Source organism: Cerasicoccus arenae, assembly GCF_014651635.1.
Taxonomy (GTDB): domain Bacteria; phylum Verrucomicrobiota; class Verrucomicrobiia; order Opitutales; family Cerasicoccaceae; genus Cerasicoccus; species Cerasicoccus arenae.
In genome coordinates this window covers 1-57,671 of record NZ_BMXG01000026.1, presented here as the reverse complement: position 1 = coordinate 57,671, position 57,671 = coordinate 1, and the positions used below count along the sequence as shown (strand labels likewise).

The window sequence follows — 57,671 nt, the reverse complement described above, 5'->3', positions numbered from 1 at the left end:
CTTCAGTGGTGGAACCCGACCCTCAACCAGTCGCAGCCCCCCCCCCTGTTGAAGACGCATCCAATGATTTGGCGGAGGCCGAAGACGTGGTTTTCGACGAAGACATGGCAGAATATGACGAATGGGATGAGTGGGAAGACTATGAAGAGTATGAGCTCACGCCTATGCAGAAGGCCATTGAGCTGGCGATCTCGGTTATCATTCAATTCGTCCTCACGCTATTCATCCTCAAGGTTGCCTTTGAAAATAAAGGCTTTCCAGTGCTATGGAAGCAACTATTGCCCCTGAGCCTGTCGATGGCGCTTGTGGCGCTTGGCGTCGATTTCTTAATGGCGGCGGTAGGCATTGATATGTGGGAGGTCAACCAGGCGATTAATTACCTGGCTTTGTCGGGCCTCATCGTCCTGTTTACCGATGTTCAACGGGCTACTACGGCAATGACGATTGCGCTGATCGCACGCTCGGTAACTTATGTCGTGAACTGGGTTCTGTTATTACTGCTGCTCAACTATGGCTTCGGCTATTAATGTTTTTCGTTTTGCCAGCGGGGTAACGCTTAGTTGTAGTGCATGAGTCCATGAAACCTTTCACCTTCATTTGCGGCGACGATGACTTCCTGGTGACCCGTGAGGGTCAGGCGGTTTTTGCCGAAAAAACCAAAGACCTTGCTGACGATTTCTCCAAGGAGACGATCGACGGGGCGGCCCAGAACATGGGCGAAGTCGAGTCTGCGTTGAACCAGTTTCGATCGGCAACGCAGACGATGTCGATGTTTGGCGACAAGAAGGTTGTTTGGCTTAAAGACGTGAATTTCTTTGCGGACAGCGTGACTGGCCGCGCCGAGGGTACCAAGAAGCTGGTGACGGAGTGGCAAGAGGAACTGGCGCGCTTGGACCCAGCAGGGGTAGATGTGCTTATCACGGCGCACCCTGTGGACCGCCGGCGTAAGGAATTTAAGTGGTTCGCCAAAAATTCAGATTATACCGATTTAAAATCCGGCACCAGTGACGATTTCCTGCTCGATTTGCTGTCGGCCGAAAGCCAACGCTTGAAGGTCAGCTTTACGCATGGTGCCTCGCAGGCCTTGATCGGCCTGGTGGGTGGGAATACCCGACTCGTGCTTGAGGAGGCGCGCAAATTGGCGACCTATCTCGGTTCGGAGGGGGGGGAGATCACTGACGAGCTGGTCATCCAGATGGTCCCGCATTTCGGAGAGGGTGATTTCTTTGAAGCAGTGGAGGCGTTTTTCGCCCTTGATCTGAATTGGACGCTCGATGCCCTCCGGCGATATTTCTTTATCCACAAAGAGGCGCGTCCGCTGATCAGCAATTTGCAGGGCCGCAACCGACTGATGATCCAATTGCGTGTTCTCATGGACTCGGGTGAGATTAGCCTTGGCCCACGGGGCTTCGGCAAAGGGCCATTCGAGGCGGCGGCACGGAAATATCAGCAGCACTTCGGCACTTTCGACGCCAAAAGTAACTTCAATGTCTTCACGCAGAACCTTTGGTATCTGGGGAACAAGGTCGCACCGCCATCGGCAAAACTGAAGCTGAAGCAGCTCGTAGACTTCCAGATCGCCTTTACCCGCGCCTTTGAGGACCTGATGCGTAAGCCCACCGACCAGCAATCCGTGATGCGGGATTTGGCCATCACCTGCCTGAGTTAAACGCTTTGCCCGTGCTTTAAAGTTTGAACCAGCGGCAAATGGGTCTTTGCTGGTGCGCTTTATGACTTGGCTCGACAAGCTGGAAAAGCGTTTTGGACGCTTTGCAATTCACAACCTCACCTTCTGGATCATGGTGGGGCAGATTACTGTCTACGGACTTGGCCTGTTTACGACTTTCCCGGTCGATAACCTGATGTTTTACCCGGACGACGTGCTGGGGGGGCAGGTTTGGCGGGTATTTACCTTTATTCTGGAACCGCCGCTCGTAGCGATGAGCCCGATCTTCCTAGTGTTCTACTGGTATCTGTTTTATATATTTGGCAGTGCGCTGGAGCATCAGTGGGGCGAGTTTCGGTTTAATCTGTTTTTCCTGATTGGGCTGGCTTGCACGGTGATTGCTGGGCTGATTAATTGGGTGATATTGCCGGGACTCATTCGCCCCAGCCACATGGTTACCAATATGTACGTGATGACGTCCATCACGTTCGCATTTGCGATTTTGTTCCCCAATTTTGAGCTGCTACTGTATTTCGTATTACCGGTGAAGATCAAATGGCTGGCGCTGATCACCTTCGCCCTTTGGGTAATCACTGCCCAAGGCATTGTTGATTGGACGTTGATATTTGCCGCGCTGGGTAATATCGTCATTTTCTTTGGGCGAAGCTTTATGCAGGGTGCCAAAGTCAAACAGCGCCGCGTGAGTCATGAAAAACAGCAAAAGGCCATAGCGGAAGAGGCCTTTCACCGTTGCGTGATCTGTAACAAGACGGACCTTGATGACCCTGATTTGGAATTTTCCTACCTTGCTGGCGATGGCTACTGCCAAGACCACTGGGAAGAGATGGAGAAAAGGGCCAATGCCAAGTAAGCCAGTGATTTTTGCTTTACAGCAGCGATGAATATCGAGCCTATTGCAGTATGCGCGTAGGCCTCACAGGTGGCATTGGTTGCGGTAAATCTACGGCGGGGAAATGCTTCGCCGAGCTGGGCTGGCAGCGACTTGATTCCGATGAGATTGTCCGCGAATTACTGACGACAGACCCCGATTTGCACTCGGCTTTACGCAGTCGATGGGGGGGGGGGGCACTTTTGTCTGAGGGGGGTGCTAATCGGTCATTTATCGCCGGAAAAGTCTTCCATGATGCGGCTGAACTACGTTGGTGGGAGGGGCAGGTGCTGCCTCGGGTCCGGGCGGCGTGGCAAGGGGCTTTGGCTGCTGATCCCGCTGCGGACTGGCTGGTTGAGGTCCCGCTTTTGTTTGAAAAAGACCTCTCAGACAGCTTTGATGTCACTGTTTGCGTAGAATCCCCGGAATCCATCCAGTTGGAGCGATTAGCTGCTAAAGGGCTTGACCGCGAGCAATCCCTTGCCAGAATTAACAACCAGATGCCGGTGATGGACAAAGTGCGTCGCGCTAATATTGTCCTTTCGAATCCCGGTTCATTCGATTTCCTTCAGCGCCAAGTTCAACGCGCGTCCGAGATGCTACGACAGCTTCCCCCGAATTCTTAATCTTTTGTTCCATGAGCTGGTTTCTGTTTACCAGCCTGTAATTCTTTTTTTATCCGCTAACCCGGTTACCGGTTTTTATTTACCTATGAGTGACACCGAAGAGCAATTACTCGACCTCCAGGAGGCCGATGCCGAGCAGCCTGCTCCTAAGAAAAAAGTCGCCCGCAAGCGCGCAGCCAAGAAAACGGCCCGCAAAAGCGCCCGGAAAAAGACTGCTGAACCAAAGTCGGACAAGCCGGAGAAAGAAGAGAAGGCAGACAAGGTTGAGCAGCCTGCGAAGGTTAATAAACCTGCGAAGGTAGATAAAGCAGACAAGGACGAGATACCCGAAACATTTTCTGCGGATCCCGACGATATGGACGACTACGGCGACCGCGCTTGGCGCAGTGAACGCCAGGCTGAGCAAGAGACCGAAAGCCGACAGGAGAAGCCTCGTGAAGCGCGTCACGACAAGAATGACGGCGACGACAACGAGCCCCGGCAAAACGCCCGAACAGATCGGGAAGACCGCGCGCCACGCAATGAAGACGGTGCTCCACGTAATGAAGACCGTGGAAGTCGGAACGAGGACCGTCCAGCAAGGGAAGGTCGGAGTAACCGAGGCCAGGGCCGCAATCAACGTGATGAACGTGACGAACGTGACAACGACTCCGATGATCGCGGTGATGGTCGTGACAACCGTCCACAGGGTCAGCGGCAAGACAATCGTCAGAATCGTAATGATCGCGGCGACCGCAATGACCGCAATGACCGCAGCGATCGTAATGATCGTGGTGGACGTAATGATCGTGGTGACCAAAATCGCGGTCAGCATCCTCATCAGAAAGGCAATCGGCAACAGCATCAGCAGGGTGGCGGTGGCCAAGGTGGCAATCAGGGGAATCGCTTCGACAAGAACAAGAAATTTAAGAAAAAGGATCGGTTTGGTAACTCTGGTCCAGGCGGCCCACCTTTCCAGAAAAGGAAGGGTGGCTGGCAGAAAGATTTTGAAGCCGCAAACGAGGACGATGTTGATCCGCCGTCTTTTGATAGCTTGGCCGAGTGGGACATCTTCCGCGATACCGATGCCCTTACGAAACTGACTGAAGAAGTCACTACGGGCGAAGTTCTCGACTATAACGAAATTTACGCACTCAAGGTGCCTGAAATGGAGAAATGGGCCAAGGAAAACGGCGTCTCCACGGAAGGCCCACCGAGCCGCCGCAAGCTACTCCGTGCCATTCTCGACCACGCTGGTGCCGAAAAACGCACGATCAAGGCTACGGGTATCGTGGAAGAGTTGGAAGACGGTTTCGGCTTCCTCGTTTTCGCTCAGGACAGCTATCGTTTGCGCACTGAAAGTGCGTTCATAGCCGCGCCGCTTTTCAATAAATATGGGCTTCAGCGTGGCCACGAAGTGGAAGTCATTCTCCACGCTCCGCGCGAAGATGACACTACGCCGTTCGTGCTCAAGGTTGAGACCGTTATGGGGATGGACCCCGAAAATGCGCTGCATTTGACTCCCTTTAAGGAGCTCGTGCCGTATTACCCGACGGAGCGCATTATTATGGAGTCCGAGCAGGGTCGCCTCGGCAAGTGGGACAATATTTCCATGCGCATTGTGGACTTGCTCAGCCCAATTGGCCTTGGCCAGCGAGGGCTGATTGTCGCCCCGCCGCGCACGGGTAAAACCGTCCTGCTGCAAGGCATTGCTAACGCGATTCGCGTCAACAAGCCCGACGTCAAATTGATCGTCTTGCTTGTGGATGAGCGCCCGGAAGAAGTTACTGATTTCAAGCGTACGGTTCAGGGAGCCGAGGTTATTTCTTCGACCTTTGACGAGTCCGCCGAAAGCCACGTGCACGCCGCGGAAATGGTCAGCGAGAAGGCCCGCCGCATGGTGGAAGCCGGTAAGGATGTTATCATCCTGCTCGACTCGATCACTCGTCTTGCTCGCGCCTACAACACGATGATGCCCAGCAGTGGCAAGATCCTTTCTGGTGGTGTGGAGGCCAGCGCCTTGCAGAAGCCCAAGCGTTTCTTTGGCTCAGCCCGTAACATCGAGGATGGCGGTAGCCTGACGATTCTCGGTACGGCGCTCGTCGAAACCGGCAGTAAGATGGACGAGGTTATCTTCGAGGAGTTCAAGGGCACTGGCAATATGGAGCTGCACCTCGACCGCGAGCTGTCCAACAAGCGCGTCTTCCCAGCTCTCTCGTTTGAAAAGAGTGGCACCCGCAAGGAAGAACTACTCTACCACCCGGACGAAATGCAGAAGGTCTACGGTCTGCGTCGTGCGATGAAGGGCGTCGGCTCCGTCGAGGCGATGGAGATGCTCATCCAGCGCGTCAAGAAAACGCAGACCAACGCCCAGTTCTTGATGTCTCTGCGGTAGTTTTTGCGTATTCCACGTCGCCGCATGATTTGGTAGTGCAGGCGCGTCCCCGTGCCGCATGCGTCATGCTGCCTGAATAATGAAACTGCGGCGCTGGCACGCGCCTGCGCTGCCAAATCAAGTTTGGAAAAATTACGGTCGTTTGATGGTCGATGCCTGTTTTGGATTGCGAATAACTTTGTGCTGCAAAGTTTGAACGAATGAAACGGTGCGCAGTCTTAAAAAACATGCGCGTCTTTTTTATCTGTTTATCGGCTGTTTGTGCACTCATTATTTCGGCAGTGATCGTCGCGAAGCCTTGGGTTACGATTCATCACGCTGAACCAATTGTGGTCAAGGGATACGCGGAAAGACCAGTCTCAGCGGATGCGGGCAGTCTGACGGCCTATGTGACTACGACCGGCCAGACGAATGCCGAGGCTTATGAGTCTGCTGGTGAGGCACTGAAGAAAGTGCAGGCCCTATCGACTGGGATTCTGGGTGCCGATATTGAATCAGTCGAGCTGCCGACGTCGGTTCAGTCGGTGGCTAAACTGAATGCGGCGGGGAAGAAAACTAATGTCGTCGATTTTTATCAAGTGTCGCGTAGTCTGCGTTTTAACACGAAGAACGTCACGGGCTTGGAGAAACTCGGGCGCGCCTTGTATGACCTTAATGCTGATGGCATGCGAATTGAAGTGAGCGGCCCCAGCTTCTTTGTTAGCGATCTGGACGGGATAAAATTGGAGTTGGTCAAGGAGGCGACGTCCAATGGCAAGGAGCGTGCTCAGATTATGGCCGATAGCTCGGGGGAAAAACTTGGCCCACTGGTAGCCGCGCGCCAGGGAGTGATCCAGATCACCAAGAAAAATTCGACCGAGACTGAAAGCTGGGGCATTTACGACACCGAGACGATTGACAAAGTGGTGAAGCTTGTGGTGACGGTGGAATATCAGATCGGGCGCTGATTAGAAGAGGGTTTGCGTCAGCATTAGCATGTCTATTAGCGGCAGGCATGCTTGGCAATTTCGGTGTTCTCGGTTATATTGTAATCATGGACACTAAAACGCATTTCCCCGACCATGGGGAACCCAACACCTACGAAGAAGGCGTGCACCTGAATAAAAGGGAAAAGCTCATGCTCGCTCTTGTTGTGGGTGGAATGGGCCTTCTCATGGTATTAATCCTCATTGGGATAGGATTCTAAATCGGATCCCGGAAAACGTCACTTGTCGATGACTAGATAGGTGGCAGTGGCGAGGGCCAATCCGTTGCTATTGATGGAAATCCAGACTTAAAGTGCTGGATTTCAGGGAGATATTGTCCCAATGTCTCGCGCATGTCGGCCTTGATTGGATCCATGTTGGCGGGCCTTGGGCTCTTTTTTGTTGGGACGGCGTTGCTGGATCGGCATCTACGGGCCTTGGCGGGCCGACGGTTGCGGGACGTCTTTGCTGGGCTCACGGATAATCCATGGAAGGCTGGTTGGTGGGGATTTTGCATTGGTGCAGTTGCCCAGACGGCTTCGGCAGTGACTTATTTGGCGATTAGTCTCGTGAACACTGGGCTTTTGCCTGCGCGTCGAGCGTTGACGGCGTTGAATTGGTCTAATCCTGGTACTTGCGTCCTTATTTTCTTCCTGACGCTGCCGTTGAATGTGTTCACGGCTTATGTGATGGGGGTTGCGGGAATTCTTTACGCCTTCCAGCAGCCCAAGAATTGGCGGCACGCGGTGGGGTTTATTTTTGGGATTGGGCTGCTGTTCTACGGCCTTTTCCTGATGCAGGATGCCGGGGCGCAGTTGAATCAGTATGACTGGTTCCGAGAGTTGATGGAGTCCGCGCATGGGCAATATTTGGTGGTGTTCTTCGTTGGTGTGCTGTTGACCGTGCTGGCGCAATCGGGCAACGCCGTGGTACTGGTGACGATTGTCTTGGCTCAGGCTGGGGTCCTCGGTGAAGACGAGGCGGTGATTGCGATTTACGGGGTCAACCTTGGCGCGAGCCTGATTACACACATACTGACGCTGCGCCTCAAGGGAACGGCGAAGCAGATGGCGATGTTTCAGGTGTATTATGGTTGGTTGGGCACGCTGTTGCTCGTGCCGCTGTTTTTCATCGAGGTCTGGGGCGGCGTCCCACTTGTTTTGGCGGCTCTTAAGCTGACGAATCTCCCGTTAGCGCAGCAGCTGGCGTTGACGAACCTGATCTGGTGCGTGGGCGCGAGCTTGGTTGTGGTTATAATAGAGCGCCGGATGGAACGCATGCTTTTGCAGAAGTATCCGCCAGACTCTAATGAGTCGGATGACCGCCCGCGCTATCTGTATCCTCGTTGTGAGGAGGACCCGCCTGCTTGCCTGGATTTGATTGCCCAGGAACATCGTCGGCTGGCCGCGCGTTTATCGCAGTATTTTCGTCTGCCGAGTGGGTTGTCGGGTAACGCGTTGGCCACGGCATTGCCTCGCCACCGTGATTTTACTAAAGTGACTGACGAGGTGTCCCAAGTGCTACATGCGTTGATGGACCAGCGGCAAAGTGGTGATTTAGCTGGCGGTTTGGCCCGTGCGCTGGAACGGCATGATTTGCTCTGCGCGCTGGAACGAGAATTCTTCCAAGTCCTGCCGCGAGCGAAGCAATACGCTGGTGGCCCGGATTCTCTGGGTCATCGAACACTGGAGGGGCTTGAGGCCGCGTGGCTGACGATTCTCGACGCAATCCTTTCGCAAGACCCCGATGATCTGGATCTGGCGCTCATGATTTCCGCTGATGGGGGGGGGGCACTTGCCCGTTTGCGGGAGAATTTTTTGGAACCCGCGACGTTAGCCAATCGTGAGGAGCAAGCCGCGGCATTGCACCTACTGGGTGGGTGTGAACGGTTGATTTGGCTAGCGAACCGGTTGGTGATGTCTGTGCAGGACGGCGGGGGACGTGATTTACCCGACTTTCGGTAGCTGCGTTTTGCCCGCCTTCCAGCGGCGGAGGCCAATGAAGCCTGCCAAGCCAAACATGCCCGCTATGGCGATGTAGGTTGAAGGTTCAGGGATGGCGCTGGAAACAATGACGTAGTTGCCGAAGACGGGGCCAATCGCACCGAAGTCTCCGCCTTGAATGCCACGCTCAACACCTAGTGCATTAAATGTGAGTGAAGCCAAATAGGGCGTAAAATCGAACGTCATCGAGCCGGAAAAGGCCGGTGCCGATGTGGTGATATCCACGGTACCCCGGTTGCCATAATTGTAGATATTAAAGCCACTTGGGGATTGCAGAGATGCAGATGCGAAACCTCTGGGAGAAAAATCGGGTGAAACATTTGGTGTTGTTAGATCTCCTGATCCGTCTCGGGCGATTGGGCTAGCCGGGGCACTGGTAAAGAACTCCAACAGGGTGAAACCGCTGGTATAGTTCCAGCCGGAGGAAGCTGCACTAGGCAGGTCGGGCCCAGGGGTGAAGGTGGCGGCCGTAGGGTCCGTTACATCGATGATGAGTATGAGGGCTGCCTGTGAGGACAGCGAACTAGCAATCAATACACAGCCAAGCAGCAGTGATTTGTTCATATGGGAGAATTTGAGGAATGAATAGTTTTGAGAGAATTTAATCGTTTCTACAACGCCAAGCAAAGTAAACGGTATTTGCACATCTGGCTGTGCTTTTCGTCAGGGGGAAAGTCGGGTCTAGTCTTGTTTTAAGCAGCTATGGCCATTGCTATTATGAATGTAGGGGGGAGAGATGGAGCATTTTGCCTCAAAATCACTGCCGTTTTTTAAGTTGCATCACAAAAAGGGCGACGGCAATCTCTCCCGTTTTGCTTCCAGATCCCGATACCAATTCAACTATGTCAGAAGAACTTACCGGCAATGTCCTAGTCGCCCAATCGGGCGGTCCGACCGCAGTCATTAACGCCAGCCTCGCTGGTGTCGTCACCGAGGCGCTCAATCATGGGTGCATCGAAGAAATTTACGGCGGCCTCAACGGCATTCAGGGCATCCTGAACGAAGAGCTGATTGACCTAGCGGAAGAATCTCAGCAAGCCATCCGCGGCCTGCGTTACACGCCTTCATCCGCGCTTGGTTCCTGCCGCTATAAGATGAAGAGTCAGGAAGACTACGAGCGCGTGCTCCAGGTTTTCCAGGCGCACAACATTCGCTACTTCTTTTATATCGGCGGCAACGACTCGCAGGATACTGCCAACAAGATTTCCAAGCTCGCCAAGGAGCGTGGCTATGGCCTGCGCGTCATTGGCATTCCGAAGACTGTGGACAACGACTTGCCGATTACGGACCATTGCCCCGGCTATGGCAGCGTAATTAAGTACATCGCCACCACGGTTAAGGAAATTGCGCTCGATAACGAGAGCATGGGCCGCCACGACTTTGTTTCTATCGTTGAGGTCATGGGCCGCAATGCTGGTTGGATCACTGCTGGTGCTAGCCTCGCTAAGCGTCGCAACGAAGTGGACGATCCACCCCATCTGATTTTGATGCCGGAAGTGCGCTTTGACCCAACGGCTTTCATTGCCCGGGTTCAGGAAGTACTCCGCAAGTCGCCTTATTGCATGGTTGTTGTGGGCGAAGGCTTGACTGACCAAGACGGCAACTTCGTTGCTGCTGGCAGTTCACAAGACTCCTTTGGCCATAGTGCCCTGGGTGGCGTTGGTGAATACCTCCGCGACCTCTGTGAGCAGCATCTGGGTGGCGTCAAGGCACGCTCTTGTAAGCTCGGCATCGCTCAGCGCGCTGCAGCGCATTGTTCTTCGCAGACGGACAACGACGAAGCCTTCTTGGCGGGCACAGCAGCGGTCAAGGCCGCCGTTGATGGCCACACCGACAAGATGATCACTCTGATCCGCACCGATAGCGATTTCTACGGCAGCGAAACCGGTATGGCTAACCTTGAGGACGTGGCGAACAACGAGAAGCCCTTCCCAACGCAGTGGATCAACGAAGACGGTGTCAGCATCAACTTCCAGTTCTACAAATACGCCAGCCCGCTCATTCAGGGCGAAGTGCAAGTGCCTTACGAAAACGGGACGCCGAAGTATATGAACTTCACTGGCAACCGTGTGTCCAAGGAACTGCCTCCGTATCAGAGCTAAGTTTGAGCGAAATTTTTAGCGAAAAGCGCCTCCTTGGGGGGGGCGCTTTTTTTGTGATCCGAGGCACTGATACATGCGCAACGGGCATATATTCGCTTGGTTTGATGCGCACGAATCCGGTGATGTGTCATTTCTCAGCTAGATTGCGCTTGTTTCATTGGCTGCTGGCGGCTTCAATGCGCGCTTTCTAATCATGGGCAAGAAAGGCAAACTTTGGGAGCTGCGCGGCTCCTCCATTCACCAGCAGGGTATGTTTGCGCGGGCGGACATCCGTGAGGGTGAGAAAATTATCGAATACCTTGGTGAGCTCATTCCCAAGGCGGAGTCGACCCAACGTTGCTTGGATTGGGAGGCGGAAGCACGCGAGAAAGACGCGGGCCTCGTCTATGTATTCGACCTGAACGAAGAATACGACCTCGACGGCAACATTGAGAACAATCCGGCCAAATACATCAACCATAGCTGTGAGGAAAATTGCGAGGCCATCAATGAGGATGACCGCATTTTCATTCACGCCAAGCGGGACATTGCCAAGGACGAAGAGCTCTCCTTCGACTATGGTTATGACATTGAGTGCTTTCTCGATCATCCCTGCCGCTGTGGCAGCAAGCGCTGCGTGGGCTATATCGTCGCTCGCGATAGTCGGCCCAAGCTAAAGAAGCTGATTAATAAAAAGCAGCGGGAGACGGCGAAAAAAGCAGCTGCTAAGAAAGCCGCCAGTGCCGCAAAAAAGAAAAAATCAGCGGCCAAGAAAACGAAAAGTGCCGCCAAACCCAAAGACGCCAAGACAGAGAAAAGCGTTAAGAAAGCAAAGACTGTCAAAAAGCCCAAGGCCGAGAAGAAGTCAAAAGACGATAAGAAATCAAGGAGCGATAAAAAAACCAAGGTCGGCAAAAAGAAGAAGAAAAAATCGTGAAACTACTGGTCCTGACATCAAGCACCGGAGGTGGTCACGACATGCGCGCGCGGTCGATTAAAGCTTGGGCTGAGCATGCTAGTGCTGCCGAACAGGGGATTGAAGTCGAAGTTTTTCAGACGCTTGAGAGCCTGGACGGCCTCTATAAGTTCGGTGTTGAAACGTATAACTGGATCCAACTGCATTGCCCTTGGCTACATCACGCGTATTTCAATTTCTTGGAGATCGCTTCTATGCACCGCAAGTCCTCGGCGATTAAGGGACGCGAACGTTTTGCCGAAGTTCTTAATCGTGTGAAGCCCGACATTATCGTCAGCACGCACGCACACCTCAACCACGGTTTTTTTGCCTTGGCCAAGGAAATCTTGGGTGCGGACAAGGTGAAATGTGTTACTTATTGCGGAGAGCTTTTTGGCGGTTACGGCTTCAGTAAACATTGGGTCAATCCCGAGAGCGACGGCTTTTTTGGTGCAGTTCAGGAAACCTGCGACTGGGCCAAAGAACTCGGTATGGCAGACGCGCGGAATCATGTGGGTGGGTTCATGCTCAACCCTGGTTTCTGGGATCGTTCGTTATCCGAAGACGAGAAGCGTGAGTGGATTATCAGCAAACTGGGGCTGGACCCAGATAAATTTATCCTAGTCCTCGCAACGGGGGCCAACAGCGCAAATAACCATCTGGTGTTGCTTGAAGCGCTGGCAAAGTCGCGAGTCCGTCCACAGATTGTCGCTTTATGCGGGCGGAGCCAGGAAGCATTTAGCGCGGTTGAAAACTGGGGGAAGGCCCATCCGGAGCTGCCAGTCAAGCCATTGCCTTATTTTACGGAGATGTTTAATCTGCTACAGTGTTCTTCAGCAGTAGTAGCGCGCCCTGGCACCGGCACGACGAGCGAGAGCATTTTGGCGGGCTGCCCGATCATTTTCAATGGCCTAGGCGGGATTATGCCGCAGGAATGGATTACCGTGAAGTTTATGCGCTCACATGGGGTCGACTTTGTTATGAATCGGCCCAGCCAATTGTCTGGCCTTATTAAGCCTTTGGTGGACAACCGAAAGACTTTGGCCGAGACTCGGGCGAAGATGGTCCTGCTCCGACCCCAACAACACCCGCTGGACATTTTGAGAAAGCTTGTTTCACTGTCCCAGGAAAGCCGATGAAATCTACTGCCCTCCAACACATCCAAACCCGCTTGTTCTTGCACGCGGTGCTGCCCACGTTGGATGCAGTGATCAAAGCCTCGCCCAAGGCGCAGGCGCTCCTCAAGGATAATCATTTTTCCGTTTGCTTCAAAACACGCTCAGGACTGAGCGCGAGCTACTTCTTCACCACCGGGGGCTGCGAGTACATTCCCGGAGGCAGTACGTCGGCGGGCATCGAATTGCTTTTCCTGACTGATGGGCAGGCCGCGGCGACTTTCCTGGAGCAGAAGACCTTTCCGCCGTTGCCGACCAAAGGCTTCAGCGCCCTCGGTAAGATGAAGACTTTCGTCGCGCTGACGCTGGAGATGCAAGCCTGGCTCAAGCCTGATGCAGCCAAGCTCGCCGGTGAACAGTTTCGCCAAATATTTGTCCCCATGACGCTTGGTCTGGCGCTGCGGGCAGTGGCCCAATTGTGTCGTAGTGAACGGCGTTTTCGGGAGCAATTGGCGGCTGGCCCACAAGGCCTGGCGGCGTTTCAACTCGGCAAAGATGGCGAGCCTGTGTGGCTGCGACTTGTTACCAACGAGCTGACATGTGGCCAAGGTGAGCCTGCTGACACGCCCGATGTTCGCGTTATTTTCCACGACTCCGTTCTGGCTGCTGAGGCATTACAGGACAAGGCAGACGCCCTTACCGCCGTGGGCAATGGTGCGATTGAGGTGCTAGGCCTCGTGCCGCTGGCGGACCACCTGAATGCCATGATGGAGCGCGTGCAGGGCTACATCGATCCCCCGGCCAAGCAATGAATACGCATTACGAAAAATCCCTCCAATTATTTGATCGCGCGTCCAAAGTTGCCCCAGGTGGCATTTATGGGCACATGAGTCCTGCTGCCTGTTTGCCGGGGGCCAGCCCTTATTATGCCGTGCGCGGCGAGGGGTGTCGCTACTGGGATGTTGATGGCCACGAATACATTGATTTTATGTGCGGCTACGGGCCGGTCATTCTGGGCTATAATCACCCGGAAGTCGATGAGGCCGCTGCCAAGCAGCGTGAACTGGGCAATTGCTTTAACCACCCAACAGAGCGCTTTGTGGAGCTGGTCGAGCGACTGGTTTCGCTGGTGGATTTCGCAGATTGGGGAGTGCTCGCCAAGAACGGTGGTGACGTGACAACTTGGGCGATTCAGGTCGCTCGTGAGCACACGAAGCGCAAGAAAATCATCCGCCTCAAGGGCTCTTACCACGGCGTTGACCCATGGTGTACGCCAGGCCACGGCGGTTTGATTGAGGAAGATCGCGAGCACATTCATCATTTTGCTTGGAACGACCTGACCGCCTTTCAGGGGTTGGTGGAGCGCTACCGTGGCGAAATTGCTGGGCTGATCATCAGTCCGTGGCATCATCCGGTATTTGCCGACAGCGATTTCGGTGCACCCGGTTTCTTGATTGGTCTAGAGAGAATTTGCCGCGCCGAAGGCATCGTGCTGATCTCGGACGATATTCGCGGCGGTTTTCGGCTCAACATTGGTGGCAGCCATGAAGAGTTTGGTTACACGCCGGACATCGTTTGCTTCTGCAAGGCGCTGGGCAACGGCTACCCGATCTCTGCCGCTCTCGGTACGGACGCCCTGCGCGTTGCTGCGAGCAAGGTCTTCCTGACGGGCAGTTACTGGAATAGCGCTGTACCGATGGCCGCCGCGCTCAAGACGCTGGAAATCCTGGAGCGGGACAATGTCATCGCGAAGATCAAGCAGACTGGGCAGCGCCTAAGCGACGGTCTCGTGAAAATCGGGGAAAAGCACGGCCATTCGATCAAGCCTTCGGGCCCGCCCTCTGTTCCCTTTTACCGATTGACTGAGGAGAAGAACTTTCTGCGCCAACAGCAATGGTGCGCCGAGGCAATGCAGCGTGGGGCTTTCCTGCATCCGCATCATAATTGGTTTATCTGCGCTGCGCACACGGATGCGGATATCGACGCCGGTCTCCAGATTGCAGATGACGCCTTGGCCGCCTGCGTGAAGCAGTGGGACTGATCGTCGGGCTTTGTTTCAACTGCCACTGAAGCGGTAACTTGCTGAGGCAATGCCCTAAACTCCTACTTCGACGCCTTCCAGGACGAGTTCGCCAATGAGTGTGGTGGAGCTGGCTTCGGTGATCTTGACTTGGACGAGCTCACCGACGAGGCGTTCGCTGGCGGGAAGAACAATTTTGCGGTAACCGCGGTTGCGCCCTACGAACATGCCTTCGCCTTTACGGGCCGGGCTTTCGATGAGAACCTCTTGAACCGTGCCGAGTAGGGTCTTGTTGTGGGCGAGGGAGTATTCCTCTAGCTGGTCGAGCAAGAGCTGGTTGCGCTGCATCTTGAGTTCGTCGCTGATCGGGTCGCCTAGCGGCTCAGCAGTCGTGCCAGGGCGAACGCTGTATTTGAAGATGTAGGCCATGTCGAAGCGGATGTCGGCAAAGGCTTGACGGGTCAGCTCGAAGTCTTCCTCGGTCTCTCCGGGGAAACCGACAATGACGTCGGTGGAAATACACAGATCTGGGCAGCGGGCGCGGAGAGCGGCGACAATGCGCTTGAAGCGCTCAACAGTGTAAGGGCGGCGCATCTGTTTAAGAATGCGATCACTGCCGCTCTGCATCGGGAAGTGGATGTATTCGCAGAGCTTTTCCAGGCGGCCATAGCACTCAATCAGATCCTCGCGGAAACCGACTGGGTGGGGACTCGTGAAGCGGATGCGTTCGATGCCGTCGATGGCGTTAACGCGCTCCAGAAGTTGGACAAAGGGGCTCTTGCCGTTAGCGAAGGGAAATTCCCGCACGGCGTATTGGTTGACGATTTGGCCGAGCAGGGTGACTTCCTTCGTGCCATTGCGGGCGAGTTCTTCGATCTCGGCAACAATGTCGTCCATCGGGCGTGCGCGTTCTTCGCCCCGAGTCTTGGGGACAATACAGTAGCTGCACTTCATGTTGCAGCCCTGCATGATGCTGACAAAGGCGCTGATTTTACGCTCTTCGCTGTGGGCGCGAATGGTGTTTTGGCTGCCCTCTTCGGCATCGAGGTCGATGATGGTGGCAGGGCGGGGGCCTTGGCCCTGACGGGTGGCGATCAGGTGGTCCAAGTGATCCGGGACGGCGTGGAACTTTTGCGTTCCTACGAGCAGATCAAGGTCAGGCAGACGGTCTAAGATATTCACGCCGCGGTTTTGAGCCATGCAGCCCATGACGCCGATCATGAAGTCTGGGTTTTTCCTGCGCCGTTTACGCAAATGGCCAGCCTTGCCCATGGCCTTTTGTTCGGCGAGCTCGCGCACCGAACAGGTGTTGAGCAGGACAATGTCGGCGTCGGCCTCGTCCGAAACAATGCTGTATCCACGCCCACGCAGCATCGCCGCGACAGCCTCGGAGTCACGCTCGTTCATTTGGCACCCGTAGGTCTTGATGTGGACGCGGTTCATTTACAGAAAGGAAAACGTTGAACGATGGACGCTTGGTGGGCAGGGGTCAAGGTTGCGTATTCGGCAGGAGTTACCTCAGGCGAAAGGTCCCTTGCAATGTGAATATCTGAGGCTCGCCTTTGAGTTGTTTGATGATAATAAGGATGGATGCGCTGTGTGTATCTTATTCTTCTAGCCCTACTTTGGCAGAATATTCTGCTGGCAGCTCAGAAATCCGAAGTCTTTACGTTGGAAAATCGTGATGCAGCGTCGTTGGTTCCGGTGATTGGCAGCACTTTTGGTCCAGATGTCCGGGTAACGGCTGACGTGCGGACCAACAGCTTGATCATCTCGTATCCTGAAGAAATGCAGGGAAACGTGCGTACCGTGGTCGCCCAATTGGATCTTCAAGAGCCCAATATTGTGATCGAAGTGGTAACGTTTGAGGTGAAAAGTGAGTGGATGGAGCGACTCGGCCTCACGGTGCGTAATAGCTTAAATTCTCAGGATTACGCTTCGTTATTGCCACTTCTGATTGAAAGTGAGCATGCGATACTGGCGGGTCGCCAGCGCGTTGTTGTGCGAAACAATACGCCAGCGCAGATATCACTACAGACTCAGCGTGTTATTCATCATCAAGAAGATGCATCATATTCGCCGAGAGTAATGGTGATGGCCGTTATTCCACGGTTGCTCGGCAAGGACATTATCGAAGTTAAGCTGGCACACGTGGCATCTTCATTGGCTGGAGATGACGCCTCAGGCGTTACTAGGGTATTCAGCACAGTGTCTATAACTAATGGAGGCGCTCAAGTTTTTACTTTTAACGAAAGCAAAAGCCAGTCAATGCAGATGGAAATACCAATTTTTCCGCTCGGAATCCGCCAATCAAACACGAGATCCATGGAGCGAGTCGTATTTCTCAATGCAAAGACCATTGATTATAAAGATTCTCCCACTGAGTAATCGCTACTAAACAGTTTTCTTGTTATACTTTCAAAATATTTGGAAATTAGGGTAAATGATTTATAAAATTGACGATAATAGTCATTATAGCCTATATATATAAACCGATGCTTTTGCATGCTATGAGTTCTAAATCACAACCGCGCGTATTTGTATACGGCACTTTGAAGCCTGGTGGTTATTATTGGCACCGCTTCTGTGAAGGACGTGTTAGCAATATATTAAAAGCGAAAGTGAAAGGGAGTCTTTTCGCTCTGCCGCTTGGATACCCGGCACTTGTTACGGGCGACGGTTGGGTGCAAGGCTATCTACTGACTTTATATGATGAAGCAGTTCTAGCGGGCTTTGACATGTTGGAAGATTATGATCCTGATCGTTGTTCATCCGAAAATGAATACGAGCGTGTCGAGGTTAGTGTTTACTTTGAGGACGGTCAGGCGGCGGGTTCGGCTTGGGCTTATGTCATGGAGCTTGACCGAGTAAATCAGCAGCAAGGCGTTATTATTGCTAATGGCGACTGGGATGTGGATGATCCAGACACGTTACCTTCACTTTGCTAGGGTTATTTGCTTATTGTGTGTGGATAAACGCGCTGGAGGACACAAAATATTTGATTCATGTCCGATTCACGTGAATCGTTACTGGTGATGAGCGCCATACCTAATATTTTAGCAGATCGTTATGCCTCTACAGCCATGCAGGACATCTGGTCCGCCGAAGGCCGAATCGTGCTGGAGCGTGAGTTCTGGATCGCAGTGCTTAAGGCACAGCGTGGTCTGGGCCTGAACATTCCGCATGAGGTGATTGCCGCTTATGAAGCGGTGAAGAATAACGTCGATCCGGAGTCGATTCGCCAGCGGGAAGCGGTGACTAAGCACGATGTTAAGGCGCGTATTGAGGAATTTAACTCATTGGCGGGCGCTGAACACATCCACAAGGGCATGACGAGCCGTGATCTTACGGAAAACGTTGAACAATTGCAGATATGGCGTTCGCTGGAGCTTGTCGCGACCAAATCGACGGCTGCGCTCTTAGCGTTTTCTCGTCGGGCGGAGGAATACAAGGGCCTCGTTATCACTGGCCGTACGCATAATGTCGCTGCGCAAACCACGACCTTTGGCAAGCGTTTAGCCATGTTTGGCGAGGACCTCCTGCGGGCCATCGAAAACAACGAGCAGATCATGCGGCAATATGCTGCACGTGGACTCAAAGGTGCGGTTGGCACGCAGTTGGACCAACTGAACCTGTTTGAGCAAAATGCCAGCCAAGTTTCGCGTCTGGAAGACGAAGTGGTGCGCCATCTGGGTATCCCACGCAGCCTCGATAATGTGGGGCAGGTCTATCCGCGCAGTATGGATTTTGAGGTTGTTAGCGCGCTGTATCAACTTGGAGCCGGGCCGTCCTCTTTCGCCAAAACACTCCGGCTGATGGCTGGGCATGAATTGGCGGGTGAGGGCTTCCTGCCGGGTCAAGTGGGCTCCTCTGCAATGCCTCACAAGATGAACAGCCGTTCGTGCGAGCGCATCAACGGGTTTCATGTGATCCTGCGCGGCTATATGGAGATGGCTGCCGGTCTTGCTGGAGATCAGTGGAACGAAGGCGATGTTTCTTGCTCGGTAGTGCGACGCGTGATGCTGCCCGACGCCTTTTTTGCGATTGATGGCCTCTTCGAGACTTTGCTGACGGTGCTCAACAACATGAGCGCCAACCCTGGCATGATTGAGCACGAGAATCGGCGCTATCTGCCATTCCTATTGACTACAACCGTGCTGATGGCGGCGGTAAAAAATGGAGTAGGCCGGGAAACTGCGCACGAGGTGATCAAGGAGCACGCAGTTGCTACCGCTAAAGACCTGCGCAATTGCGTGATTGCGGAAAATAATCTCTTTGATCGTCTGGCTACCGATTCGCGTCTCGGGCTTTCTGCGGAATACCTGAAGCATATCTATGAAACTGCAGGCCAAGCGACTGGCGGGGCACACCCGCAGGTGGAGACCTTCATGAAGCAGGCCCGCTCTTGGGGGGAACGTTACCCGAAGGCCAAAGACTTGCAGCCAGGTAAAATTCTCTAGGACGCTCCCTAGAGCTAATCAATGGGGGGCGGCAAGCGCCCTTAGTTCATGTAACGATCGGGTCGGAATTCTCTGGGGATCATGCGGCTGCCTTCGCGCTCCCATTTCTGGCGATCTTCGTGGTAGCCCACTTCGCGCATGGAGTCATAGTAAAGCACGTAGAACATCACCCCGAGCAGCAGGAACACGAACACATACTGGAGGCTGTAGATAAACGAGGTCGGCACGGCCTTGCCGCACAGCTTGTTTATCGTCGCAAAAAGCATATGCCCACCGTCCAAAACGGGGATTGGGAGCAGGTTGAGTATGGCTAGATTGATGTTTAGCAGCACGGCGAACCAGAAGACCATGCGCCAGTCATACTGTGCGATCTTGTAAAGGTTGGTGGTGATGCCGACTACACCCGACAAGTGCCGCATACCGATGTCTGACTGTGGGCTCACCAAGCTGGTGAGGGTGCGGAAAGTGCGCTGGATATGCTCCTTGAATTGAGCGATTGGGTTTTGGTGTATGAGCACTTGGCCAGGCATCGTGCCAAAGCCTAGCATCACTTGTTCCTGAGGCGGAATGATTTTCAGGCTGCTAAGAGCAGGAAGGACTCGCTTGCGAATTTGGTTATCATTACGGGCCAGAGTGAGTGTCATCGCAGCAGCGGAGTCATTCTGAAATACTTGCTCGAGCTGTGCGAGTGAGGTAATGGATCGTCCGTCAATTTCATCAATGCGCCAGTCTCCTTGTGCGGAAAAAAATGATTCTCCGGGCTCTAGAGAAAAGATCGTCAAACGAGAGGGCGTCTGGGCTAAGGCGGGGTCTTCTTTGAGATCGAGCGGGTAGCTGGGGATGATTTCAAAGGCGGGCTCATCGCTATCGGGAAGGAACAGGTTCGCGGTTGGTCGTGTTGTGGGAACAGGGAGGGCCTTGGCCTCTAAGATGACGAGTGCACCGTCTCGCTCGACTTCGACGGGGACCAGCTTTTCGCGGAAGCTGGCGGCGAGAATATCGCTGATCTGCTCGATGCTGTATACGGACTCACCGCCGACGGTCAGGATTTTATCATTGGCTTGAAGGCCGGCTTCGGCGGCAGGGGAATTGGGTGCGACTCCGCTGATGGTCATGGTGGAGGTTGGCCCGATACCGATCATCCGAATCCGATCGCCGGAGCCAGTGTTGTTCAAAATTAGTTCAGGATAGATGACCACATCTTGAGTTTGGCCACTGCGGTCGATTTTAAAGATGGTTTGCGGGCGGCCATCATCGTCTCGGCCAGTTCCCAATGCGACATGCTCGGGGACTTCCTTGAAGCTGCTGATGGGTTCGCCGTCAATTGCCAGAATGGTGTCTCCCGGGAGGAGGCCAGCCACGTAGGCGGGGCCAGCGACCTCATCGTCAAGGGTTTGGGCGACGTAGCCAATTTGAGCACTTTCGCTGCCCGCGTAGGAGGGGTAACCAGTGTACCAGCCGATGCAGGCTACGATGATCGCGAGGATGAAATTGAAAAACGGCCCAGCGAAGGCGACATACATTTTGTCGGCGTAGCTGATAGGGGGGGGGGGGGTATCACCTTCGGCGTATTCCTCAATACCGCGCATCTCGCCCATTTGAGGGAGGGCGACGTAGGCACCAAAAGGAATCGCGCAGATGCAATACTCCACGCCGTCCTTGGCTTTCCAGCTGATCAGCTTGGGCCCGAGGCCAAATAGCGAGAAGCGATCCACCTTTAGCCCGCGCCAACGCGCGGCCAAGAAGTGCCCTAGCTCGTGAACGATGATTGAACCATTGAAAAAAATGAGCACCAGTAGGATGCCCCAAGCGCTGGTAAACAGCGTCTCAAAAAACGTGGAATCGGCCATATATGAAAAAACAAGCTAGATTGTTTCTGTTCAGACCGCAATTACGAAGAATTGTTCAATTGACACCCTCCTTGGGGCACCTTTCTGAACGCAGGCAAAGATATTTCACCACTTCTTGAGGGGCAATCGAGCGGTGAAAGCGTTGACGGTCATGGAGCGGTTACATATTCTACCGCGAATGAAGTTTGTGCCACTAATACCATCTACTGCCTGTGGACCGCTTGGCGTCAAGCACCTCCCACGATTGTGGCTCAAAGTCTCTCTGCATACGCAGGATAAGCTGCGAAAAGATTACAATGGCATTGGTTCAGGGTTTGACCGAATGACGCTGGAGGCCTTGGACATTGAGCAGGAGGCATTCGAGAATTACATCACTCAAGAGCGTCCGACCTACATCGAATTGGAGGCGTGGGTTAACACTCACTATGGCAATAAGCTGGATCCGCGCAAAATCGCCGCGCTCAATCGAATGATTGAGACTTATCAACATTCAGCGGAAACGCGCGCTCAGATTCTAGACGAGGCGGGTATTGCCGACGACCAGAGCCTGATGACTGCTTCGATGCTCAATAACATCGACGATTGGTCGAACTTCCACAAAGCCTTTCTAGAGTAACGAACTAAGGTGTCTTGACTGTGATAAACTGCTCCTACACCGCGAGCGCGGCGGGGGCTTGGTTGTGTCGCATGGCTGCTTGCGCGATGGTTCTCACGATTTCTTCTTCGGTGAGCATATCGGTATTGATAATCAGGTGATACAGCTCTGGGTCTTCGATATTTCGGCCAAAGTGGGACTTAAAATACTCACGACGATTGCGGTCATCGGCCAACATACGGTCCGCTGCAGTCTTTTCGCAGATGTCGAATAGGTGCTGTAGGTGTAGGAGACGTTGTTTGACTGAGCCCACTAGGCGAACATTGAGCACGTTGCGCATTCCGGCACCAACTACGCATGCGCCGCGCCCCACGACGATCACGTGTCCCTGGCTGAGCAGGCGAAGCACGGTGCTGCTCATTTTTTCGTGCAGTTCCCACATGGAAGGGTGAAGGCCGACGATTTCATTAATCGTGGACTGTAATTCGTTGACGTGAGACTCCGACATGAACTTTTCCAAATGTCGCGGCAACTGGTGGTCATCGAGCACACGACGGATCAGGTTTTTGTCAAAAAGGGTCCAGGGTGGCAGTTTTACGGGGTCATCTTGCTCCAGATGCTGCACGAGCAGCTTGGCAATGGAGGTGCCACGCGCACCTACTTGGCGCGAGAGGGTGATGGCAGGCAAGGCTATCGTGTGACGTGCGCCCACTTGGCGATCCACTGAGCTTGTAACATAAGCCCGGCATTTTTCAAACAAACGAGTTTCGGACATGGGGTTTCCTTTGGTTAGAATGTAGTATATGCTAAGTGCCTTTTAGTCTCAAGTTAGAAATCGCGTTTTTGATGCCCCATTAAGGTTTCTGGACTTTCTAATAAGAAACGCTAAACTGCTCCCTATGCCCTACTTAAACATCCAAACGAACCAATCGATTTCACCTGAATCGCAGGACAAACTCCTTCGCGATAGCTCGCGTATTGTCGCCAATGGCCTCGGCAAAAGTGAGGAATTCATGATGGTCTCGATCAAGGACGAGACTCCGATGATGTTCGGTGGACAGCCCGGCCCGACCGCCTTTCTGGAAATCAAATCAGTCGGCATTCCCGGCGGAAAAACCAAGGATATCTGTCGTGCCCTCTGCGACCTTGTTTACAGCGTTGCTGAAATCCCTCCAGAGCGTGTTTATGTGAAATTTAACGATGTCCAGCGATCGATGTGGGGCTGGAAGGGGGATATGCTGGGCTAACGTGGCAAGTTAATCCACTAGTCCTGCCAAGTGGGCGAAGGGGTCCGAGGATGGGTCTTCGTTCCAAATGTATTCCGTATAGACGGCTGCTTCACGAGCGGTTTCGATGCCTAGAATTTTTGCAATCAGAGCAAGCGCCATGTCCATGCCAGCACTGACGCCAGCTGAGGTGAAGACATTGCCATCCTCGACCCAGCGTGCTTCCGGGACCCAGTATACTTTTGGCCCCTGCGAGGTTGCCCAAGCGTAGGCGAGTTTGTTGGTTGTTGCACGTTTCCCGTCGAGTAACCCGGCTTTGGCCAGCAACCCAGCACCGGTGCAAACCGACGTGACGTATTGTGCGTTTTCGGCCAATCGACGCAGTTCAGCGATCAGTGATTCGTTGTACACCTCTCGGCGTGTGCCGCGACCGCCGGGAACAATTAATATGTCCAGTGGTAGGCAATTGGCCAGATCGATGTCGGCCATTGCTGCTGGGCCTTGAGCACTGCGGATGGCACCCATCCCCTCAGCGAGCATGAGGATCTCGAATTGCTCCGGATAGCGCCCGAAAAACTCAAGCGGGCCAAATACATCGAGTAGCTCAAAGCCATCGAACAAGACCATACCGACTGTGCGCTTCGCTTCCATTATGCCTGATCTTTGTTCGTCCATTCTTGAAACACCAGGCAAACGTGGTCGCCCCAGCCAACAGCAAATTCCCACGCGCTCCAAGGCCTCAGCTCCGGGCCATCTTTAAAGCGTGGATGGATGCGTGACTTGGTGGGATCCTTGGCTAGCAATTCCTGCCAGACCGCCTGAATGTCGTCCGTCTCAATGCGAAAAAGTGGTGCCAGGTTCTTGGAGTATTCTTCGTCGATGTGCAGGCAGAATTTTACACCATCGCGTTGGACTACGCAAAAATCGGGTTCTTCATGGATGACTTTGAAACCCATGAAATCGATGAAAAACTCTTTGGGTTGTGCAAGGTCTGTGTACTGAATGCCGGGAGTGACGCTTTGGTATTTCATTTTTTATTTTAGGGAATATTAAAGTAGCACCCAACTGCCCAAGCCTAGGAAAACAGCGAAGCCGACAATATCAGTGGAAGCGGTTAGGAACATCTGGCTGCTTTGCGCGGGGTCGAGCTTGAGTTTGCGTAACGTGATGGGGATCAGCGCACCCGCCAAGCCAGCGTAGCTCATCGAGATAATCATGGCCACGAAGATGACTGCTGATACATCCCAGTGATGGCCGAGAATACCCACTGCCAGTGCCGCAATCAGGCCAACGATGATGCCGCTCAGGCAGGCTTTGGTGGCCTCGCGGATTAGCACGCGCCGCGCATCTTGGTCTTCAAAGTCGCCCAGTGCCAGCGTGCGAATGACGATGGCCAGCGTCTGCCCACCAGCGTTACCGCCGAGGCTGGCGACGATTGGCATGCACACGGCGAGAATCGTTAGGTGGCTGATTTGCTCCTCGAATAATGAGATCACGCCCCCCGCCATGAACGCGGACAAGAGATTGACGAGTAACCAAGGGCTGCGGCGGCGAACACTTTCAGCAATCGGGTCGTTCAGGGATTCGTCACCCCCCGCACCCATCGCCTTTTGAAAGTCTTCCGTGGCCTCCTGTTGGATAATGTCGATGACGTCGTCATCCGTAATCATGCCCAACAAGCGGTTGTCATCGTCGACGACGGGCAGTGCGTGGAAATTATGCTGCGCCATCACGAGGGTGACGTCTTCCTGGTCAGTCAGGACGTTGAGCACGCCGCGCAGCTCGGTGTGCATGATGTCGCCAATGATGTCATTGGTCTTGGCCATCACGAGGTCGCGCATGGACACCGTGCCGAGCAGGTGCCCGTTTTTATCGATCACGTAGACGTAGTAAATATGCTCAAATTCGTCGTGGAGCGTGTGCAGGTGATCGACGGTCTGCCGGACGGTAAATTCCTTGGGTACAGTGGCGACATCAGTCGTCATGATACCGCCCGCGGAGTCCTCTGGGTAGCTAATCAGGGTGCGGACGGTTTCGGCCCGCTCGGGGTTGACGTCATTGAGGAGGCGGTGCTGATTGGCCTCCTCCATGTCGCCCACGATGTCTGCTGAGTCATCTGGGTCGAGGGCTTCGAGCACCTTGACCGCGCGCGCCTGCCGCATTGCCTCGATGACCTCGGCGGCGTCCTCACTGTCCATTTCGGAAAGAACCTCGGCGACGCCTTCAATATTGAGGAGGCGCAGGACGACGCGTCGGTCGTCAACAGGCAGGCGGGTCAGGAATTTGCCGACGGTGTATGGCGAGGTCCGGGCAATCTTACTTTTATCCAGCGCATTGAGTGCGTTGGACTCGGCAAACTGGAGGAGGTCGTCTAGCGAATACTCGTCGGACGATGCAGGACTCTCCGGAAATGGTGCTTCGGTCTGGCTCATGACATGATCAGCGGCAGATAACGATGACGCCTAATTTTGCAACCGCAAGCAAGGATACAAATCAGCCGCGTGACGATTCCGCATCGCCGCCAGAGCCAAGAAGACAGTGGATGTTCTCACTGAGGCACAAAGGCACAGAGTGCCAGCAGGATTCATCATTTCCCGCAGAGGCGCGAAGTCGCGAATGATAAGCGTTTTTCCGGAAAAATGGGGTAATTTACTTTAACCTTTAGCCTGCATCCCGCCCGGGAACGATCAACGGAATATAGCGATGATACTCCTCGAAGTAGACATAGAGCCGATTAACGCCTTCTGGACTGAGAGCGTTTTTGGCGGCTTCGAGTGAGGTCACATCGTGGCCATTGACGGATAAAATCACCATGCCCGGAGAAAGCACTTCGGCGTATTTGTCAGAGACTTCCACGATGAGCAGACCATCGATGTCGGCGGGTATTTTATGGCGGGCACGGGCAGTTTGATCGACCACACGCACGTTGACTCCCTTGACCAGTGGATCGGGCTCGATCTGGGGTGGGGCTGGGCGTAGCTCGCGTTGAGGGCGTTGCATGCCCGTGAGCAGTTCGCCGCGGTCTCCCAAGGTGACATCGATATCCTGCTCAGCGCGCTCGCGGACGACGGTCAGGGTGACGTCTTCGCCCGGTGCCTGGCTGGAGATCAGATAAATGAGTTCGCGGACTGAATCCACTTGCCGACCATTGACGCCGACCACGACGTCGCCGTGCCTCAGGCCCGCACGATCACCCGGAAGGCCGGGATTAACACGGTTAATGAGCGCGCCCCGACTGCTGTTGAGCCCGAAGGCTTGCGCCAGCTTGCGGTCCAGCGGCGCGAGCTCCACGCCCATGAAGCCGCGGCGGACTTCACCGTCATTGACGAGGCTGTCCATGATGCTGGCAGCGAAATTAATGGGGATTGCAAAGCCGATACCGATACTGCCGCCATTGGGGCTGGCGATAGCTGAATTAATGCCAATTACGCGACCTTGGGCATCGACGAGCGGTCCGCCCGAGTTGCCTTGATTGATCGCGGCGTCGGTCTGGATAAAGCTTTCCATGCCGGGGCTTTTCCGGCTACTGAGGATGCCCAAATCCGTGCGTTCAAGCGCGGAAACAATCCCTTGAGTGACGGTCAAACCGACTTCCAGCGGGTTGCCGACGGCGAAAACAATGTCTCCCACGCGGAGCTGACCACTGTCGCCAAGCGGCAGGAAGGGCATTTTTTCATTACCCACCTCGATCTTGAGCACGGCGACGTCGGACTGGGGATCGGTCCCGACAACGATTGCGTCGTATTCGCGTCCGTCATCAAGCTGTACAATGATTTCCTCAGCCGCATCGCCGTCACGTTGGCTGCTGATCACGTGGTTGTTGGTCAGCACATAGCCATCGGTCGTAACGAGAAAGCCAGAGCCGAGGCCCCGCATAATAATTTCCTCTTCCTGTTGTCGTGGGTCCTGCATGCCGTAATAACGCCGGAGCATCCGCTCCTGATTGCTCATTTTGGCGACGTGAGAGGTGTGGACGCTGACTACGGCTGGCGTGACTTTATCCAGCACATCGGCGAAGCTAACGATGCGCGGTCCATTGCGGTCCAGCGGCGTGGTGTCGCGTTGGAGCTTGGCGGCGGGCAGCTCGTTATCAGCGAGGAGCTGGTTGGCGGCAAACCCGGCTACGACCGCCGCCGCTGAAGTGAACGTGAATGCGAGGGTGAGTGCGAGAGAGCGTTTCATGGTGTTCCTGTGACGCTACGTTGGCGTCGTTTGTTTCGTGAGTTTACTGGTTGATTTCGATCGTTCCTACTTTGGTTTCTGGGCGCATAACGTCCCCATAGTAGACTTGATATTTGCCCGCTTCAAGCTCTGGCAACAAGCAGGCATGAGAGGTCTTTAGCTGGGTGCCTTTTTCGATCACGGAGGTATAGACGGTCAACCGGATGTTGTGCCCGTCCACTTTTGCGGCCACACGTTGCACCATCATACCGGAGTTCATCATCTCGGGCTTATGGGTGACGTGGGTCATGCCGGTAACATCGTAGACAACAAAGAGCGCAGGGCCCATTTTGGTGTCCTGAACTCCATCCAACCGAATGCCACCAGTCTTATTAACGAAGTCCCAAGTGGCCTTGTTTTCTGTCAAGAAACCGAATATGCCCGCCTGTAAAGCGACGATGGCGGTCAGCGCGATGAGTGCGAGTGCGGTAATTTTCAAATGCTTCATCTCTCAGCGATCATTGATGAAAGACACATATTATGCTGCAAAGTTTCAACTTCTGCAAGGGGCACCACATTTTACCCAACTAGATTCACGCCTTGAGTGAAAGGGGGGGGGGGTATTGGGACAAATTGGCGCACTTGGCAAGCCTTTCCCAGAAAAGGCTCGACACCAAGCCGATTTTAGTTCTCTTTTAAAGGTTTACGCGCACTAGCGCACAATCAACACACAAGCTATCAAATATCAATGGCGCAGAAATCGTTATTGGCTTCTCGCAAGTTCATCAAGCCCTCTTTCTCGTATCTTATCGAGAAAAAACGCGATGGGGGCGAATTCTCGGACGAAGAAATTCGGTTCATTGTCGACTCCATACTCGACAAGGAAATACCTGAATTTCAAATGGCCGCTCTCGCTATGGCCATCTTTTTCCAGGGCATGTCTGCTCAGGAAACTGCAGTTCTGGCCGAGGAAATGATGCTCTCTGGCGAGGTAATCGACCTTTCAAAATTAACGCGGCCCAAGATCGCCAAATATTCGACGGGCGGTGTAGGTGACAAGACCACACTCGTACTGGCTCCACTGGCAGCTGCCTGCGGCGTCATCATGCCCGCGATGAATGGCGTCGATGAGAATTTCGTGATTAGTAATCTCGATAAGCTCTCGGCCATCAACAAGTTCCAGCCTGACATGGAGCTGAAGGAGTTCATTAAACAGCTCGATACCGTCGGTTGCGCCATCGTGACGCAGCATGCGGAAATCGCGCCAGTTGATGGAATTCTTTATGATCTTCGTCAGAGCACAGCAACCATTCCGAGCTTGCAGCTCATCACGGCCAGCGTGCTGGCCAAGAAGCTGTCTGAAGGCGCGGAAGGTCTCGTGGTTGACGTCAAGTGGGGCAACGGCTCCTATATCAAGGATGTCGAGCAGGCCAAACAATTGGCCCGCAGCATTACTCGCGTCGGCCGCAGCATGAAGCGTCGTTGCGTGGCACTCGTCACGGACATGAACCAGCCCCTTGGCGACACTGTTGGCACTGGTCTGGAGCTCATGGAAGCGGTCGAATTGCTGAAGGGTGAAGGCCCGGAAGACCTGAAAGAGCTGGTTCTGAAGCTTGGCATGGAAATCGTCCGCCTCGCAGGCGTGGCAGGCTCCACTTTGTCGGCCAAACAGACTGTTCAAAAGCATCTTAAGGACGGCACGGCACTGGCTAAGTTCAAGGAAATGATCGAAGCGCAAGGTGGCGACGCCAGCTTCATTGATGATCCGGAAAAGATGCCCAAGGCCAAGTATGTCCGTAAGCTCCCGGCACCGAAACGTGGTTACGTCCACACGATCAATGCTGGGCAAATCGCCCGTGGCGTTCAGCTGCTCGGTCAGAAAAAGAACGGTAAGTACGATCCTTCTGTCGGCGTATCGGAAATCAAGAAGGTTGGCACCCAGGTCAAACAGGGTGAGCCGCTCATGATGATCCATTACAACGACGAAGCCAAGCTCGACACTGCGCTGGAATACCTGCGCAGCGCTTACCGCCTCGCACCTAAGCGTCCGAATCCGCCAGAGCTCATCGTCGAACGTGTCGCTTAGGCTTCGCCTAAGAACCTCGATGCTGCGCATCGTGCCCTCGCATTGCTCGCGGGTTAACGATACGAAAAGCAAAAGCAACTTTACAAAGTCCCCGGTTTACGCCGGGGACTTTTTTTTTGGCTAGCCCAATAGGGAGATGCGGTGGGCTGAAGCGTCTGATACTGAGTGAACCACGCGAGGCTGCTTAAAACGGAAAGCCAAGGCCGACTTGGAAGCGGCCGATTGGGTCGATCTCCCGCTTTTTGACGTTGTAGCCATATTCGAAACGTAGTGGGCCAACGATGGTGCGGACGCTAATGCCGGCCCCCACGCTGATCAGCACTTCGTTGAAGGGATAGTTCTGGATCGTGGCCGCGTTGCCGACCGCGTCGACGAAGGCCACCACTGAAAAGGTCTCGTTGATACGCTGTTCAAGCTCACCCTGCCAAAGCATATAGCTGACGGCACCAATCTGCTGGCCATTCAGATTAACGGGCGCAGCTTGATCGCGCTTGTAGCCACGAACGGTGTTTTCACCACCGAGGAAGAAGCGGCGGTTCACGGGGATTTGCTCCGCTGGCTCGCCGTCGGTAATGATGACGCCGTGCCTGAAGCCGAGGTGAAGAATCAGGCCGATGTCACCCAATGGATGATGCCAGGCCCCGCCGACTTCGAAGCTGTCGTAAGAAACATTACCGCCAAGCTCTGGCCGGGCAAATTCACCGTCCAGATACCATTGATAGCCGTCGGTTGGGAACACGGGGCTGTCCAGTTCCGTCTGCACAAACTTGAAGCCGAGGCTGCCGATACGCGCCTCCAGCGGGCCCGGTGGCACGACGAAATCTCGGTTGGCGGCCTTCACATTATCGAGCCCGTAGCTGATGGAGCCATTGATGTTTAGGCTGGAGAAGTAGTGTTGCAGGCCTGCGCGCGCGCCCCATTCCTCACGATCAAAGGTCAGCTCCTGTCGATTCAGGTAATTGATTTTGGAGAAGAAATCCAAGTCCGCGCCCATGATTTGCGGGATGAAGTAATCCAGGTCGATGTAGGTTGCTTTGAAGGATTGCACGGCGCGGAATTTTGCCCGGTGCGCAATGCCCCACAGGTTATTGCGATCCACCTGAAAGCCCACGCGGATGATGTCGAAACTGCCTACGCCGAAGATCAGATCGAGCTCGGTTGTGCCCTTGGGGGTGAGTTCGTAAATGGCGTCCCACTGGCCCGGCTCGACCTCCTCATAATCGATTTGCACGCGTCGAAATACACCGAGCTTACTCAGGCGACTGCGGCCTTCTTCGATGGCTGAGCGGTTGAGCGGTTCGCCTGGTTTAGCGCCGGCCTGCTTCTCCAGCAGCCACGGGGCGATGTCATCTCCGCCTTCAAATCGCACAGCGTGCAGCGTCGCATGGGCACCAGGATGGACTTGCAACACGAGCGTGCCCGTTACGCGGTCGGCGTCTTCGTCGGCGATTTCATAATCGGCATCGATGTAAACTTCGGGATAGCCCTCGGCAAAGTATTGGCGTCGCAGTTTTTGAATATTGGTACCGATCCAGTCCGGGTTGAGCCGACGTTCGGCAAAGGTCGTTTCGCTTTCGGATTCAAGGCTAGTCTCGGCTTTTTCGGCCTCGGCTCCGGCATCCAGACGTACGGCGTTATTGGGCGGATCAATCGTCTGTATTTTGCCTTCGCTCGTTTCATCGGGCTGATAGATGCGGACGATTAAGCTGCTGGTATAATAGACGGGCCCGGGGTCAATCGTCGCGGTGCAAGTTACTGCGCCAGTTGCGGAGTCGATGTTGAAATCGCTTTTCGTGACCTTGGCCTCACGGTGGCCGAGGTCCTTTAAGGTCTGCGTGATACTGCTTAGGCCCGCGCGGAAACGCCCCTCCGTGAAGTAGCGGTCGCTCTGAGAAACAATGAGCTGGTCGGTGGCGTAAAAATAACTCGCAGGCTGCCCTGGGAAACCCGCTGGCAGCCCATCAATGGTCAACGAATCAAAGTAAAAGAGCTGCCCTGCACGAATCCGAAACTGCACGGTATCGCCCTCTAGATCACGCGGGGCATTGGGTTCGAGGTCGCCTTTTGACCAGACGGATTCAAACACGATTTCCCCGTTATTGAACAGGGTGACGTCGATTTCTGGTTCTAGGTAGCCCTTTTGCTTAATCTCGCCCGCGAGAATCCAGATCGCGTCTTCGAGGAAAATTCCATTGTAGGAATCACGTTGTTCGCCTTCGACATCGAGGATTTGGAGGGCGCGTTCCAAGTAAATATTGGCGAACCAGCCAAAGCCCGAGACCGTGACATTGGGGTCGCCAATGAGGCCAAACAACGAACCCGCCCGCGCCATTCCCGGCACAAGAAGCAACGTTAGCAGCGCGAGCCAGCGAATCAGTCCTCGTAAATGGTCCATTCGAAATCGAGATAGTATGCGTCATACTTATCGTAAGCGCCCACGACATTCCAACTGTCGTTGACTTTGTAGCGAATATTGATCGTGTCTTTACCGGAGGTGGTGACGTCTTCGCCGACGTTGACCGTCAGCGTTTCATCGAGCGGGTCAATCAAGCCAAGGTCCACCAAGAAGCTGCGGCCAATATACATCCCGATGCCGCTCAGGCGGCTTTCAGTCGAGCGATCGTGCTGCGGGATTTGGCCGGAGGTGACCATCAGAATGATGTCAGACTGTTCCAGACTTGGTGTTGATGTAAAGGAGACGACGGGATCGCTCGCAGTCCCGGTCACCCGCATTTGCAAATCGTAGCCGTAGGCGCGCCCACTGGCGACGATGTTGAGTTTTGGGATTTCAGGTTCGTTCTGGCTGATGCTCACGGAGCCCTGGTCGAGCCTTAGTGTGGCGAAGGGGAACATCACGATGCCGCGTTGCAGCTCTGCTGCCCCGAACATGAAGGGGTCGCGTAATGCCCCCCGCAGGCTGAAGTCTGCCGACACCACTCCCTCGAAAGCAGGTATCCGCACGCGCAGGAAGCGGTCGCCCTCCAGATCCAGATGCAGCCGCCAATCGGCCAGCGGCTGTTCGTCAATCGAGAAAAATGGGGGGCGGGCAGGGGAGCCTCCTTGCGCCGCGCCGCCGCCGCCGCCTTGCTGAAATGAGGCAATATCCATCGTGAAAAAGCTCTCATTGAGCACGAGTACGCCGCCCAGTGTGGTCACGCCCTCGGTGTCGGTAATAAGCGTGATGTTGGGCGAACCGCGCAAGATCAAGCCAGGTGAACGGGCGAGGGGCACGTTTTCGCCTTGGAGGCGGAGGTCAAAGCGCGGTTGCCACTCATCATCCAGAACCACAATTCCGGTGACATTCAGCGGTGCGCCGCCGACTCGTGCCTCAGCCTGCTGAACGTGCAGTGTTTTGCCGTCTAGCCGGAAGTCCGCGTTGATGTCGTTTACCGAACCTAGTTGGGCGAGTGGTCGAGTTTTAACGCCGTCGATGTCCAGCGAGCCGCGAAGGTTCTCACCGGGCTTGAGGGTGGCTCGTAGGGAGATATCGCCATCGCTGCGGAGGACGTCGGGCAACCAGTCGGCAAAGGCAACCAAGGGCACATCGGTAAAGTCGAGGCCGACATCCGCTGTTTTCCAGTCAGGTGGTTCGTTGTCATCGATCAATGCGCGCCAAGTCGCCCGGGTCATCGGAGCCGTAGCCTTTATTTGTAGTTTTTGCCCCGCGATAAAAACAACGCCGGTGGGCAGTGAGATCTGCTTAGGCGTCAGCTCGACTACGAACTCAGCTTTCTTCACGCTCGGTAACTTGCGCTCCACTTCACCGAGGGATTCTAGGGCGTCGAATTCGAGGTCAAGCCGTCCAGTGGGCGCTTTCATGTCGCCCTCCACCCGGAAGTCCATGATCGGGCGGATGAAGTCCATTTCCAGCGTGCTCTCTAATAGGTTCCAGATGGGCGAATCATCTGGGGCGGCATAGAGATGGAAATCCACTGCCGCGCTCGCATCAAGCGCCCAGAGTTCTTCACCTGCCGGGGTGATCGTTAACGGCAGTTCACCTTGGGCTTCGAGCAGTTTGAAATCGCCTTGCAGGATCCGCGCCGCGGTGAGGTTTAACCTGTCCTCGCCGAGGGTGGCATCTGCCAGTATCTCGACCTCGGGTTGATCGGGAGGGTAAAGCCCGGCGTCGAGTTGAAGGACGGCCGTCAGCGGGCCATCGTTCCAGGACGCCTTGATCTCCGCCATGTCGAGTTTGACGCCAAAGGGCAGCGGCTCATCGAGCACTAAGTCGAGCCACACGGCGGACAAGTCTTTAGCCTGAAAATCCAGTTCGCCCTTCTGAGGGTAGTCGACGTCCGCCGTCAGGCTGAGCAATCCGCCCGCTTCGGACGTAAACGCCATCGGAGAGATGCTTACCGCACCGCTTTCTTTCAGCAAAATGGTAAATGGAGCCTTCAAATCCAGCCCGGGTTGTTCGCGTACGTCGATGCTCGCCGTTTTTATCAGGACTTCGCGAATGTCTCCACCTAGTGACGCCTGACCGGTTAGTTCCAGTCCGCTGCGCTCATTCCGGAGTGACAAGGCTAGCGCTGAGAAATCCATCCAATCCGCAGACCATTCAGCGGCAAAATCCGCCATGACGCCCTTAGTTGCTTGCAGCCCGGAAATACTTACCTTACCCGCATGAGTGGGCGCGTCAAACGGACCGCTCGCAGTCGCGGTCAGTTTTAGTTGATTGAATGACACTCCAAGGTCTCCGATTAGTGACTTAAGCGCTTCAAGGAATTGTCCATCGGCCTCCAAGTTAATTGCCGCCGAGGTGAGGGCCTCCGCCTCTAGGTCGGCAACGGCCTCCATGGTCAGCGTCGTTCCCTCGCCAGTCGAGGCATTGAGCGGGGTCACGGTAAGGATTGGCCAATCAAGCACCGCCTGGAAGTCCAGGGACGACAGGGTCATTTCCTCGTAGCGAAGGTCGTTCCCGGCAAACTTTGCAGTGACCAGCGGCCAGCCTTCCCCCGGGCGATGATCTACGGTCACCCCCCCCCCCAGACGCCCGCCGAGGGATTCTTCGGGAATGTCACTGAGGTTCAGCTCGACGGTCAGCTCGGCGTCGGGCAGATCAGCGAGGTTGTTAATCTCCACCCGTAAAGGCTGCGACAGCTCAATCTTGCTCGACCATGCCTCGGCAATGAATTTCTCCACATTAACAATTTGGTCATCGCCATGCGCTTCGATGGCCACGGTTAACGGTGGCAGATCCGCCTTTTGCGGCTTGGCGGTAGCGCGTAAAATTATATCGGCCTTCGCGCCGTCCCAGTCAGCCTTGAGCGTAATTTCGGGCTGATTGTAATCGGGGATCTCAGCGAGATCTGTGGGTATCATGAAGTCGTCTGTTTGGGCGTGGACGCTCGCAGGGATGATACCTTCGGGCTTCCAGATAGCCGCGAAGGTTATTTCATTCTCTTGGTCTTTCAGGCTGATTACGCCTTCTAGTTTTAGGGTCTCCGAGACTGCCCATTCAGTGATGAGAGTGACGCCAGTTTCAAATTCGGCTAAAGAAATGGAAAAAGAGCCTTCTTTTTTTCGATCAACATCGAGGCGGAAATCAATTTGACCATTCAAGCCGGCACCTTGAGCAAAGATTTTTTCTCCGCCGAGAAGTCCAATTTCAGTCAATTCTAGTTTCTCGCCGCCAAGGTCGACGTGGACATCTTTTATTTGCACTAGGTCAATCCACTCAGTTGCGAGGCTCCAATAGTCCAGAATTGTCCTAATTTGCTGAGGAACTGATGTCGGTGCGGATTTGACTGGCTTCGGGGCTTTAGGTTCGCTGTCAGTGATGTTAATTGAGGCCATGTCGATGACGACTCTTGTCTCCTCTTCACTGCCGAACCACTTCTTCGCCACAAGCCGCCATAACGTGGGTATTGTCAGCTCATCAACGGTCGCTTCTGTTCCATCCGCTGCATACTCGACCTTCGTCAGTGTATAGTGCCCATCTACGCGGGTAATTTCGTCAAACGCCACGCCTTGCTCCTTCAGCAGTGGACGAATTACCGATGGGGCCCAGAAATCCGCGGTGGCCAGGACAATGAGGAATAGCCCGCCCGCGACGGCTAGGGTCCAGCCGAAGATTTTGAGGAATTTTCGTTTCATAAAGGCGTTTTGCGCCCGGAGTTTGCAGTTTGTGGAAGGAAGTTAGATTGGAGGTTGAATGTTCGCAAGGCCGCCTTCAATGTTCTTTCTCTGTAATGGCGCAAGAGGCATATCAAGTCATCGCGCGGCGCTGGCGCCCCAAGCAGTTCGACGAAATGGTCGGACAGGAGCACATCGTCCGCACTCTGAAGAACGCGATTGAAAGCAACCGCATTGCGCACGCTTATCTGTTTGTCGGGCCGCGTGGCACTGGCAAGACGACTACGGCGCGTATTTTCGCCAAGGCGCTCAATGCGGAGGGCGGTCCAGCTGTTGCGCCGGATGACACCACGCCGATCAGCCAATCGATTCTCGACGGCTCCTGCATGGACGTAATCGAGATTGACGGTGCCAGCAACGGCAGCGTTGATCAGATTCGTGATCTGCGCGAAGAGTGCCAATACTCGCCGACCGTTGGCCAATTTAAGATCTACATCATTGACGAGGTGCACATGCTCTCGAACGCTGCATGGAATGCTTTGCTCAAGACCCTTGAGGAACCACCAGCGCACGTGAAATTCATCTTCGCGACCACCGAGGCCAATAAGGTCTTACCGACCGTCGTCTCCCGCTGTCAGCGCTTTGAATTCCGGCCAATTCCAGATGAAAAAATCATCGAGCGCCTTCGGATGATCGCAGACACGGACGATATCAAGGTTGACGCTGGTGCGCTCAAGGCCATTGCTCGCATGGCCGACGGTGGAATGCGGGATGCTCAGTCGATTCTCGATCAGTTAATTTCATTTTGCGGCAACGACATCACCGAGGAGAAGGCGCTCGACGTCTATGGCCTCGCTGCTCCGGCTATGATCGACCAGATGGTTCGCGCCATCGCGGCGGCGGATTATCAGGCGCTGTTTGCTGCAATTGAAGAAATCGCTGGTCAGGGGCGTGACCTCTACCGTGTTTTATTGGACATTCAGACTCGCACTCGCGAGGCCATGATCGAAGCCATCCGCGGTGGTGGCACAACCGAGAGCCTCGGCGCGCCGTTGACCTCGGAATCGCTTGCTCGTATGCTCGACGCTTTGCAGTCCGGCGAAAGCCAAGTGCGTAGCGGTCTGTCACAACGCGTTAACTTTGAGGTCGCGCTTTTGCGGGCTGTTGACCAGAGCCGCAGCCGGGCGATTGACTCGGTTATTAAAGAATTATCGAACCTCGCCGCCGGCCTCCCTCAGGATGCCGGCCAAAAAAAAAATAGAGGTATCGCCCGCGCCCGTGAGTAACGGGCCGATTCCGCCGTTGGGCTCCATGCCCAACACCAAGGCACCACCTGAGGGACCGATTGCCCGCGCTACTGGCCTGCCCACAGAATCACCTGCGGGCCGACAGCATGCTGATGGCCCAACGGAAGATGAGTGGAATCGCGCCGCGCATTCCGCCGATGACGCGTCCGATAGCGATGCGCCAGAGAGCGAGATGCTCGTTTCCTCCAAGCCCAAGCGTACCCACGAGGAAGCGATTAAATATCCCCCCGGTACTCCTGAGTTCGACGCTGCTCGTCAAGCCTTGGCACCAGACACTGAACTTCTGCTCGCAGAGCTTTTACGGGCGGATTATAAGTTTGCCGAGCCCGTTGACCCCGAGATGCTGCGGTAGCTTTTCAGGTCGCGTAAGCTTTAGATGTCTTCGGCGGCACCCTCGATTTTTGAACCAATTCCGTCGGCCTTATTTTCCATGTTGTCAGCGGTGTCATCAATATCGTTTTGCTTGCGACCGAGGGGGTCTTCGATACCGGCAGCTTCCTGTAATTCGCCCATGACGGGGCCAGTTTGAGAAGTGCGTTTTTTGGCGGCGCGCGCAGCGGCAATGGGCCACGTTTCACATCCGCAAAGACCAACAAGCAAGAGCAGGGTGAGCCCTGCCGTGATGATACGCTTTTTCATGAACGAATTGGTTAGTGAAATTTCCAGAATAGGGGAATCACCAAAACAGATATCACGAAATAAAGTAAATTCAAGGGAATGCCCACGCGGGCGAAGTCAGAGAAACGATAGCCGCCGACGCTGTAGACGTAAGTATTAGTCTGGTAGCCGATGGGGGTGGCAAAGCTGGCCGATGCCGCCACGCAGACAGCAACCGCGAAAGGCCGGGCGTCCACACCGAGTGCTGCTGCAATGCTGAGCGCCACGGGAGCCATCAGCACGACAGTTGCGTTGTTGGAGAGGAATTCCGTGAAAATACTGGTGATCAGGTAGAGCACGGCGAGCATCACGAAGGGGCGTATATGTTCGGGAACCGAACCCGCCAGTCCGACAATTTGATCCGTCCCATATTGGGTTGCGCCGCTGGTTTCCAAGGCCGCGCCCAAGGCGAGCATGCCGTAGATCAGCATTAAAATACGCCATTCTACTGCTGCATAGGCTTCCTTGGGTTTGACGATGCCGATTACTAAGATGACTGCCATGACGGCAATCGATCCGGCAACGATGGGCAGGCTGATAAAGCTTACCGCGGCGACCATCGCGATTACGAGCGTGATGACCAGAGGTAGCCATTTGCTTAAATTTTTCGCCGAGACCGGGGGGCGGTCCAGCAGGATGATGTCATCACTGCTCCGCAGATTCTCGATGGCCTGATCGGTGCCCATCATTAGCAGGGTGTCACCGAAATCCAAGGGCAGCGTTTCCAGCCGCTCGCGGACGTTGCGTCCGTGCCGGTGCACTGCAATTATAATCATGCGATATCGTTGGCGGAAGTTGATCTCGCGGATTGTCCGCCCGGTGATGCTCGACATCGGGCCAATAACGCCCTCGACGATGGCACCTTGGTGCGCGGCGATTTGCTCCAAGTCCAAACCTTGCTCATGGACGAAGTCCACCTCGCCTGTTGCCTGGGCGGTCGCGAGGCTTGATGGACGGCAGGACAGCACGAGTCGGTCGCCTTCTTCCAGTAGCGCATCTCGAATATTGCCACCCAAGGCAACGCCGTCGCGAATGATTTCCAAGAGCTTGAGTCCGCGGGCACGCTTGAGAGCGGACCCATTAAAGTTTTGGCCGATTAGTTCAGACTTGGGCCGGACGAAGGCCTCGGTGATGAACTCACGGCGCTCTTCCTCGGAGAGGATCGCCGTTAGTGTCTCACGCACAGGTAGTAGCCTATTGCCAAAGACCACGAGGAAGGCCGTGGCGACAAAGAGCAGGGGGAGGCCGACTGATGTCAGCTCAAACATGCCCAACGGCTTCATGCCGTGTTGGGTCAAGATGCCGCTCATCAGGATATTTGTGCTGGTGCCCATCAGCGTGCACACTCCGCCGAAAATCGAAGCGTAGGAGAGCGGGATCAGCAGCTTGGAGGCTGGGGTCTTCATTTTACGGGCGAGCCCGATCATCACCGGCAAAAAGACCACCACGACGGGCGTGTTGTTCATGAACGCTGAGATGAATGCGACGGAGAGGATCATGACCAGCATGAACAACCACATCGGGAGTTTGGTCAGCCGACTGAGCGCGTCGGCCAGCAAATCGATTGCGCCAACTTTTTCCAGCGCCATACTGATGATAAACATCGCCGCAATCGTGAGCGGGGCCGGGTTGGCGAACACACCCACGAGCGTATTCAGGTCAGGTAGGTGTTCGGACTTTGTCAGCATGCTGACGAGCATCAGAACCGAAAAGACAACGATCGCGGTCACGTCGACCGGCAGCTTCTCCATGACGAAGTTGACGATGGCGAAGACGAGGAGCGCCAGTACAAATATGATTTCCCAGGTCACAGTTTCAGTAGATGTTTAGCAGGACAGAAAAGACCCACAGCATGCGGGGTGTACGTTGCTTCGCAATAGCGAATTATGTCCTTTAGACCTTCGTTAGAGGGGATCGTGCGCTGCGGACTATCCCTTGTGGATCCATCGAAAGACCCGCTTAATTTACCACATTCTGTGGGGAGCCATTAAGATAGGCCTGAATATTCGCAAAGGTAATTTCAAGCAGATGGCGACGGGCAGGAAGGCTGCTCCACGCCACATGTGGGGTAATGTAGCAGTTTGGCGCACCAAGGAGAGGATTGTCCTTCGTCATTGGTTCCTTCGATATGACATCCAGCGCTGCACCCGCGATTTGGCCGGTTTGCAGGGCGTCCAGCAGGGCGGATTCGTCAACCAGCGTGCCTCGGGCGGTGTTGACGAGAAAAGCCGTCTTTTTCATCGAGATGAGGCGTTCGCGATTAACGAAGCCCAGATTCTCTGAGGTTTGTGGGCAATGCAGGGTAAGGACGTCTGATTCGGCAAAAACTTCGCCTAAATCGCCCCAACGGAAGCCGTTGGGCCAATCAGGTGTGTTGCGTCGGCTGCGCGAATACGCCAGCACATTGGCTCCAAGGGCGCGGACCAATTCGCCGACGCGCTGGCCGATCTCGCCCCAGCCAATGAAGCCCACTGTGGCACCGGTCAGCTCAATGTGTGGCTTTTTCCAGTAGGTGAAATGCTCGCTGCGAGTCCAGTCGCCTTCGTGCACGCTTTGGCTGTGGAGGCCGACATTGTTGCACAGTTCTAGAATGAGTGCCAGCGTGTGCTGGGCGACGGATTGGGTGCTGTAATTTGGTGCGTTGCACACTGGAATGTTGCGCTCGCGGGCGGCTGAGCCATCCACGATGTTGTGGCCGGTTGCCAGCACGCTGATCATCTTTAGATTGGGCAATTGGGCAATGGTCTCGGCGTTGATCGGCACTTTGTTGGTCAGGACGATATCGTAGCCTTGGCATTTGTTGACGATCGCATCTACCTCGTATGGAACGCGCTCAAAAATCTCCACTTCGCCAAATTGATGGAGGGGTTCCCAAGGGCCGAGGTTATCAAAGTTGAAGGTGCCAGCGTCGAGGATTGCGATTTTCATACGCGAGATCATGTGAAGCTCCGGTGCGGCGTCCAAGTCCTAAGTCTGGCCTTTTCCCAAAAATCTGTTTTCCTCCCCAATCTTCTAGACACTCACTGACTCTACTACGAACCGACGAATTTTCCGCGAAATGCTGCAACGCTGCTTTAAACTGCGAGCCGAGGGAACCACCGCTGGACGGGAGGTTCTGGCGGGCCTCACAACATTTGCCGCGATGGCCTACATTATCGTGGTCAACCCCATCATCCTGCATGATGGCGGCAAGACAGGGCTTGAACTCGCGGGGCTGATTAGTGTCACCGCGCTAGCAGCAGCCTTGGGCTGCTTTCTGATGGCGATGCTAACGAATTATCCGATCGCGCAGGCACCGGGTATGGGGCTCAACAGCTACTTTGCGAGCATTGTGGTGGTGGGGATGGGCGTGCCTTGGCAAGGGGCGCTGGCGATGGTTTTTTGGAATGGATTGATCTTCTTCCTGCTATCAATTTCGGGCGTGCGTGCGGCGATTATTCGAGCCTTGCCCAATTGCCTCCAGATTGGCGTGCAGTGCGGCATCGGTTTTTTTATCGCGTTTATTGGTCTGAAAAATGCGGACATCATCGTGGCCAATCCTTACACACTGGTGGCTGAGGGAGACCTACTCCAGGCCGTGCCGTTGATGGTGCTGGGTGGTCTGCTGCTGATCACGGTGCTGACAGTACGGCGGATTCCTGGCGCGATTATCGGAACGATTCTGGTGGTCAGCGTGATCGGGCTGTTTATTCCCAACGGCGATAAGATGATCACAGCCATGCCTGATGGAATCGTCGGCCTGCCCGCCAGTATTAGTCAGACCTTCTTAGGGCTGGACTGGTTTTATCCGTTTCGTAATTGGCAAACCGCGATGCCGATCATTGCCACTTTGCTCATTCTCGACATGTTTGACTCGCTCGGTACGTTAATTGCGCTCGGCCGCCAAAGCGGTTTGATGGATGACAAGGGCGAAATGCCGCGACTCAATCGCGCACTGACAGCAGATGCGCTGGCCACCGTGGGCGGGGCTTTGCTGGGAACTTCGACGACCACCTCGTTCATCGAATCGGCAACTGGCATTGAGTCAGGGGGGCGCACTGGGCTAACCTCGGTTGTGGTCGGCTGCTGCTTTCTATTGGCACTGTTTTTCACGCCAATCCTGACGGTAGTTCCTGCCGCCGCTACCGCACCAGCGCTCATTATGGTCGGCTTGTTCATGGCGCAGGGGCTGAAGCACATTAATTATTCCGATTTGCACGAGGTCGCCCCCGCAATCCTCACTGCGCTGCTCATCCCGCTGACGTTCAGCATCACGCATGGCATCATGGCCGGGCTGATTTTTTACTGTGCACTTATGCTGCTGACTGGGCGTGCCAAAGGGGTTAGCGCTGGCGCTTGGGTCATCGCTGCAGTGTTTGTTGGCTTTGCTTTTATCTAGGTGCCTTCGGTTTCAAATGGGCACATCCATTTAAAAATAGGGTAAACCCGGGTTCTTGAGTGCACAAGCGGCTTGATTTGGGGCATCGGCATGCTCTACGCTACCTTTGATATGTCCGTTGACTCCGATCTTTCGTCCTTTGAACCGAGTAACTCGAGTTCCGGGAGCATGATAGCGCCCTTGCTTGTCGGTTTCGCCGCCTTGCTTCTGGGTGGCGCTGCGTTGTATTTCAGTCTGGGTGGGACCGGCAAAGCCAGTGAGGCTCAGACCAATTTGGAGGCGATCACCGTTAAGGCAGAAGGCTTGGAAACACGCCTCCGTGACCTCGAGGCCAAGTATTCCGAGCAGGCCAGCAAGCTTTCCTCCACCGAGCAGCAGTTAAAGCTCCTCGCCGGCGATGCCAATGAGGCCTTCAAAAAAGCCAGCTCCGAAATCAATATCAACCGCGATATGATTGAGACTTCCGCCGACAAGCTGACCGAATTAATCGACACCTTGAACCGCTCAGGCCGCCCCTCGGCAAGTGGTGGGTCGTCTATACCGCGTGGCAATCCAACGTCAGCCCTGCCCGTTGCGACAATCGAACCAAGCGCATCTCCACCGCCTGTAGCGAGTGCTCCTGTGGTTGTCGGGGGGGCAAGCGCAGCCACGCACACCATTCGCTCCGGGGACACCTTTACCAAGCTCAGTGAGCAGTATAATGTCTCGGTAGCGGCCATTTTAGCGGCCAATCCCGATGTCGATCCTCGCCGCTTACCAGTTGGCCAGAAGATCAAAATTCCGTCCAAGTAAGTGCCTTGGAGAGCGCTCATGCTCAGCCAACCTAGTCTTCAGGCGGTTCTCCAGCTTTGCCGCGTTTCCAACGCACCCACGGTTTGGAGTAATGTGTTGGCGGCTTGGTTCTTATCGGGCGGGACCTTTGAGCCTGCGCTAGGCCTGATGTTGCTTGGCGCGACCGCGCTCTATTTCGGCGGAACAACGCTCAATGACGCGGCGGACGCTGATTTCGACCGCCAATATCGCCCCGAGCGCCCGATCCCGAGCGGTGTGTTTTCGCGGGGGCAAGTGACCGCGCTGGGCCTCGGTTGGATGCTATTGGGGAGCGTGTTGACACTGCTTGCGGGGGGGGGCTGGATACTGTTGGTCATATTAATCGCCTGTGTTCTCAGCTACGACCTCGTCCACAAACGCACTACGTGGGCAGCGCTCTTAATGGGGGGGGGGCGTGCGAGTTTGTTCTTGCTGGCGGCGTCGCCCCATGAATTTGCCTTCGATACGTCGACGGTGCTTCTGGCGATGTGGGGCACCACGCATTTCATCTATATAACAGGCCTGACTTGGCGTGCCGCCAGTGAAAGCGGGCCGATTGAGCACAAATTTCCCCGTCTGCAAAGCCTGTTGCTGGCGACACCTCTCGGGACGACTCTGCTGGGCTTCCTCCTAGCGGCTGGCGGCTTGGTCAGCCTTATCTTCGGCGTTGGCTTGGCGGTGTGGACAATTCCTGCATGGCCGATGCGAGTTGGGGGGGGGGAGGGGGCAATGCCACCTTATAAGAGCATTCCGCGCCTTCTGGCTGGCATCGTGTTAATCGATGGCATTGCACTGTGCTGGATCTCTCCTGTGATTGCCTTGGGCGTGGTGGCAATCCTGTTTCCGTTTGCACTTGCAATGCAGAAGCGAATCGCGGCCACCTAAAGGGGACTACGTTTGACGCCTTGGGAATAGCAGACCCGCTCGCGGACAAATATCATTCCAATCTGATCCCTAAGTATCCGTGCGACCTCAATAGGAAGAACGAGGCAGTGAGTTTGTTGGCTATGTCAGATGCATTGTTTATTTAATATGGTAATATGGCCATTATGTTGCTCAAATCTATTTATTGACTAAGCTAATATTTTCGGTCTTAACTTGCTAACATGAAACTACCCTTACTTGCCCTTTGCTTGGGGCTCAGCCAAGCCAGCGCAGCCGTGCTGTTCACCGAATCTTTTGAAACCTATACGCCCGAGGGGCCACCTTCGCCAACTTGGGTTGTCTTTAATTCGGAGACGCGTGTAGTCACAGGCGTTGCTTCAGAGGGGGATCAAAGCCTTTTCTTCCGTAATGGTAATCCCAATTTCCACTATGTCAGGCAGGTGGACTCCATCTCACTCCCGAGTGGCGAAAATTTAGTGATCTCTTTTGATCTAAAAGCGAGATCCGCCTCACAATCACCGGACGGCTTAAACAACTTCCAAGTAGATTTTGGCTCGGGCTATGAAACGGTATTAGTCGACTTAGGTGCTTTTGATGGAACCGACAGCGTTTACAGTGGGACAACGATTACGCTCCCCAATACAGCCTCTGCTGGTGCTTCTCCCTTTATCTCTTATACCATCACCATTCCTGAAACCTACTTCGGCCCAGGTGGGTTAGATGCGAGTAGCGTCAAATTGAGATGGAGCACGATTTCGAGTTCGAACCTAGAAGATTTCTATCTGGATAATATCATTGTCAGCAGTAGCGCCATCCCTGAACCAGGAGCCACTGCTGTGTTGATTGGATTTGTTGCGGCCAGCCTTGCATGCTTTCGCGCTCGAAAGCGGTCATAACCGGCACCCGAAAAGGGGGCAAACGTAGCATTGGACTATTGGCAGTTCTGTTGAGGCTGGGGGGTATAAGGGAGCAAGTGCTAAGCGTAAAGATGGCCACTTCGCTAGGTTGCGGTTTCGGGCGATCCTGCTAAAAAAGCTTTGCCGCTCCTTGACTGCGATTACAGCATGGGTGCTTTGAGGCCAAGGATTTATGCCCAGCGCTACCCACCAATTTCACGTTACGCCGCAGTTCGCTCACCGGATTTTATTTACGGAGAATGCGTTGCAGCTGGGTAATCCGACGCTGGAGGAGGCGTTGCGGGGCGATGCTGTCGAGGCTGGTGAATCGCTGCGCGTTTTTGCCTGCATTGATGATGGGTTACGGGCGAGTTTTCCAAATTTGGCCAATGAATTGACCGGTGCGCTCGAATCGATGCAGGATGGCGCAACCCCCGTCGAGCTCGTCGCGCCGCCGATGATGATTCCGGGCGGTGAGGCGTGCAAAAATGATTGGAGCATCGTGGAGCAGCTTTGGAAGAACTTTTACGCACACCCGCTCTCGCGCCATTCGTGCGTGCTGGTGATTGGTGGCGGGGCGGTGTTGGATGTCGTGGGCTTTGCGGCGGCGACGGCGCATCGTGGATTACGCCTTCTGCGCATGCCTACCACGACCCTCAGCCAAGGAGACAGCGGCGTCGGCGTGAAGTGCGGCGTCAATCGCTTTGGGCAGAAGAATTGGCTGGGCGCGTTTGCCGTACCGTGGGCCGTGGTCAATGATCTCGCGTTCCTGCGTAGCCAGCCCGAGCGTGATCGTCGCGCCGGTCTGGCCGAAGCACTCAAGGTGGCGCTCGTCCGCGACGCCAAGTTTTTCGATTATCTGGAGCAGCACGCCGAGGCCTTGCAGCGTTTGGACGAGGAGCCCGTTCAATACGCCGTGGCCGAGGGCGCGCGCATCCACGCCGAGCATATTGCAACTGGTGGCGATCCCTTTGAAATGGGTAGCGGACGCCCGTTAGATTTTGGTCACTGGTCCGCGCACAAGCTGGAGCAACTGACGGATTTTCAATTACCACATGGCGAGGCGGTTGCCGTGGGCATGATGGTCGATTTGCACTATGCCGAGCAGGTTGGGTTGCTGGCTATGGAGGATCTAGACCGTATCCAACGCGTTGCCCGACGAATGGGCCTGCTCGCACCGCTGGCCCGGCCTGAGGTTGTCCACGCGCTGGAAGCCGCAGTTGATAATCCTGCTGCACCGCTGCTGCGTGGGTTGGAAGAATTTCGCCTGCACCTCGGCGGTGAGTTGTGCCTGTGCATGGTCACCGTGCCCGGCGTTAGCTGCGATATTCATACGGTGGATTCTGCTGCCTTGCGGGGAGCCCTGCGCGCCACGCTGGTGCTGTTGGAGGACGTAAGGTCGTAAGTCATGGCTCGCCTGCGCACCGCAATTTTAAATGTCGTTGGCCTGAGCCAGCGGCATCTTGGCGAGCACACGCCGAATCTTCAGCGGCTTGCCGAACGCAACGCGGTGGCCGCCGTGGCCCCCACGTTGCCCGCTGTGACGTGCAGTGCGCAGGCGACCTACCTGACGGGCGAGTTGCCGAGCAAACACGGGATCGTCGCCAATGGCTGGTATGACCGCGAGCTGGCCGAGCACCTTTTCTGGAAGCAGAGCAACCACCTGATGCAGGGGCCGAAGCTGTGGGACATCCTCCGCCGCGATCGACCGGAGACCACCGTCGCCCAACTTTTCTGGTGGTTTAATATGTATGCGGACGTCAACTTCGCGATCACGCCGCGCCCGCTCTATCTGGCTGATGGCGGCAAGCACTTTGACATCCACACGACGCCGCTTGACTTGCGCGAGATGATTAAGGGCGACTTGGGCGAGTTTCCGTTTCGGCAATTTTGGGGGCCTGCCTCGGGCATCGAATCATCACTTTGGATTGCAAAATCTGCGCAATGGACCGAGGAAAAACGGTCGCCGGACTGCTCCTTGGTCTACCTGCCGCACCTTGACTATTGCATGATGAAGCTGGGGCCGGATCATGCCTCCATCCTCAACGAGTTGGCGGCCATTGACCGGGTGGTCGGAGAGCTGATTGATTTTTACGAATCGCGTGGCGTGCAAGTCGTGGTGCTGTCGGAATATGGCATTACGCCGGTGTCGCGCCCGGTGCACCTCAACCGTCTGTTCCGCGAACGCGGTTGGCTGAGCATCAAGGACGAACTGGGCACGGAAACCCTCGACAAGGGTGCCTGCCGTGCCTTCGTAATTGCCGACCACCAATGCGCACACATTTATGTGCCCGATGCGTCAATCATCAGCGAAGTGCGGACGCTGTTGGATAACACGCCCGGCGTGGGCGAGGTGCTCGATGCGGCGGGCAAGGCACGCGTGGGGCTGGACCACCCGCGCTCTGGCGACCTGGTGGTCTTCGCCGAGCCGGACGCTTGGTTCACGTATTACTACTGGCTCGACGACGCCCGCGCGCCGGATTTTGCCCGCACGGTGGACATCCATCGCAAGCCCGGCTTCGATCCAGTGGAGCTGTTTATCGACCCCGCTATTGTATTTCCCAAGCTGAAGCTAGCAGGCAAACTGCTCCGCAAAAAAATCGGCCTGCGCACCTTGTTCGACGTCATCCCCTTAGATGCGTCACTGGTCAAAGGCTCGCATGGCCATCGCCCGTTGGATCCGCTGGACTGGCCCTTGCTCATTGCTCCAAGTAACCGCTTGGGCGGGGCATCCATCACCGCGACGGACGTGCATCGCTGCTTGGTTGAGGTTTGTCAGGGGTGATTGTATCTGGATGAGTATAGTTACAATTTGTTGGAATTTATACTGCCAATCGGCTACGCAGCTCCTTTCGAGTTTTTCTATCTAATAGGCTGAAAGTTATTTCAATTTTGTTTCGTTCATTTACTGGAGTGTGTCCTCTGACTTTAGTGACATTGAAATTTAGATCATCGAGTAATTTGTAAAACTCTTTATATGATTTCCCATGCTTTAACTCTTCTCCGGAACTATTTCTAAAGTCATTGCCTTCTAAACGCCCGCGTCGTTCCAGAAGGCTGACAATGTTCTGAGAGTCGGTATAAACTGATATGTTTTCAGTCGGTTCCTCCAAGTCATTTAGAGCCCAAATTAATGTTCGAAGTTCAGCTTCGGTCGAAGTGACTCCTTCAAAAACATTCAAACATATATAGTTCTCTAGATTCTCTAATGAGCCTTCCGGATCTTCGATGAAAAGATAACCGCCTACTCCTATATTTTTTTGAACTGATACACTGCAGTCTGTAAATAAATACATTATTTCCTATTCCAACGTTTAAACCCAGCCGCCGCGTTAGCAGTTGGCTGGAGCGCTTGGATGATCTGTGGCGGAAACACTCACATTGACAAGCACATTACGCCTCGAATACCTCGCGTTGGCGGAGGCACGTGATGTTGTCATCTACAAGTGTTGGCATATCCATGGAATCTCAATGTGACTATGCGATCATTTGATGGTTCAGACGCAGAGGCTTTACGTTTCCTTACAGAAACTTTCAGTATGTTGGCCACCGCCTTGCTAAACTGTGCCGAAGAAAAGGCTTTTCGACAGCCTGAATTTCCGACTAGCGTGCATACATGGGAATACCTTTTAAGACCGGTCAGACTATTCTTTTTCAAGGCGACAGCATCACTGATGCGAGCCGAAATAAAGAGGATGGCGGATGCTTGGGGGTGGGCTACGTGCGTATCATCGCCTCATTGCTGGGTGCGCGCTACCCAGAGGCGGACTTAAAATTCATTAACCGTGGCATTTCGGGTAATCGTGTCCCTGATTTGGCAGCGCGTTGGGACAAGGACTGCCTAGACCTCAAGCCCGATTGGCTGTCTATCCTGATTGGTGTCAACGACTGCTGGCGTGCCTTTGACTCCAACGATCCTACCTCCACTGAAGTGTTTGAGGAAGGATACCGTGGCATCCTCGATCGGGCGAAAGACGAAGTCTCCCAACTGATTCTTTGCGAGCCATTCCTGCTGCATACGCCGGAGGACCGGGCCGCCTGGCGTGGTGACCTAGACCCGAAAATCCACGTGGTGCGCAAGTTGGCGCGTGAGTATGGGGCCATTTTAGTGCCGTTTGACGGTGTATTTGCGGCGGCAGCTTGCCGTCAGGAAATGGGCTACTGGGCTGGCGACGGCGTGCATCCAAGCCCGGCTGGCCATGGCCTGATGGCTAAGGCCTGGATGCAATACGTGCGGGTCTGATTTTCGCGTTGACCGCCGCTTGAGACTCATCCCATACTGCAACACTTTTATGGAAGCTGAAAACCGCAAGCTCGTGACACCCGTTGGCGCACTCATTGATGTGTGCATCTGCGGCGGTGTATTCCTGTTCTTTTTCTTCGTGGTGATTCCTTCGCACGTGCCGTTTTACGATCCGTTCTGGAAAAATCTCTTTACGGCCTATACGTCAGCTGTCATGTCGGGCTTTGCTTGGCTTGCGCTGTGCTTATTCCGCGTAACGCGGGTTGATTACTGTCGCGCGAAAAAGGAAGCCAAGTCGGCCTAAGTCTGATTTCGTTTGGGACGACTGAACCAGTGGTGGCGAGCATGGCTCCCCTTTGATTTTTAAATGATAATTGTTAATCTTTTGACCCATGTCTAACGTTCCTGCTGACCTCAAATACACCAAGGATCATGAATGGCTTCGCGCAGAGGCTGATGGTACGGCCACGATCGGCATTACCGATCATGCGCAAAGCAGCTTGGGTGATATTACTTTCGTGGAGCTGCCCAGCGTCGGCGACTCCATAGTGAAGGGCGATGCGTTTGGTGCTGTGGAGTCAGTTAAAGCGGCCTCCGACCTGTATGCGCCTGTCAGTGGCGAAGTGGTTGCGATCAACGAAGCCCTGGAAAACGAGCCCGAGTCGGTCAATAGCGATTCTTATGGCGCAGGCTGGATGATCCGTATTAAAATAGATGCATCCGAGGTCGCCGATTTACTCGACGCCGATGCTTACGGCAAGTTGCTCTAATTAGCTTTTAGTAGCAACTCCGCTTATAGCGGAAAGCAAAGATTGAACAGGGAAAGCCAGAGTAGCCGGAGAGTTCTTTAAACGGTTACTTTGTTTCTTACTTTTTATACCTTTACGTTCTTCCCGCGCTTCCTGTTTTACTTTTAAATCATCCCCATGAGCGACTGGATCGAAGTCAAACCCTTTGAGGAAATCCGCTATCACAAGCTTGCTGGGGAAGGCATTGCCAAGGTGACGATTAATCGCCCGCACCGGCGTAATGCCTTCACGCCCGACACCGTGATGGAAATGCTGGAGGCCTTTACGGATGCCCGTGAGGACCCCGAGATAGGCGTTGTGCTGCTTTGTGGGCAGAATCCACAAACCGACGGAAAATACGCCTTTTGCTCTGGTGGTGACCAGAAAATTCGCGGCGAACAGGCCGGCGGGTATCAGGGAAAGGACGGAGTGCCCCGGCTCAACGTGCTCGACCTGCAAAAGCTCATCCGATCGATGCCCAAGGTGGTCATTGCGTTGGTCGCCGGATATGCAATTGGCGGCGGACACGTTCTCCACGTGGTGTGCGATTTAACCATTGCGGCCGATAATGCGATTTTTGGGCAGACGGGCCCCAAGGTCGGCAGTTTCGACGGTGGGTTTGGCTCAAGCTACTTAGCACGCATTGTCGGCCAGAAGAAGGCGCGCGAAATCTGGTATCTCTGCCGCCAATACAATGCCGAGGAAGCCCGCGAGATGGGTTTGGTCAATAAAGTAGTGCCCGTGGACCAATTGGAGGCTGAAGGGATTGATTGGGCGAAGGACATTATGCAGCACAGCCCACTCGCCATTCGCTGCCTCAAGAGCGCGTTTAACGCGGAGCTCGATGGCCAAGCGGGACTACAGGAGCTTGCTGGCAACGCCACGCTTTTATATTACCTGACCGAGCAAGGAGAAGAGGGCCACCAGTCCTACGTCAACAAGCGTAGGCCCGACTTTAAGAAATACCCTTGGCTTCCGTAGCATTGAGCACCGTGCGTCCGTGAGTTTCGCTTATTGGGGGCATTGAGCTGGGCTGAGAGGGGGGGGGCAGAAGCCAGCTTAATACAAATCTGCTTTAAAAGGGCATTTCAAGTGTCCTCATGGTCACTATTGTTGCCTCCGAAGCTGATTGGAGCAAAATTCATTGCATTACATGCAAATAATGACTTGCGCTGCGAATATTCCCCCCCCATATTTCGCGCTTGTTTTTAAATCGGGGCGTAGCGCAGCCTGGCTAGCGCATCTGCTTTGGGAGCAGAGGGTCGGGGGTTCGAATCCCTCCGCCCCGACCAATTTCCACCTCCTGCCAGTGCAGGACTTTTGGTGTCAATTCGTTGCAAATCAACGGATTCTGAGTTTTCACTTCCGTCGCTTAAATTGTCAGATTGTGACTGAAAGAGACCTCCAAAGTCTGATGTTTGTGAAGCTATTTGTGAAGGTGGGGCTGAGGGACTTAGAGTGACTTCATCATCCATCGAATCTACCCAAGGTAATTGATCCACGGCGGCAAAGGTCGGAAGCTGGCTGGCGTCGGTGTAAACTTTGGCCGTCAAGTTGGGATCGCTGTGACGCATGAGCTCCTGCGACAAGCGTTGGGATACCCCACTGCGCGCCAGCAGCGTCGCAAAGGTATTGCGGAGTGCATGAAAGTCCACTTTCCGACCAATGGCGTCCACAATGGGAATTCCTGCCTGCTGAAAGTGCTTACGAATAGCGCGCTCAGGATGAACCCCGACAAAGAAAACTGCCTCTTCCTGACCACTGGCCACAGGCTGGATCTTCCGCAATTCAGCGCCCTTGTCTGCGCCGAGTTGCAATCCGCCGTCGATGCCCCGATCACCAGAGCTGTTGAGCCGCGCTAAGCGTTGCGGGCTAATAATCTGGTTTGTCCTGCTGGCCTTCGCGTTTTGTATTCGGGACACCGGCGGTCTGCTCGCGTCGTTCGTGGTTCTGATTACTCGCGTGCTATTGAAGCCGTTCGTTTTTTTGCGCTGACTGTTGCTTCCGAAGGGACGTCTAAAGCAGTGGAACCACCGTTTGGATGGAGCGATGCAGAAAGCCTTGGAAGATTTGGGTTGGCTGCCAGCGGACTATGCCATGAGCGATTCAAGCGCGGGCAAGCTATGCGCTCCCCGCGGATGTACCGGTGCACTGTGGCGCTGCCTTTCACTCCGATTTGCTTGGAAAATTCCAATGGAGTCAGTCTTTGCATTTGCAGGTAGTCAGCTAATTTCATGGCGCTCCTTGTAGCGCACTTCACTTCCGAAAAGTGTGCACTTTCCACCAATCCATACGATGGTCTGGATCCACTACCCAAGGCTGTGGATAATTGCTGACTTCTTGCAAGCCGTTGGCTAGGCTGCGTGATCCGTTCGACGCCTTGCAATGCCAGGTGACGTATTCGTTACCTGTATTTACCTCCAGATAGGTTTGAGGCAGAATTTGATTTAAAAGGCTTGATGAAGGCGGTGCTCATATTCCGTATGGGGTTATCATGTTTTCCTTCAATCAATTGAGCGTCTCCACTGACGAGACCACGATCCTGCAATCCATGGCCGGCCAATTTTTGCCGGGCCAGCTCAACGCTGTAGTGGGTCCTTCAGGTTGTGGCAAAACCACGTTGGTGAAATCCTTGCTGGGGTTGCTGGATTGCAAAGGCGAAATAGCCTTTCATGGGAAGGAAATTGATCCTCAAACGACTTCGTTGGCCGGGCGGGTGGGTATCACGGTATTCCAAGGGGTGTGGATGACGATTTTTGTTAAAGTGATCTGTCAGTTCCCCGGTTCGTTCCTGATGCAGGCAACGATTCTGTCGCTTTGCTGCCTCTCCATGACCTGGGTGTGTCTGGGCATGTCCGCGGTCTTTGTTTCGACTGAAAAAGCCTCGCTGCTCTCGATCTACTTGGTCGGGTTCCAACTTCCGCTCTCTGGCGTCGTATTGGCTTTGCCGGACATGATTGTCTGGGTGCTTCGGCCATTCATCAACGCATTCTGGTCTTGGTCCGGCTATCTGGTCACGATGAAGGATTACCAAGTCTACGATGGCTATCGCATTAAAGACACCAGTTGGCTGCCGAACGAATGGCTGGCTTGCGGAGTCTTGGTTTTACAGGCCTTGGCGGGCCTTGCATGCGTATTATACGGTGTCCGAAGAAGTTGTTCACGATAAGCGACCCCAACCATAAACTGTTGTTGTTCATTGATTAAAAATCTCTGGCGATGGCATTGTATGACCCTCTGATTCATTTTTAGTTACTCGGCTTACACCACGTGACTATATGAATCCTGTACTGTTAATGATTTCATCGATTTTGGATTGAAGTTAATGGATTCGTAAAATTTCTCTTCAAAAAGACACATTTTGACTGTTGACATGGACTAGTTAATACTATGATTAATTAACTAATAAAAATTGAAACAACTCGTATTACTCCCTGTCTTTCGTAGACGTAACGCCCATCGTCTACAATGCATAAACAAATTCACAATCCTACTGATCGCCTAAGACTGCTAGATGTCAGAAGGGTGTTTACAGCCTTCCTTTTGGCTTTCACGGCGGTGCCGAATCTCTCGGCTAAGCTTGAATTTCCGGTCACGGCCATTTCCGAGAAGGCTGAACTGGGTGCTGAGAAGTATCCGTTCGTCTTTACATTCGAGAACGCGGGAGACCAGACAGTGAAAATCACCGATGTGAAGACCAGTTGCGGTTGCACGACAACCGATCTGGACAAAAAAGTCTACCAACCAGGCGAAAAGGGCGAAATCAAAGGGAATTTTAAAATTGGCGATCGTCAGGGTGTCCAGCGAAAATCCATCACCATCAAGACCAATGATCTCGGACAGCCTGAGATAAAACTGGAACTGATGGTCGAAATTCCCCAGCCGCTCTCGCTCAAGCCCGGGTTACTATTCTGGCGACTGGGGAGCGATCCAGATGCGAAGGTCATTGAAGTGGAATCCAATGAGGAATTCGGTATTGAGATTGTAAGCGTGGAGTCGGCGTCCGAAGATTTTAATGTCCAGCTCGTGAAGCCATCTTCTAGTGCGGGAACAGTATCCACCGATGGCAAAGGATGTGAGATTTCGGTTTCGCCGGTAAGCACTGCTGAGGCAAAGCGAGTGCTTATCAAGATTGCAGCGGCTAACGCTCAGGGTTTCAAGCGAACGTACTATGCACATGCGCTGGTGCGATAGGAACTGATTTTGAGAATGACTGAAGAGCGACACATTCATCGAAGCGGCATCTGCCAGGCTGGCAAGTGGGGTGAGGGGCTGATCGATTTACTTGGCGACATTTGTAAGCGTTTTTGGGCCATTGCCTTCGTCCTAGGATGTTTATCCAGTGTTACTCTAAATGCGGAAGATCGCTTTGACGTAGCGGTGCGTCCTCCTTTAGGGCCGGTTGATGGCGTGCTGGTGCTATGTCCGGGGATGAATGGGGATGGGTCGCATTTCTTGGCGGAAAAGCCTTGGATGGATTTCGCTGATCAGCATAATCTCGGCGTAATTGCCTTAAAGTTCTCCTCTGATTCGGAGTTGATGTATGGTCCTGAACGGCAGGGTTATTATTGGCCGGAACAAGGGTCTGGGGATGCTCTATTGCAGGCGATCGAAGAAAATTTTGGAGTTGATCAGAATATCGTTATCTATGGCTTTTCTGGCGGAGCACACTTTACTAGTCGATTCGTAGAGTGGGTACCAGAGCGGGTGCTTGTTTGGTCGGCCTATTCCGCGCAGTTCTGGGATTCGCCGAAATCCAATGACAAGAGCCCTCCGGGGATTGTCGCATGTGGTGAATTCGATGGAGGACGCTGGTTTCCTTCTTACGCCTACTTCTACGAGGGACGAGAAATGGGAAAACCATGGACCTGGGTGAGCATCGCCGAGACGGGCCATTTCAGGAAAGGGCCTTTTGAGAAATTCGTCAGGGAGTATTTCGGAGCGGTCCTGAGTGGCAAGCATGAAAAGGAGTGGCCGGTCTTCATCGACATCGATACAGAAGAGCAAGCGACGGGTTCCTATTCGGATTTCACTCAACCAGAACTTTTAACGTGGCTACCCACGGAAGATTTTGTCGCAAAGTGGCGTCAGGTTCATCATCCATAATCTACCATAACATAATCAGCATAACCATCAATAAACATAAATTCAATGAAACATATCCTTCTTAGTCTAATCGCCTCGGTGGTGTTATTTTCGGCTGCTTTACAAGCAGAGCAATGTCCACCGCCCTGTGAAGAGGACGATCCGAATAATCCCTGTGACTGCGACTCGATGCCGATAGGGGTGCGGGAATGAGCGTTTATTGAGCTATGACGGATTAATTAAATGCTCCCAATCCTCCCCAGTTTGTTTTGTCGGTTGGCATTACTGCTCTCGTTGATGAGTGCAGTAGTGCTTCCGGCGCAGAACCTTCGCTTTGAGTCTCGCGATAATCGGGTCGGCAATGCGGATCAATTCGGCTACGTACGGATTGTCCGGGAGTTGGGGATGCTTCCGTCTGGTAATGGAGGGAGAAACTATCCGATTACGCTGGTGTTCACCAGTGATCCTGAGCAGAAACCTGGCCTTCTTGGACCCGGTTGGCGGTTTCCGATCATAGATTCCACGGTGTATTCATCGAATCGGGGAACGCTGGTTTGGGAAGCACCTGACGAATATCGCCGTTTCTTTGTTTTCGACAAAGAAGCCCGCACGCACAGTGGCGAAACTGCCTATCGGCACCAGGGTGGCGAGTGGAATGCGGTGGTCAATGATCGGCACGGGACAGTGTTGATTACCGGGATGGAAGATCCAGAATTCGCTTACGAATATCGCGACGGCCGGTTGGTGCGCTTCCGGTTGGGCCAGGGAGCAACTGTTTACTCTGTGAACTACATTGGAAGGGATTTGCCGCATAGTATTATTGCCCAAGGGAATCGTGATCCGGTGTTTTCGGTTCAGTATAGAGGATCGAGTCCCGAAAGTATATCAGTTGGAAGCTTTCGCTATGATGTGGAATTGGGTCAAGGCGACTGGACGGCCCCCGATGGAAAGGGTAATTACAGCGACTATCGTGTACAGTTTTTGACAAAACTGCATTCAGGAGATGATAATTTTGAGAAATTCACTTATTCCAAAGACGAGCCTCGAATACGTAAAATAGAAGCTAGTGAGCGTTTTCTACCTGTGAACCGCTTGGCTTTGGTTGATGCTGAAGGTAAGGACAGTTGGGTGTCGTTTGAGGCACGGAGCGGATTCGTCGTAGCGGATTCAGGAGGAAATTACTCAGTGACGAATCCCGCCTATGATCCACACCAGAGAAGTAAGGATTCTAGGCGGGTTTCGCCGGGCTACGTTAATATTACGCGAAATCCTGATGATGGTGGCTCACCACAACAATGGTCACGTGATTGGTCCAAGGGGATTGAGACCTACACTGAACCCGATGGATCTTTGATGCGTAGAACGTGGATCATTGCCGAAGGGCCAGCCTATGGAAAGCTCAGGAAGCTCGAAGAATACCAAAACGATGGGGGGGGATGGAATGTGGTTGAGAGAAGATCTTACACATCAAGGGGAGAGCTTGCTCGACTTTTAAACCCCAACGAGGGAACTATAATGACGTATGACTACGGTATTGATGGTCGTCTGCTGGGAAAATATGTAAACGGCTCATTAGTTCAAAGAAGAAATTATTCTGATGATGGACTGCTGGAATATGTTGAAAACTATAACAGTAGTCAAATCGATTTCGTATTTCTTGATAAAGATGGAAAAGTTACCAACTTATTAAAAGAAAGTAACCAGGGAGATGAAAATAAAAAAAACTAGTACTGCTTTGCTTGCGTTCTTATGCACAAGCATAAACGCTAACGCTGCTGTCAGTTTCAAGACTGATCCTAATTCTCAGATATGCAAGAACTCAACTGTTTGGCTGGAGGTCACTGGCGACGTTGATGAGCCAACGTCGGCGTGCTGTGACACGAGTGGCAATACAGGCACTTGGAATCAGCAAGGTAATAAAACATACACTTGGTCGGGCAGTTTAAATAGTACTGCAAACAGCAACAAGCAGTCAATCGATGCTAGTGATCTGGGCGATGTTAGTGGTAGTGTAGAGATTTCTCAGACTTTTGTGTGCAGCGCAACTTTAGCAACTGAAACATTAAAAGAAACATTAACTTTCTCGTCTGAAGTGACTCCAACACACACCTCTACTTTAAAGTCTGGGGTGGATCTAACTGGCAATAGCACTGGCAGCACAATCGAGCAAGGCGCTGCTGCAAATATTCGACTCACTGGGAGTTTCTCCATCGATGTAGAGCGTTGTTCCAATTCGCCTCTTGATCCAATGCCGGTTGAAGTATTAGCTAATGCCACCGCCCCTGGAAGCTCACAGTTTTCTGTTTCGGGCACGACTACTACCTCTGGTGCTGCATCTGGGAGCACTCCCTATACGGGAACGATTAGTAACGTTCTAATTGATGTAGGCTATGTCAGCGCGGGTAATTATACTGTTAACTTAGATGCTAATACTAAGGTCGCAGGCAATACTGATACCGTTGCTACGGGAACCAAAGAATTAACTATAAACTAATATTTTGATATGACGAGATTCTATTATGCATTTATGCTGGTTTTTCTGGCACTGCATTCAAGCAGTGCCAGTGTTGAACGATTGAGCGATTGCAATCTTATTATGCTATCGTTTGATAAAGCGGATAGTGTTACGGAGTTTAAACTGGGCACTGGAAGACATCTTAGTCGTGATGAGTGGCTGCAGCTCACTAGTAAAGATGGTATCAGTGTTGTAAGTAACGTTAGAATTGGATCGAGTCTAAAAGATGGATTGTTTGTGTCTGATCAGAGGAAGAAAATTAAATACTTAATACACACCGCCGAGAGTGAGGCATTGAGGGAGGGTATAAAAGAAAAAGCTGTTGGAAGTTTATACGAGATTTCTGAATTAAAATTTGATGAGGATGAAGTCAGAATTTCTTTTAATTTTCGTGAGTTTAGAGCTGATCCGTCATCGTTAATCGATGACAATACATATAATGGATATCCAGTCATTAAAGCAGCACAAACCGCTGGGCACTGTACGGTTTATTTTGAGGGTTATACATGTTTAGGTATTACACTACCCCAAGATGGTCAAGATGGTCGCATCTATATAGTGTATATTCCATCCTTAGATGACATATTGAAATAGCTTTTAAGGGCACTTCGATTAACCTCGACGGTTCCGGTCGGCATCGATGATTCTTGGGCATGCGCGTAAAGACAGGCAGTGGCCAAAGTAATCTGTTCGATATTTTGTCCCACGTAGACACCGCTTCGGAGCGTAAAAGCGGCCTTGATCGGCTAGTGGTAATTGACTGGGAGTCGTTCCGCCTGGTGCTTAAGGATCACTTGGGTTACGGCGACCAGAAGAAGGGAGGACGACCGCCGTGGTGTCCGGTGTTGATGCTGGTAGTGTCCAGATTCTTTCGCACTTTGTTTTACGGTTCCTTGGAAGGTCTAGTTTTTTGTGTTGTTGAGGAGAGTTGTTCGGGCCGTCACCGAGAATGGGGAATAA

Annotated in this window: 51 protein-coding genes, 1 tRNA gene and 3 pseudogenes (1 of these 55 running past the window's edge); 39 read left to right on the top strand and 16 right to left on the bottom strand. The window is 53.8% G+C overall.

Annotated features, from left to right (window positions below; genetic code table 11):
- The 8 genes and pseudogenes from IE065_RS16210 to IE065_RS16175 all read left to right on the top strand — a co-directional run.
- Positions 1-527, top strand: a pseudogene (locus IE065_RS16210) (hypothetical protein) (its annotated part extends 7 nt beyond the left edge of the window); the annotation flags it as partial.
- A gap of 50 nt (positions 528-577) precedes the next feature.
- Positions 578-1,669, top strand: a complete 1,092-nt coding sequence (gene holA, locus IE065_RS16205; RefSeq protein WP_189517002.1) for a DNA polymerase III subunit delta — start codon at positions 578-580, stop codon at positions 1,667-1,669.
- Positions 1,670-1,730: 61 nt separating this feature from the next.
- On the top strand, positions 1,731-2,537 hold the full coding sequence (locus tag IE065_RS16200) for a hypothetical protein (RefSeq protein WP_189517000.1): 807 nt from the start codon (positions 1,731-1,733) through the stop codon (positions 2,535-2,537).
- Positions 2,538-2,587: 50 nt separating this feature from the next.
- Positions 2,588-3,181 carry a dephospho-CoA kinase gene (gene coaE, locus IE065_RS16195; RefSeq protein ID WP_189516998.1) on the top strand — a complete coding sequence of 198 codons (594 nt, stop codon included), beginning with the start codon at positions 2,588-2,590 and terminating at the stop codon, positions 3,179-3,181.
- Between the two features lie 1,033 nt (positions 3,182-4,214).
- Positions 4,215-5,555, top strand: coding sequence for a transcription termination factor Rho (gene rho, locus IE065_RS18440; protein WP_378079967.1), 1,341 nt, complete (start codon positions 4,215-4,217; stop codon positions 5,553-5,555).
- Positions 5,556-5,782: 227 nt separating this feature from the next.
- Complete coding sequence (locus IE065_RS16185) at positions 5,783-6,502, top strand: SIMPL domain-containing protein (protein WP_189516996.1); 720 nt, start codon at positions 5,783-5,785, stop codon at positions 6,500-6,502.
- An 86-nt stretch (positions 6,503-6,588) separates the two neighbouring features.
- Complete coding sequence (locus IE065_RS16180) at positions 6,589-6,741, top strand: hypothetical protein (protein WP_189516994.1); 153 nt, start codon at positions 6,589-6,591, stop codon at positions 6,739-6,741.
- A 132-nt stretch (positions 6,742-6,873) separates the two neighbouring features.
- A complete protein-coding gene (locus tag IE065_RS16175) occupies positions 6,874-8,484 on the top strand; it encodes a Na/Pi symporter (protein WP_189516992.1) in 1,611 nt (536 codons plus the stop codon).
- On the opposite strand, the gene IE065_RS16170 is transcribed toward IE065_RS16175, so the two are convergent.
- Entirely contained in the window at positions 8,467-9,087 is a 621-nt protein-coding gene (locus IE065_RS16170; protein WP_189516990.1) for a PEP-CTERM sorting domain-containing protein, read from the bottom strand. The genes IE065_RS16175 and IE065_RS16170 overlap by 18 nt on opposite strands.
- Before the next feature lie 278 nt (positions 9,088-9,365).
- Here IE065_RS16170 and IE065_RS16165 point away from each other — a divergent pair, with 278 nt between their 5' ends.
- From IE065_RS16165 to IE065_RS16145, 5 genes are all read left to right on the top strand, one after another.
- The gene (locus IE065_RS16165) at positions 9,366-10,625 is read left to right on the top strand and encodes a 6-phosphofructokinase (protein WP_189516988.1); all 1,260 of its coding nucleotides are present in this window, start codon (positions 9,366-9,368) and stop codon (positions 10,623-10,625) included.
- Positions 10,626-10,818: 193 nt separating this feature from the next.
- Positions 10,819-11,541, top strand: a complete 723-nt coding sequence (locus IE065_RS16160) for an SET domain-containing protein (protein WP_189516986.1) — start codon at positions 10,819-10,821, stop codon at positions 11,539-11,541.
- Positions 11,538-12,698: an MGDG synthase family glycosyltransferase gene (locus IE065_RS16155; protein WP_189516980.1), complete on the top strand. Its 1,161-nt coding sequence runs from the start codon at positions 11,538-11,540 to the stop codon at positions 12,696-12,698. The genes IE065_RS16160 and IE065_RS16155 overlap by 4 nt, the downstream gene beginning before the upstream one ends.
- Positions 12,695-13,486, top strand: a complete 792-nt coding sequence (locus IE065_RS16150; protein ID WP_189516978.1) for a hypothetical protein — start codon at positions 12,695-12,697, stop codon at positions 13,484-13,486. Before IE065_RS16155 ends, IE065_RS16150 begins: the two co-directional genes overlap by 4 nt.
- Positions 13,483-14,715, top strand: a complete 1,233-nt coding sequence (locus tag IE065_RS16145; RefSeq protein ID WP_189516976.1) for an aminotransferase class III-fold pyridoxal phosphate-dependent enzyme — start codon at positions 13,483-13,485, stop codon at positions 14,713-14,715. Before IE065_RS16150 ends, IE065_RS16145 begins: the two co-directional genes overlap by 4 nt.
- Positions 14,716-14,769: 54 nt before the next feature.
- Here IE065_RS16145 and miaB read toward each other — a convergent pair whose 3' ends face one another.
- Entirely contained in the window at positions 14,770-16,137 is a 1,368-nt protein-coding gene (gene miaB, locus IE065_RS16140; RefSeq protein ID WP_189516974.1) for a tRNA (N6-isopentenyl adenosine(37)-C2)-methylthiotransferase MiaB, read from the bottom strand.
- A 156-nt stretch (positions 16,138-16,293) separates the two neighbouring features.
- On the opposite strand from miaB, the gene IE065_RS16135 reads away from it, so the two are divergent.
- From IE065_RS16135 to purB, 3 genes are all read left to right on the top strand, one after another.
- On the top strand, positions 16,294-17,082 hold the full coding sequence (locus tag IE065_RS16135) for a secretin N-terminal domain-containing protein (protein ID WP_189516971.1): 789 nt from the start codon (positions 16,294-16,296) through the stop codon (positions 17,080-17,082).
- Positions 17,083-17,204: 122 nt separating this feature from the next.
- Positions 17,205-17,642 carry a gamma-glutamylcyclotransferase family protein gene (locus IE065_RS16130; protein ID WP_189516970.1) on the top strand — a complete coding sequence of 146 codons (438 nt, stop codon included), beginning with the start codon at positions 17,205-17,207 and terminating at the stop codon, positions 17,640-17,642.
- 57 nt (positions 17,643-17,699) lie between these two features.
- Positions 17,700-19,154 carry an adenylosuccinate lyase gene (purB, locus tag IE065_RS16125; protein ID WP_200163240.1) on the top strand — a complete coding sequence of 485 codons (1,455 nt, stop codon included), beginning with the start codon at positions 17,700-17,702 and terminating at the stop codon, positions 19,152-19,154.
- 41 nt (positions 19,155-19,195) lie between these two features.
- On the opposite strand, the gene IE065_RS16120 is transcribed toward purB, so the two are convergent.
- Positions 19,196-21,004: a site-2 protease family protein gene (locus IE065_RS16120; RefSeq protein WP_189516967.1), complete on the bottom strand. Its 1,809-nt coding sequence runs from the start codon at positions 21,002-21,004 to the stop codon at positions 19,196-19,198.
- A 178-nt stretch (positions 21,005-21,182) separates the two neighbouring features.
- On the opposite strand from IE065_RS16120, the gene IE065_RS16115 reads away from it, so the two are divergent.
- Positions 21,183-21,620 carry a DUF5069 domain-containing protein gene (locus tag IE065_RS16115; RefSeq protein ID WP_189516965.1) on the top strand — a complete coding sequence of 146 codons (438 nt, stop codon included), beginning with the start codon at positions 21,183-21,185 and terminating at the stop codon, positions 21,618-21,620.
- 34 nt (positions 21,621-21,654) lie between these two features.
- Here the strand turns inward: IE065_RS16115 and IE065_RS16110 are convergent, their stop codons facing one another.
- Entirely contained in the window at positions 21,655-22,374 is a 720-nt protein-coding gene (locus tag IE065_RS16110) for a cytidylate kinase-like family protein (protein ID WP_189516963.1), read from the bottom strand.
- 124 nt (positions 22,375-22,498) lie between these two features.
- Here IE065_RS16110 and IE065_RS16105 point away from each other — a divergent pair, with 124 nt between their 5' ends.
- Positions 22,499-22,846: a phenylpyruvate tautomerase MIF-related protein gene (locus IE065_RS16105; RefSeq protein WP_189516961.1), complete on the top strand. Its 348-nt coding sequence runs from the start codon at positions 22,499-22,501 to the stop codon at positions 22,844-22,846.
- Positions 22,847-22,855: 9 nt separating this feature from the next.
- Here IE065_RS16105 and IE065_RS16100 read toward each other — a convergent pair whose 3' ends face one another.
- From IE065_RS16100 to IE065_RS16080, 5 genes are all read right to left on the bottom strand, one after another.
- Entirely contained in the window at positions 22,856-23,500 is a 645-nt protein-coding gene (locus IE065_RS16100; protein ID WP_200163241.1) for a DJ-1/PfpI family protein, read from the bottom strand.
- Positions 23,476-23,856 (bottom strand): VOC family protein, encoded by a 381-nt coding sequence (locus IE065_RS16095; RefSeq protein WP_189516959.1) that lies wholly within the window; start codon positions 23,854-23,856, stop codon positions 23,476-23,478. The genes IE065_RS16100 and IE065_RS16095 overlap by 25 nt, the downstream gene beginning before the upstream one ends.
- Positions 23,857-23,874: 18 nt before the next feature.
- Positions 23,875-25,257: a magnesium transporter gene (mgtE, locus tag IE065_RS16090; RefSeq protein ID WP_189516958.1), complete on the bottom strand. Its 1,383-nt coding sequence runs from the start codon at positions 25,255-25,257 to the stop codon at positions 23,875-23,877.
- A 229-nt stretch (positions 25,258-25,486) separates the two neighbouring features.
- Positions 25,487-27,007: a Do family serine endopeptidase gene (locus IE065_RS16085; protein WP_189516956.1), complete on the bottom strand. Its 1,521-nt coding sequence runs from the start codon at positions 27,005-27,007 to the stop codon at positions 25,487-25,489.
- A 43-nt stretch (positions 27,008-27,050) separates the two neighbouring features.
- A complete protein-coding gene (locus IE065_RS16080; protein ID WP_189516954.1) occupies positions 27,051-27,494 on the bottom strand; it encodes a hypothetical protein in 444 nt (147 codons plus the stop codon).
- 240 nt (positions 27,495-27,734) lie between these two features.
- On the opposite strand from IE065_RS16080, the gene IE065_RS16075 reads away from it, so the two are divergent.
- Positions 27,735-29,072 carry a thymidine phosphorylase gene (locus tag IE065_RS16075; protein ID WP_189516952.1) on the top strand — a complete coding sequence of 446 codons (1,338 nt, stop codon included), beginning with the start codon at positions 27,735-27,737 and terminating at the stop codon, positions 29,070-29,072.
- A 184-nt stretch (positions 29,073-29,256) separates the two neighbouring features.
- On the opposite strand, the gene IE065_RS16070 is transcribed toward IE065_RS16075, so the two are convergent.
- Positions 29,257-31,467, bottom strand: a complete 2,211-nt coding sequence (locus IE065_RS16070; RefSeq protein WP_189516951.1) for a BamA/OMP85 family outer membrane protein — start codon at positions 31,465-31,467, stop codon at positions 29,257-29,259.
- Positions 31,446-35,168, bottom strand: a complete 3,723-nt coding sequence (locus IE065_RS16065; RefSeq protein WP_189516950.1) for a translocation/assembly module TamB domain-containing protein — start codon at positions 35,166-35,168, stop codon at positions 31,446-31,448. Before IE065_RS16065 ends, IE065_RS16070 begins: the two co-directional genes overlap by 22 nt.
- Positions 35,169-35,263: 95 nt before the next feature.
- Here IE065_RS16065 and dnaX point away from each other — a divergent pair, with 95 nt between their 5' ends.
- The gene (dnaX, locus tag IE065_RS16060) at positions 35,264-36,433 is read left to right on the top strand and encodes a DNA polymerase III subunit gamma/tau (protein ID WP_189516946.1); all 1,170 of its coding nucleotides are present in this window, start codon (positions 35,264-35,266) and stop codon (positions 36,431-36,433) included.
- Complete coding sequence (locus IE065_RS16055; RefSeq protein WP_189516944.1) at positions 36,426-36,806, top strand: hypothetical protein; 381 nt, start codon at positions 36,426-36,428, stop codon at positions 36,804-36,806. The genes dnaX and IE065_RS16055 overlap by 8 nt, the downstream gene beginning before the upstream one ends.
- Positions 36,807-36,826: 20 nt before the next feature.
- On the opposite strand, the gene IE065_RS16050 is transcribed toward IE065_RS16055, so the two are convergent.
- From IE065_RS16050 to IE065_RS16040, 3 genes are all read right to left on the bottom strand, one after another.
- Positions 36,827-37,093 carry a hypothetical protein gene (locus tag IE065_RS16050; protein WP_189516942.1) on the bottom strand — a complete coding sequence of 89 codons (267 nt, stop codon included), beginning with the start codon at positions 37,091-37,093 and terminating at the stop codon, positions 36,827-36,829.
- Positions 37,094-37,104: 11 nt separating this feature from the next.
- On the bottom strand, positions 37,105-38,922 hold the full coding sequence (locus tag IE065_RS16045) for an SLC13 family permease (RefSeq protein WP_189516940.1): 1,818 nt from the start codon (positions 38,920-38,922) through the stop codon (positions 37,105-37,107).
- 148 nt (positions 38,923-39,070) lie between these two features.
- Entirely contained in the window at positions 39,071-40,039 is a 969-nt protein-coding gene (locus IE065_RS16040) for a D-2-hydroxyacid dehydrogenase (RefSeq protein ID WP_189516938.1), read from the bottom strand.
- 130 nt (positions 40,040-40,169) lie between these two features.
- On the opposite strand from IE065_RS16040, the gene IE065_RS16035 reads away from it, so the two are divergent.
- The 6 genes from IE065_RS16035 (at position 40,170) to IE065_RS16010 (ending at position 46,865) form a co-directional block, all read left to right on the top strand.
- On the top strand, positions 40,170-41,489 hold the full coding sequence (locus tag IE065_RS16035; RefSeq protein ID WP_189516936.1) for an NCS2 family permease: 1,320 nt from the start codon (positions 40,170-40,172) through the stop codon (positions 41,487-41,489).
- Positions 41,490-41,579: 90 nt separating this feature from the next.
- Positions 41,580-42,281, top strand: coding sequence for a LysM peptidoglycan-binding domain-containing protein (locus IE065_RS18140; RefSeq protein WP_200163242.1), 702 nt, complete (start codon positions 41,580-41,582; stop codon positions 42,279-42,281).
- Between the two features lie 18 nt (positions 42,282-42,299).
- Positions 42,300-43,184, top strand: a complete 885-nt coding sequence (locus IE065_RS16025; protein WP_189516934.1) for a UbiA family prenyltransferase — start codon at positions 42,300-42,302, stop codon at positions 43,182-43,184.
- Between the two features lie 221 nt (positions 43,185-43,405).
- Entirely contained in the window at positions 43,406-44,080 is a 675-nt protein-coding gene (locus IE065_RS16020) for a hypothetical protein (RefSeq protein ID WP_189516932.1), read from the top strand.
- A 193-nt stretch (positions 44,081-44,273) separates the two neighbouring features.
- Entirely contained in the window at positions 44,274-45,485 is a 1,212-nt protein-coding gene (locus tag IE065_RS16015; protein ID WP_189516930.1) for a 3-dehydroquinate synthase, read from the top strand.
- A gap of 3 nt (positions 45,486-45,488) precedes the next feature.
- Entirely contained in the window at positions 45,489-46,865 is a 1,377-nt protein-coding gene (locus IE065_RS16010; protein ID WP_189516928.1) for an alkaline phosphatase family protein, read from the top strand.
- Positions 46,866-46,902: 37 nt separating this feature from the next.
- Here IE065_RS16010 and IE065_RS16005 read toward each other — a convergent pair whose 3' ends face one another.
- A complete protein-coding gene (locus IE065_RS16005) occupies positions 46,903-47,376 on the bottom strand; it encodes a ribonuclease HI (protein ID WP_189516927.1) in 474 nt (157 codons plus the stop codon).
- A 320-nt stretch (positions 47,377-47,696) separates the two neighbouring features.
- Between IE065_RS16005 and IE065_RS16000 the strand changes: the two genes are divergently transcribed.
- The 5 genes from IE065_RS16000 (at position 47,697) to IE065_RS15980 (ending at position 50,403) form a co-directional block, all read left to right on the top strand.
- Positions 47,697-48,323, top strand: a complete 627-nt coding sequence (locus tag IE065_RS16000; RefSeq protein WP_189516926.1) for an SGNH/GDSL hydrolase family protein — start codon at positions 47,697-47,699, stop codon at positions 48,321-48,323.
- Positions 48,324-48,372: 49 nt separating this feature from the next.
- On the top strand, positions 48,373-48,627 hold the full coding sequence (locus IE065_RS15995; RefSeq protein WP_189516925.1) for a hypothetical protein: 255 nt from the start codon (positions 48,373-48,375) through the stop codon (positions 48,625-48,627).
- A gap of 88 nt (positions 48,628-48,715) precedes the next feature.
- A complete protein-coding gene (gcvH, locus tag IE065_RS15990; protein ID WP_189516924.1) occupies positions 48,716-49,093 on the top strand; it encodes a glycine cleavage system protein GcvH in 378 nt (125 codons plus the stop codon).
- A 156-nt stretch (positions 49,094-49,249) separates the two neighbouring features.
- Positions 49,250-50,092, top strand: a complete 843-nt coding sequence (menB, locus tag IE065_RS15985) for a 1,4-dihydroxy-2-naphthoyl-CoA synthase (protein ID WP_189516923.1) — start codon at positions 49,250-49,252, stop codon at positions 50,090-50,092.
- A 233-nt stretch (positions 50,093-50,325) separates the two neighbouring features.
- Positions 50,326-50,403: transfer RNA gene (locus IE065_RS15980), tRNA-Pro, on the top strand.
- Positions 50,404-50,694: 291 nt separating this feature from the next.
- Here IE065_RS15980 and IE065_RS18435 read toward each other — a convergent pair.
- A pseudogene (locus tag IE065_RS18435) lies at positions 50,695-50,787 on the bottom strand (hypothetical protein); the annotation flags it as partial.
- An 818-nt stretch (positions 50,788-51,605) separates the two neighbouring features.
- Here IE065_RS18435 and IE065_RS18235 point away from each other — a divergent pair.
- The 7 genes and pseudogenes from IE065_RS18235 to IE065_RS17920 form a co-directional block, all read left to right on the top strand.
- The gene (locus tag IE065_RS18235) at positions 51,606-52,280 is read left to right on the top strand and encodes an ATP-binding cassette domain-containing protein (protein WP_189516921.1); all 675 of its coding nucleotides are present in this window, start codon (positions 51,606-51,608) and stop codon (positions 52,278-52,280) included.
- A gap of 356 nt (positions 52,281-52,636) precedes the next feature.
- Complete coding sequence (locus IE065_RS15965) at positions 52,637-53,305, top strand: DUF1573 domain-containing protein (RefSeq protein WP_229792143.1); 669 nt, start codon at positions 52,637-52,639, stop codon at positions 53,303-53,305.
- Positions 53,306-53,320: 15 nt separating this feature from the next.
- A complete protein-coding gene (locus IE065_RS15960; RefSeq protein ID WP_189516916.1) occupies positions 53,321-54,217 on the top strand; it encodes an alpha/beta hydrolase in 897 nt (298 codons plus the stop codon).
- Between the two features lie 255 nt (positions 54,218-54,472).
- Positions 54,473-55,924, top strand: coding sequence for a hypothetical protein (locus IE065_RS15955; RefSeq protein ID WP_189516914.1), 1,452 nt, complete (start codon positions 54,473-54,475; stop codon positions 55,922-55,924).
- On the top strand, positions 55,905-56,690 hold the full coding sequence (locus tag IE065_RS15950; protein ID WP_189516912.1) for a hypothetical protein: 786 nt from the start codon (positions 55,905-55,907) through the stop codon (positions 56,688-56,690). Before IE065_RS15955 ends, IE065_RS15950 begins: the two co-directional genes overlap by 20 nt.
- A 33-nt stretch (positions 56,691-56,723) precedes the next feature.
- A complete protein-coding gene (locus tag IE065_RS15945; RefSeq protein WP_189516909.1) occupies positions 56,724-57,305 on the top strand; it encodes a hypothetical protein in 582 nt (193 codons plus the stop codon).
- A gap of 59 nt (positions 57,306-57,364) precedes the next feature.
- Positions 57,365-57,671: pseudogene (locus IE065_RS17920) on the top strand (hypothetical protein); the annotation flags it as partial.

Coding starts and splice junctions, on each gene's coding strand:
- IE065_RS16040 (WP_189516938.1), bottom strand. CDS start 40,039: ATGAAAATCGCAATCCTCGACGCTGGCACCTTCAACTTTGATAACCTC.
- IE065_RS16080 (WP_189516954.1), bottom strand. CDS start 27,494: ATGAAGCATTTGAAAATTACCGCACTCGCACTCATCGCGCTGACCGCC.
- IE065_RS16150 (WP_189516978.1), top strand. CDS start 12,695: ATGAAATCTACTGCCCTCCAACACATCCAAACCCGCTTGTTCTTGCAC.
- menB (WP_189516923.1), top strand. CDS start 49,250: ATGAGCGACTGGATCGAAGTCAAACCCTTTGAGGAAATCCGCTATCAC.
- IE065_RS18235 (WP_189516921.1), top strand. CDS start 51,606: ATGTTTTCCTTCAATCAATTGAGCGTCTCCACTGACGAGACCACGATC.
- coaE (WP_189516998.1), top strand. CDS start 2,588: ATGCGCGTAGGCCTCACAGGTGGCATTGGTTGCGGTAAATCTACGGCG.
- IE065_RS16180 (WP_189516994.1), top strand. CDS start 6,589: ATGGACACTAAAACGCATTTCCCCGACCATGGGGAACCCAACACCTAC.
- IE065_RS15950 (WP_189516912.1), top strand. CDS start 55,905: ATGAAAATAAAAAAAACTAGTACTGCTTTGCTTGCGTTCTTATGCACA.
- IE065_RS16010 (WP_189516928.1), top strand. CDS start 45,489: ATGGCTCGCCTGCGCACCGCAATTTTAAATGTCGTTGGCCTGAGCCAG.
- purB (WP_200163240.1), top strand. CDS start 17,700: ATGTCCGATTCACGTGAATCGTTACTGGTGATGAGCGCCATACCTAAT.
- IE065_RS15995 (WP_189516925.1), top strand. CDS start 48,373: ATGGAAGCTGAAAACCGCAAGCTCGTGACACCCGTTGGCGCACTCATT.
- IE065_RS16145 (WP_189516976.1), top strand. CDS start 13,483: ATGAATACGCATTACGAAAAATCCCTCCAATTATTTGATCGCGCGTCC.
- IE065_RS16170 (WP_189516990.1), bottom strand. CDS start 9,087: ATGAACAAATCACTGCTGCTTGGCTGTGTATTGATTGCTAGTTCGCTG.
- IE065_RS16005 (WP_189516927.1), bottom strand. CDS start 47,376: ATGTATTTATTTACAGACTGCAGTGTATCAGTTCAAAAAAATATAGGA.
- IE065_RS16075 (WP_189516952.1), top strand. CDS start 27,735: ATGGCGCAGAAATCGTTATTGGCTTCTCGCAAGTTCATCAAGCCCTCT.
- IE065_RS16035 (WP_189516936.1), top strand. CDS start 40,170: ATGCTGCAACGCTGCTTTAAACTGCGAGCCGAGGGAACCACCGCTGGA.
- IE065_RS16130 (WP_189516970.1), top strand. CDS start 17,205: ATGAGTTCTAAATCACAACCGCGCGTATTTGTATACGGCACTTTGAAG.
- mgtE (WP_189516958.1), bottom strand. CDS start 25,257: ATGAGCCAGACCGAAGCACCATTTCCGGAGAGTCCTGCATCGTCCGAC.
- IE065_RS16200 (WP_189517000.1), top strand. CDS start 1,731: ATGACTTGGCTCGACAAGCTGGAAAAGCGTTTTGGACGCTTTGCAATT.
- IE065_RS16095 (WP_189516959.1), bottom strand. CDS start 23,856: ATGAAATACCAAAGCGTCACTCCCGGCATTCAGTACACAGACCTTGCA.
- IE065_RS16185 (WP_189516996.1), top strand. CDS start 5,783: ATGCGCGTCTTTTTTATCTGTTTATCGGCTGTTTGTGCACTCATTATT.
- IE065_RS16050 (WP_189516942.1), bottom strand. CDS start 37,093: ATGAAAAAGCGTATCATCACGGCAGGGCTCACCCTGCTCTTGCTTGTT.
- IE065_RS16100 (WP_200163241.1), bottom strand. CDS start 23,500: ATGGACGAACAAAGATCAGGCATAATGGAAGCGAAGCGCACAGTCGGT.
- IE065_RS15945 (WP_189516909.1), top strand. CDS start 56,724: ATGCTGGTTTTTCTGGCACTGCATTCAAGCAGTGCCAGTGTTGAACGA.
- dnaX (WP_189516946.1), top strand. CDS start 35,264: ATGGCGCAAGAGGCATATCAAGTCATCGCGCGGCGCTGGCGCCCCAAG.
- IE065_RS18140 (WP_200163242.1), top strand. CDS start 41,580: ATGCTCTACGCTACCTTTGATATGTCCGTTGACTCCGATCTTTCGTCC.
- IE065_RS16115 (WP_189516965.1), top strand. CDS start 21,183: ATGAAGTTTGTGCCACTAATACCATCTACTGCCTGTGGACCGCTTGGC.
- gcvH (WP_189516924.1), top strand. CDS start 48,716: ATGTCTAACGTTCCTGCTGACCTCAAATACACCAAGGATCATGAATGG.
- IE065_RS16120 (WP_189516967.1), bottom strand. CDS start 21,004: ATGGCCGATTCCACGTTTTTTGAGACGCTGTTTACCAGCGCTTGGGGC.
- IE065_RS16165 (WP_189516988.1), top strand. CDS start 9,366: ATGTCAGAAGAACTTACCGGCAATGTCCTAGTCGCCCAATCGGGCGGT.
- IE065_RS16025 (WP_189516934.1), top strand. CDS start 42,300: ATGCTCAGCCAACCTAGTCTTCAGGCGGTTCTCCAGCTTTGCCGCGTT.
- miaB (WP_189516974.1), bottom strand. CDS start 16,137: ATGAACCGCGTCCACATCAAGACCTACGGGTGCCAAATGAACGAGCGT.
- IE065_RS16175 (WP_189516992.1), top strand. CDS start 6,874: ATGTCGGCCTTGATTGGATCCATGTTGGCGGGCCTTGGGCTCTTTTTT.
- IE065_RS16160 (WP_189516986.1), top strand. CDS start 10,819: ATGGGCAAGAAAGGCAAACTTTGGGAGCTGCGCGGCTCCTCCATTCAC.
- IE065_RS16110 (WP_189516963.1), bottom strand. CDS start 22,374: ATGTCCGAAACTCGTTTGTTTGAAAAATGCCGGGCTTATGTTACAAGC.
- holA (WP_189517002.1), top strand. CDS start 578: ATGAAACCTTTCACCTTCATTTGCGGCGACGATGACTTCCTGGTGACC.
- IE065_RS16065 (WP_189516950.1), bottom strand. CDS start 35,168: ATGAAACGAAAATTCCTCAAAATCTTCGGCTGGACCCTAGCCGTCGCG.
- IE065_RS16020 (WP_189516932.1), top strand. CDS start 43,406: ATGAAACTACCCTTACTTGCCCTTTGCTTGGGGCTCAGCCAAGCCAGC.
- IE065_RS16105 (WP_189516961.1), top strand. CDS start 22,499: ATGCCCTACTTAAACATCCAAACGAACCAATCGATTTCACCTGAATCG.
- IE065_RS15960 (WP_189516916.1), top strand. CDS start 53,321: ATGACTGAAGAGCGACACATTCATCGAAGCGGCATCTGCCAGGCTGGC.
- IE065_RS16085 (WP_189516956.1), bottom strand. CDS start 27,007: ATGAAACGCTCTCTCGCACTCACCCTCGCATTCACGTTCACTTCAGCG.
- IE065_RS16015 (WP_189516930.1), top strand. CDS start 44,274: ATGCCCAGCGCTACCCACCAATTTCACGTTACGCCGCAGTTCGCTCAC.
- IE065_RS16070 (WP_189516951.1), bottom strand. CDS start 31,467: ATGGACCATTTACGAGGACTGATTCGCTGGCTCGCGCTGCTAACGTTG.
- IE065_RS16000 (WP_189516926.1), top strand. CDS start 47,697: ATGGGAATACCTTTTAAGACCGGTCAGACTATTCTTTTTCAAGGCGAC.